Source organism: [Leptolyngbya] sp. PCC 7376 (genome assembly GCF_000316605.1).
In the GTDB taxonomy this organism is placed as follows: Bacteria; Cyanobacteriota; Cyanobacteriia; order Cyanobacteriales; family MRBY01; genus MRBY01.
In genome coordinates this window covers 5,071,788-5,125,950 of record NC_019683.1, presented here as the reverse complement: position 1 = coordinate 5,125,950, position 54,163 = coordinate 5,071,788, and the positions used below count along the sequence as shown (strand labels likewise).

At 44.8% G+C, this 54,163-nt stretch carries 48 protein-coding genes and 3 pseudogenes (1 of these 51 running past the window's edge); 24 read left to right on the top strand and 27 right to left on the bottom strand.

What is annotated here, in order from left to right; genetic code table 11:
- Window positions 1-32: 32 nt before the first annotated feature.
- Window positions 33-485 (bottom strand): nitrate reductase associated protein, encoded by a 453-nt coding sequence (locus LEPTO7376_RS23065; protein ID WP_015136399.1) that lies wholly within the window; start codon window positions 483-485, stop codon window positions 33-35.
- Window positions 486-521: 36 nt separating this feature from the next.
- Window positions 522-1,946, bottom strand: coding sequence for a cysteine--tRNA ligase (cysS, locus tag LEPTO7376_RS23060; protein ID WP_015136398.1), 1,425 nt, complete (start codon window positions 1,944-1,946; stop codon window positions 522-524).
- Between the two features lie 83 nt (window positions 1,947-2,029).
- Here cysS and LEPTO7376_RS23055 point away from each other — a divergent pair, with 83 nt between their 5' ends.
- Together LEPTO7376_RS23055 and LEPTO7376_RS23050 are read left to right on the top strand one after the other, a co-directional pair.
- On the top strand, window positions 2,030-2,611 hold the full coding sequence (locus LEPTO7376_RS23055) for a hypothetical protein (protein ID WP_160148563.1): 582 nt from the start codon (window positions 2,030-2,032) through the stop codon (window positions 2,609-2,611).
- Between the two features lie 523 nt (window positions 2,612-3,134).
- Window positions 3,135-3,416 (top strand): Uma2 family endonuclease, encoded by a 282-nt coding sequence (locus LEPTO7376_RS23050; RefSeq protein ID WP_051188852.1) that lies wholly within the window; start codon window positions 3,135-3,137, stop codon window positions 3,414-3,416.
- Window positions 3,417-3,462: 46 nt separating this feature from the next.
- Here the strand turns inward: LEPTO7376_RS23050 and LEPTO7376_RS23045 are convergent, their stop codons facing one another.
- The 4 genes from LEPTO7376_RS23045 to LEPTO7376_RS23030 are packed head-to-tail and all read right to left on the bottom strand — an operon-like array spanning window position 3,463 to window position 5,911.
- Window positions 3,463-4,137: a VOC family protein gene (locus tag LEPTO7376_RS23045; RefSeq protein WP_015136395.1), complete on the bottom strand. Its 675-nt coding sequence runs from the start codon at window positions 4,135-4,137 to the stop codon at window positions 3,463-3,465.
- 30 nt (window positions 4,138-4,167) lie between these two features.
- The gene (locus LEPTO7376_RS23040) at window positions 4,168-4,917 is read right to left on the bottom strand and encodes an SDR family NAD(P)-dependent oxidoreductase (protein WP_015136394.1); all 750 of its coding nucleotides are present in this window, start codon (window positions 4,915-4,917) and stop codon (window positions 4,168-4,170) included.
- Between the two features lie 5 nt (window positions 4,918-4,922).
- Window positions 4,923-5,315 carry a RidA family protein gene (locus LEPTO7376_RS23035; RefSeq protein WP_015136393.1) on the bottom strand — a complete coding sequence of 131 codons (393 nt, stop codon included), beginning with the start codon at window positions 5,313-5,315 and terminating at the stop codon, window positions 4,923-4,925.
- A complete protein-coding gene (locus tag LEPTO7376_RS23030) occupies window positions 5,312-5,911 on the bottom strand; it encodes a DUF6151 family protein (protein WP_015136392.1) in 600 nt (199 codons plus the stop codon). The genes LEPTO7376_RS23035 and LEPTO7376_RS23030 overlap by 4 nt, the downstream gene beginning before the upstream one ends.
- A gap of 190 nt (window positions 5,912-6,101) precedes the next feature.
- Between LEPTO7376_RS23030 and LEPTO7376_RS23025 the strand changes: the two genes are divergently transcribed.
- Window positions 6,102-8,168 carry an NACHT domain-containing NTPase gene (locus tag LEPTO7376_RS23025; RefSeq protein WP_015136391.1) on the top strand — a complete coding sequence of 689 codons (2,067 nt, stop codon included), beginning with the start codon at window positions 6,102-6,104 and terminating at the stop codon, window positions 8,166-8,168.
- Window positions 8,169-8,282: 114 nt separating this feature from the next.
- Here the strand turns inward: LEPTO7376_RS23025 and LEPTO7376_RS23020 are convergent, their stop codons facing one another.
- On the bottom strand, window positions 8,283-9,662 hold the full coding sequence (locus LEPTO7376_RS23020; RefSeq protein ID WP_015136390.1) for a cytochrome c biogenesis protein: 1,380 nt from the start codon (window positions 9,660-9,662) through the stop codon (window positions 8,283-8,285).
- Between the two features lie 114 nt (window positions 9,663-9,776).
- Complete coding sequence (locus tag LEPTO7376_RS23015) at window positions 9,777-10,517, bottom strand: cytochrome c biogenesis protein CcdA (protein ID WP_015136389.1); 741 nt, start codon at window positions 10,515-10,517, stop codon at window positions 9,777-9,779.
- A 171-nt stretch (window positions 10,518-10,688) separates the two neighbouring features.
- Between LEPTO7376_RS23015 and LEPTO7376_RS23010 the strand changes: the two genes are divergently transcribed.
- The 3 genes from LEPTO7376_RS23010 to LEPTO7376_RS23000 all read left to right on the top strand — a co-directional run bounded on the left by LEPTO7376_RS23010 (window position 10,689) and on the right by LEPTO7376_RS23000 (window position 14,836).
- Window positions 10,689-11,642 (top strand): DUF6282 family protein, encoded by a 954-nt coding sequence (locus LEPTO7376_RS23010; RefSeq protein WP_015136388.1) that lies wholly within the window; start codon window positions 10,689-10,691, stop codon window positions 11,640-11,642.
- Window positions 11,643-11,701: 59 nt separating this feature from the next.
- Window positions 11,702-13,330, top strand: coding sequence for an RluA family pseudouridine synthase (locus LEPTO7376_RS23005; protein ID WP_015136387.1), 1,629 nt, complete (start codon window positions 11,702-11,704; stop codon window positions 13,328-13,330).
- Between the two features lie 387 nt (window positions 13,331-13,717).
- On the top strand, window positions 13,718-14,836 hold the full coding sequence (locus LEPTO7376_RS23000) for a response regulator (protein ID WP_015136386.1): 1,119 nt from the start codon (window positions 13,718-13,720) through the stop codon (window positions 14,834-14,836).
- Between the two features lie 527 nt (window positions 14,837-15,363).
- On the opposite strand, the gene LEPTO7376_RS22995 is transcribed toward LEPTO7376_RS23000, so the two are convergent.
- Window positions 15,364-15,768: a thermonuclease family protein gene (locus LEPTO7376_RS22995; protein ID WP_216700271.1), complete on the bottom strand. Its 405-nt coding sequence runs from the start codon at window positions 15,766-15,768 to the stop codon at window positions 15,364-15,366.
- A 701-nt stretch (window positions 15,769-16,469) separates the two neighbouring features.
- On the opposite strand from LEPTO7376_RS22995, the gene LEPTO7376_RS22990 reads away from it, so the two are divergent.
- From LEPTO7376_RS22990 to LEPTO7376_RS22970, 5 genes are all read left to right on the top strand, one after another.
- The gene (locus tag LEPTO7376_RS22990; protein ID WP_015136384.1) at window positions 16,470-16,769 is read left to right on the top strand and encodes a hypothetical protein; all 300 of its coding nucleotides are present in this window, start codon (window positions 16,470-16,472) and stop codon (window positions 16,767-16,769) included.
- A gap of 39 nt (window positions 16,770-16,808) precedes the next feature.
- Window positions 16,809-17,330, top strand: coding sequence for a hypothetical protein (locus LEPTO7376_RS22985; RefSeq protein WP_015136383.1), 522 nt, complete (start codon window positions 16,809-16,811; stop codon window positions 17,328-17,330).
- Between the two features lie 191 nt (window positions 17,331-17,521).
- On the top strand, window positions 17,522-18,079 hold the full coding sequence (locus LEPTO7376_RS22980; protein WP_015136382.1) for a DUF2589 domain-containing protein: 558 nt from the start codon (window positions 17,522-17,524) through the stop codon (window positions 18,077-18,079).
- Window positions 18,072-18,581: a hypothetical protein gene (locus LEPTO7376_RS22975; RefSeq protein ID WP_015136381.1), complete on the top strand. Its 510-nt coding sequence runs from the start codon at window positions 18,072-18,074 to the stop codon at window positions 18,579-18,581. The genes LEPTO7376_RS22980 and LEPTO7376_RS22975 overlap by 8 nt, the downstream gene beginning before the upstream one ends.
- 53 nt (window positions 18,582-18,634) lie before the next feature.
- Window positions 18,635-19,189, top strand: coding sequence for a hypothetical protein (locus tag LEPTO7376_RS22970; protein ID WP_015136380.1), 555 nt, complete (start codon window positions 18,635-18,637; stop codon window positions 19,187-19,189).
- Window positions 19,190-19,234: 45 nt separating this feature from the next.
- Here the strand turns inward: LEPTO7376_RS22970 and LEPTO7376_RS22965 are convergent, their stop codons facing one another.
- Window positions 19,235-19,855, bottom strand: coding sequence for a cupin domain-containing protein (locus LEPTO7376_RS22965; RefSeq protein WP_015136379.1), 621 nt, complete (start codon window positions 19,853-19,855; stop codon window positions 19,235-19,237).
- Between the two features lie 157 nt (window positions 19,856-20,012).
- Complete coding sequence (locus LEPTO7376_RS22960) at window positions 20,013-20,609, bottom strand: sigma-70 family RNA polymerase sigma factor (RefSeq protein ID WP_015136378.1); 597 nt, start codon at window positions 20,607-20,609, stop codon at window positions 20,013-20,015.
- A gap of 380 nt (window positions 20,610-20,989) precedes the next feature.
- Here LEPTO7376_RS22960 and LEPTO7376_RS22955 point away from each other — a divergent pair, with 380 nt between their 5' ends.
- The gene (locus tag LEPTO7376_RS22955) at window positions 20,990-22,252 is read left to right on the top strand and encodes a DUF4331 domain-containing protein (RefSeq protein ID WP_015136377.1); all 1,263 of its coding nucleotides are present in this window, start codon (window positions 20,990-20,992) and stop codon (window positions 22,250-22,252) included.
- Window positions 22,253-22,346: 94 nt separating this feature from the next.
- The gene (locus LEPTO7376_RS22950) at window positions 22,347-23,633 is read left to right on the top strand and encodes a tetratricopeptide repeat protein (RefSeq protein WP_015136376.1); all 1,287 of its coding nucleotides are present in this window, start codon (window positions 22,347-22,349) and stop codon (window positions 23,631-23,633) included.
- Between the two features lie 150 nt (window positions 23,634-23,783).
- On the opposite strand, the gene LEPTO7376_RS22945 is transcribed toward LEPTO7376_RS22950, so the two are convergent.
- From LEPTO7376_RS22945 to LEPTO7376_RS22935, 3 genes are read right to left on the bottom strand one after another with little or no spacing between them, the layout of a single operon-like run.
- A complete protein-coding gene (locus tag LEPTO7376_RS22945) occupies window positions 23,784-25,154 on the bottom strand; it encodes a response regulator (protein WP_015136375.1) in 1,371 nt (456 codons plus the stop codon).
- On the bottom strand, window positions 25,155-28,049 hold the full coding sequence (locus LEPTO7376_RS22940; RefSeq protein WP_015136374.1) for a CHASE2 domain-containing protein: 2,895 nt from the start codon (window positions 28,047-28,049) through the stop codon (window positions 25,155-25,157).
- Between the two features lie 51 nt (window positions 28,050-28,100).
- Entirely contained in the window at window positions 28,101-29,231 is a 1,131-nt protein-coding gene (locus LEPTO7376_RS22935) for a DUF928 domain-containing protein (RefSeq protein WP_015136373.1), read from the bottom strand.
- 849 nt (window positions 29,232-30,080) lie between these two features.
- Between LEPTO7376_RS22935 and LEPTO7376_RS22930 the strand changes: the two genes are divergently transcribed.
- The 3 genes and pseudogenes from LEPTO7376_RS22930 to LEPTO7376_RS22920 form a co-directional block, all read left to right on the top strand.
- Window positions 30,081-33,620: a filamentous hemagglutinin N-terminal domain-containing protein gene (locus LEPTO7376_RS22930; protein ID WP_160148561.1), complete on the top strand. Its 3,540-nt coding sequence runs from the start codon at window positions 30,081-30,083 to the stop codon at window positions 33,618-33,620.
- 111 nt (window positions 33,621-33,731) lie between these two features.
- On the top strand, window positions 33,732-36,383 hold the full coding sequence (locus LEPTO7376_RS22925; protein WP_160148560.1) for a CHAT domain-containing protein: 2,652 nt from the start codon (window positions 33,732-33,734) through the stop codon (window positions 36,381-36,383).
- Window positions 36,384-36,600: 217 nt separating this feature from the next.
- A pseudogene (locus LEPTO7376_RS22920) lies at window positions 36,601-37,434 on the top strand (IS982 family transposase); the annotation flags it as partial.
- 52 nt (window positions 37,435-37,486) lie between these two features.
- Here LEPTO7376_RS22920 and LEPTO7376_RS28185 read toward each other — a convergent pair.
- Window positions 37,487-37,786: pseudogene (locus LEPTO7376_RS28185) on the bottom strand (IS982 family transposase); the annotation flags it as partial.
- A 120-nt stretch (window positions 37,787-37,906) separates the two neighbouring features.
- Complete coding sequence (carA, locus tag LEPTO7376_RS22915; RefSeq protein WP_015136370.1) at window positions 37,907-39,043, bottom strand: glutamine-hydrolyzing carbamoyl-phosphate synthase small subunit; 1,137 nt, start codon at window positions 39,041-39,043, stop codon at window positions 37,907-37,909.
- 188 nt (window positions 39,044-39,231) lie between these two features.
- Here carA and LEPTO7376_RS22910 point away from each other — a divergent pair, with 188 nt between their 5' ends.
- A complete protein-coding gene (locus LEPTO7376_RS22910; RefSeq protein ID WP_015136369.1) occupies window positions 39,232-40,002 on the top strand; it encodes a hypothetical protein in 771 nt (256 codons plus the stop codon).
- Here the strand turns inward: LEPTO7376_RS22910 and LEPTO7376_RS26110 are convergent.
- The 6 genes from LEPTO7376_RS26110 to LEPTO7376_RS22890 all read right to left on the bottom strand — a co-directional run bounded on the left by LEPTO7376_RS26110 (window position 39,999) and on the right by LEPTO7376_RS22890 (window position 44,567).
- A complete protein-coding gene (locus LEPTO7376_RS26110; protein WP_051188849.1) occupies window positions 39,999-40,484 on the bottom strand; it encodes a sensor histidine kinase KdpD in 486 nt (161 codons plus the stop codon). The two genes, LEPTO7376_RS22910 and LEPTO7376_RS26110, sit on opposite strands and share 4 nt — an antisense overlap.
- Window positions 40,424-41,101, bottom strand: coding sequence for a response regulator (locus LEPTO7376_RS26105; protein WP_051188848.1), 678 nt, complete (start codon window positions 41,099-41,101; stop codon window positions 40,424-40,426). The genes LEPTO7376_RS26110 and LEPTO7376_RS26105 overlap by 61 nt, the downstream gene beginning before the upstream one ends.
- Complete coding sequence (locus LEPTO7376_RS26725) at window positions 41,079-41,405, bottom strand: hypothetical protein (RefSeq protein WP_160148559.1); 327 nt, start codon at window positions 41,403-41,405, stop codon at window positions 41,079-41,081. Before LEPTO7376_RS26725 ends, LEPTO7376_RS26105 begins: the two co-directional genes overlap by 23 nt.
- Before the next feature lie 263 nt (window positions 41,406-41,668).
- Window positions 41,669-43,009: a cytochrome P450 gene (locus tag LEPTO7376_RS22900; protein ID WP_015136367.1), complete on the bottom strand. Its 1,341-nt coding sequence runs from the start codon at window positions 43,007-43,009 to the stop codon at window positions 41,669-41,671.
- Between the two features lie 55 nt (window positions 43,010-43,064).
- On the bottom strand, window positions 43,065-44,030 hold the full coding sequence (locus LEPTO7376_RS22895) for a pathogenesis-related family 1 protein (RefSeq protein ID WP_015136366.1): 966 nt from the start codon (window positions 44,028-44,030) through the stop codon (window positions 43,065-43,067).
- 63 nt (window positions 44,031-44,093) lie between these two features.
- The gene (locus LEPTO7376_RS22890; RefSeq protein WP_015136365.1) at window positions 44,094-44,567 is read right to left on the bottom strand and encodes a low molecular weight protein-tyrosine-phosphatase; all 474 of its coding nucleotides are present in this window, start codon (window positions 44,565-44,567) and stop codon (window positions 44,094-44,096) included.
- Window positions 44,568-44,704: 137 nt separating this feature from the next.
- On the opposite strand from LEPTO7376_RS22890, the gene LEPTO7376_RS22885 reads away from it, so the two are divergent.
- Window positions 44,705-46,078, top strand: a complete 1,374-nt coding sequence (locus LEPTO7376_RS22885) for a lipase (RefSeq protein WP_015136364.1) — start codon at window positions 44,705-44,707, stop codon at window positions 46,076-46,078.
- Here LEPTO7376_RS22885 and LEPTO7376_RS22880 read toward each other — a convergent pair.
- A complete protein-coding gene (locus tag LEPTO7376_RS22880; protein ID WP_015136363.1) occupies window positions 46,075-47,067 on the bottom strand; it encodes an NAD(P)-dependent oxidoreductase in 993 nt (330 codons plus the stop codon). The genes LEPTO7376_RS22885 and LEPTO7376_RS22880 overlap by 4 nt on opposite strands.
- Window positions 47,068-47,261: 194 nt before the next feature.
- On the opposite strand from LEPTO7376_RS22880, the gene LEPTO7376_RS22875 reads away from it, so the two are divergent.
- The 3 genes from LEPTO7376_RS22875 (at window position 47,262) to LEPTO7376_RS22865 (ending at window position 50,537) form a co-directional block, all read left to right on the top strand.
- A complete protein-coding gene (locus LEPTO7376_RS22875; RefSeq protein WP_015136362.1) occupies window positions 47,262-47,726 on the top strand; it encodes a glutathione peroxidase in 465 nt (154 codons plus the stop codon).
- Between the two features lie 384 nt (window positions 47,727-48,110).
- Window positions 48,111-49,310 carry a HetZ-related protein gene (locus tag LEPTO7376_RS22870; protein ID WP_015136361.1) on the top strand — a complete coding sequence of 400 codons (1,200 nt, stop codon included), beginning with the start codon at window positions 48,111-48,113 and terminating at the stop codon, window positions 49,308-49,310.
- A gap of 159 nt (window positions 49,311-49,469) precedes the next feature.
- Window positions 49,470-50,537, top strand: a complete 1,068-nt coding sequence (locus LEPTO7376_RS22865) for a M42 family metallopeptidase (RefSeq protein ID WP_015136360.1) — start codon at window positions 49,470-49,472, stop codon at window positions 50,535-50,537.
- A 28-nt stretch (window positions 50,538-50,565) separates the two neighbouring features.
- Here the strand turns inward: LEPTO7376_RS22865 and LEPTO7376_RS22860 are convergent.
- The 4 genes and pseudogenes from LEPTO7376_RS22860 to LEPTO7376_RS28540 all read right to left on the bottom strand — a co-directional run bounded on the left by LEPTO7376_RS22860 (window position 50,566) and on the right by LEPTO7376_RS28540 (window position 52,874).
- A pseudogene (locus LEPTO7376_RS22860) lies at window positions 50,566-51,413 on the bottom strand (IS982 family transposase).
- 166 nt (window positions 51,414-51,579) lie between these two features.
- Window positions 51,580-52,274 (bottom strand): IS1 family transposase gene (locus tag LEPTO7376_RS25450; protein WP_015132314.1). Its coding sequence is split into 2 segments (ribosomal slippage): window positions 51,580-51,950 and window positions 51,950-52,274, totalling 696 coding nucleotides; the frame shifts between segments, so codons are not numbered across the junction.
- Between the two features lie 4 nt (window positions 52,275-52,278).
- Window positions 52,279-52,350 (bottom strand): hypothetical protein, encoded by a 72-nt coding sequence (locus LEPTO7376_RS29380; RefSeq protein WP_264309040.1) that lies wholly within the window; start codon window positions 52,348-52,350, stop codon window positions 52,279-52,281.
- Window positions 52,351-52,367: 17 nt separating this feature from the next.
- The gene (locus LEPTO7376_RS28540) at window positions 52,368-52,874 is read right to left on the bottom strand and encodes a transposase family protein (protein WP_264308942.1); all 507 of its coding nucleotides are present in this window, start codon (window positions 52,872-52,874) and stop codon (window positions 52,368-52,370) included.
- A gap of 144 nt (window positions 52,875-53,018) precedes the next feature.
- Here LEPTO7376_RS28540 and LEPTO7376_RS25445 point away from each other — a divergent pair, with 144 nt between their 5' ends.
- The 3 genes from LEPTO7376_RS25445 to LEPTO7376_RS25440 form a co-directional block, all read left to right on the top strand.
- The gene (locus LEPTO7376_RS25445; protein ID WP_071880723.1) at window positions 53,019-53,579 is read left to right on the top strand and encodes a tetratricopeptide repeat protein; all 561 of its coding nucleotides are present in this window, start codon (window positions 53,019-53,021) and stop codon (window positions 53,577-53,579) included.
- A gap of 66 nt (window positions 53,580-53,645) precedes the next feature.
- On the top strand, window positions 53,646-53,798 hold the full coding sequence (locus LEPTO7376_RS26995) for a hypothetical protein (RefSeq protein ID WP_216700270.1): 153 nt from the start codon (window positions 53,646-53,648) through the stop codon (window positions 53,796-53,798).
- An 18-nt stretch (window positions 53,799-53,816) separates the two neighbouring features.
- Window positions 53,817-54,163 (top strand): IS1 family transposase gene (locus tag LEPTO7376_RS25440; RefSeq protein WP_015132314.1). Its coding sequence is split into 2 segments (ribosomal slippage): window positions 53,817-54,141 and window positions 54,141-54,163, totalling 696 coding nucleotides (it continues 348 nt past the right edge of the window); the frame shifts between segments, so codons are not numbered across the junction.

The window sequence follows — 54,163 nt, the reverse complement described above, 5'->3', positions numbered from 1 at the left end:
TATTCAATGTAGTTCAGTTTTTGGCGATCGCCTCACGAAATCACACCAAATTCTTTTAGAGCTGGCACAAAATTATGGTTCTCATGACTAGGGCGACTCAGCTTAATCAATGCAAACCGTTGTAAATCCGTTAAACCTTGCCACTGCGCTGCTGAAATTTCGACATCACAAGACTCAGCCTTTTCAAGGACTTGCACGGGAATATCAGTTTGTTTCCAGAGGGGATTAGATGGAATCTCTAGGACTTTTGCTTTTGCGCCGCTCTTCGTTTCGATGAGAGTTTGCAAAGCATGGTGATAGGCTTGTGCCTCCTCAGCAGTACCGCAAGGCATGTCAACAAACCTTTGCTTTTCGGCATCGTCGAGTTTGCCCCAGTGCTCCAATTTCATTTTGACGCCGGAAGAATCGAGCTTATAGCGCATTACCATCGGTATACAGCGCATCGACTGAATAAAATCCTGCTCAAATTGAAAAAATTGCGTCATCGTTTCCGCCCTACTCTGCAAGCCTATTTGATTCGTTTAGCCACGACGCCATTCGGTTAAGCCGCCGGGTTTGTCAATCAAGATGATGTTATTGTCCACCAAAAGATCTCGCAGGCGATCGCCCTCAGCATAATCCTTATTGGCGCGGGCATCTTGACGCTGTTGAATAAGGTCTTGAATTTCCGCATCGTTTAAACCATCAGTTGTTTCTGTTGTTTTTTCAGTGGCAACAAAACCGAGAACATCGGCTAATTCTTTGAGCGTTAACCAAACCGTCGCCAAGATTTCGGGATGTTGTTTAAATTGACCCTCATGCACCAAAATATTCTTTTCTTTGACGAGTTCCTTCGCCAATTCAAATAGCACGGCTAAACCCCCAGAGAAATTGAGGTCTTTATCAACAATGTCCTTAAACTTCTGGAGAATGCCATCATCAGCAGTAATGCCATCGGTATTAAGCTGTTCACCAAAGAGTAATGCTTCGTTCAGTGTTTCCCAACCTTTAGTCGCAGCTTGCAATGCCTCATCCGTAAAATCAAGGGGCTTAGAATAGTGAGCCTGCAAGATAAATAACCTTACTGCCATCGGGTCATGGGTTTTCAACAAATCGCGGATAGTAATGAAGTTGCCGAGGGATTTGGACATTTTTTCACCCCCAACTTTCACCATGCCACTATGCATCCAGTATTTTGCGAGAGGCTGACCTGTGGCGGCTTCGGACTGGGCAATTTCGTTTTCGTGGTGGGGGAACATCAAATCGCTGCCGCCCACATGGATATCAATGGTTTCACCGAGGCGATCGCGCACCATGGCCGAACATTCGATATGCCAACCGGGACGGCCTTTACCCCAAGGGGAATCCCAAGCTGGCTCTCCTTCTTTTGCTCCTTTCCACAACGCAAAATCAAAAGGATCTTCTTTCTTAGGTGCTTCGGGATCTTGATCATCAACGCGGCCACTGGCTCCGGCTTGCATATCGTCTAATTTGCGGCCAGATAGTTTGCCATACTCCTCAAATTTCCGCACCGAATAATAAACATCCCCCTTGGAAGCATAGGCAAATCCCTTAGTCTCTAGATCTTGGATTAATTTCTGAATGCCATGGACGCAGTGGGTCGCGCGGGGATATTCATCAGCTGGTTGAATGGATAATGCCGCCATATCTTCGTGATAGGCATCTATATACTTATCGGACACCGCTTCCATAGAGCTATCTTCTTTACGGGCGCGGTTGAGAATTTTGTCGTCAATATCAGTGAAATTCTGAATATATTTCACGTCGTAGCCAGACCATTGCAAATAACGGCGTACCACATCCCAGCTCATACAAGTACGCGCATGGCCCAAATGGCAATAGTCATAAACCGTGATGCCACAGCAATACATCCGCACCTTACCCGGTTCAACGGGTTCAAAGGGTTCGGAGCGTCGATTGAGGTTGTTGTAGAGACTTAGGGTCATGGCGATCGCCGAAAAAGTGCAATTATTTGTAAAGTCTGATTTTAACCCATGGTCAACCATGACTCACCGCATCAAAATTCACATTGGAGCCAATTCCCGATTTCAATTTAATGGACATCACACCAACCATTCGAGTTAACGTAATCAATCAATTTAATCAAAATGACTTTGCTGTTATTTCTAAAGCAAACCAGGATGATATGCCGAAGAATTGGCAATGTAATTGGACAGAATTATTTGCAGGCTTAGAAGAGGAATATTATGAAGGCATGCTTAAGATTGAACATCGTAGCTCTCTGCTGGGTTTAGTCAAATTTGCTTTATACCCAGACCCTCCGGAACAAGTAGAATTCGTAGAAATCCTCAACCTAGAAGCTGTTTCCCGTAGCTATCGATCCGCTAACCCTATTGGGCAATGGTTAGTGTGGTATGTTTGCCACCTTGCTATACAGTACTGTCCCCATGGCTCGGCCACTCAAATTCTGTTCCTCACATCAGTACATGATGCTTTTGAATATTATCGCGATATAATCAAAATGGAATACATTAGTGAATCAAGCCTAGGCCCCGGAGAAGACGGTTACGTCTTTAGATTCAAAAGGCAAGATGCAATACAGTTCTGTAACATCTTAGAAGAACTCTATGGAAGCCCAACTCTTTTATAAAACTGAATTTAGTTTCTATCAAACTCTCGACCCAGGAAATACATTGCTTCTGTCTAACTTCAGGCATGCAAAGAACAGTATTGCAATTGAACCCTGTGTCATCACTTGTAAAACACCGAGAGGGCTTACACGTCAAGAACGATATCAACGAATCAAAGCACTTATGCAAAGATAGTTTGCCTGTTGACAACAGACCATACCCATGATAAGCTGCTAAAAAATATATTTTTTAGCAGCTTATCATGGGACGAAAGACACCCAAAGATTTGAGCAGTAATTATGCCAAGCTCATGGTCTCTGTTCCCACTTTCTGAAAAATGTTGATGGAAGAAGAGTTTAGAATCGGTTGTTAAGCATCGTTTATGAAAACAACCCCAACTCAGCCTTTTCATTTCCTAGCTCTTACGAAATTTGTTGGTTTGTCTGAAGGTTGTATTGCCTGTGAATGCAAGGGCTGAGTGGACATGATTGATTCTTAGTCCCAGATGTCACTTAATCTTATTTCTCTGAAGCAAAATTGTCCGTGATAAACCTCAATGGTGGGGCTTTTTTAGTTTCGCCAGAGTTAGTGTTGAAAATTTCGTCGCCGGGTCCATCTTTTGATGAGATGGCTCAAAAAGCTCTCGATTGTCTTGCGGCTGGCGTAGCAAGGGTCTGGATTGTGAGCGATCGCCAACGCAGTTTAACGATTTTCGCGCCAGATTCTGCGCCGATGACTTATCAAAATGATCAGCCAATTCAAGATAGTTTGTTTCCCAAGCTGAATTTCACAATTAACGAGTTATTTAAAAAAGCCAAAATCTAAGTCTATTCATTATTTTTATCATCGATAATTTTTCAAAAGAGAGAGATTAATAGCGGAAAATCAATGGCAGTTGCGGTTGAAAACCAGTTATTTTATGCAGCGCTAAATTATCAAATGTAAGCGTTAAACAAGGCTCTTGACCTTGCTCAAAACCGACGAAATTCAGCTCTTGCAACATCTGTAATGCTGGCGATAAAGCTTTATCTTGCGGCAAAACAATCGACACCTCACTAATTTCTCGGAGATTATTAGGATGCTCCAGAGGTTGACGTTTTTCAGAAGGGGCAGCATCTGGACGTGTCGAGTGAAAAGGCATCACAAAAATCAAAGGTTCATGGGGATAGGTGAGCGCAATATCAAATTTCAAATGAGGCGGTAAATAGGGTGGTCGAAACTCCCAAGTTTCAAACGGTAAATCTACATTTTGAGCATCGATTTTCGGCGCGTATCGTAACCCAAGACCAAAGGGCGAATAACCGCTCTGACGATAGTTAGAGCGAGCGAGAAATTCTATCGGGGCAATGTTGGCTGTTTGGGTTTCTGCCGCATCTCGAACCCATAGAAATTCCAGCATTAAATTATTGAAAAAGAGGCGACGATTGGCTGTACCTTGGCCGGGGTGAGTATTGCGAGAGCCTTCGAGAAAGCCCAAATCCATTACGGCATCGGCTTCGGGGGCATCGGTTTGGGTCAAAATAAAAATGTGGTCTAATTCCAGCACAAGCTACCTCGTCTTCGTAAATGCAGATATTTATGTGAGATTGAGTCCGCCATCGGAAAGCATAATTTCGCCCGTAATGTAGTGACTCGTGATCAACATAAAAGCGACTTGGGCAATTTCTTCTGGCTGTGCACCACGACCCATTGGCGATCGCCTAGCCCAGAGTTCCCGTGCGGCTGCCCAATTTTTACTCATCGGTGTATCGACTAAACCGGGGGCGATCGCATTGACTCGAATTTCAGGAGCCAAGTTCAGGGCAAGGAGTTTTGTTATGTGGTTTAGCGCCGCCTTGCTTGCCGAATAAGGAATTGACGCTCCTTTCGGACGGATGCCTGCATGGGAACTAATATTCACAATACAACTGGGGCAGTCTGGCGTAGAAGCTTGACGTAAGGCGGTTTCTGCTTCGGTGATTAAAGTCCAAGGGGCAATGACATTCACTTCATATATGTTCCGCCAAATTTCCGGTGTTGCCGCTTTCAGATCGGCATGGGGAATAGTTGCAGTGGTACCTGCATTGTTCACCAACACATCAAGACGGCCATAGCGAGCAATAACTTTTTGGATAAGCGCACGAGTCTGGTTTTGATCTGCTAAATCCGCCTGAAAATAAGTTGCATTCGGGTAAGTACTCGCAAGATTTTCACCAGCCTCCACTGAAGATTTGGAGTGAAAAACCACAGTGAAATTCTCTGCTGCTAATCGTTCGGCGATCGCCTTCCCGATACCAGAGGTTGAGCCTGTCACAAGGGCAACTCGATTTGTTATGTTTGCTGCCATCACGATTAATTCTCTGCTGTCTGAATAATAGTTGCATCGATTTCGACCAGCTGATTTTCGTATCCTAAAGCCGCAACTCCCAACAGCGTAGCGGGCGGCACATTATCCTCAAACCACGCCGTTACAATTTGCCACGTGTCCGCCAAATCCTGTGGATTGCCCACTACATAAACCGTGAGTTTGCGAATATCAGTTTTACAAAAACCATGCAATGTGATTAAGGTGCGGAGATTTTGCAGACATTGCCTAGCCTGAGCCGGGCGATCGCCAATCCCCACAAGGTTACCCACACTATCATGGGGCACTTGTCCCGCCACAAATAGTTGCGCCCCAACTTTCTGAGCATATTGATAATTTGCAGTGGGTGCTAAACCCGCATCTATTTCATCGCTATTCATGATTCGGTGGACATGAGTTTCTCGTATTCTTCTGAACTGAGAACCGTTGGGGTGGCGATCGCCTCTCCAGATGCTGCATCAAACATTGGATTTTGTTGATAGCTACCGTCCAATCTTCCTTTGAAAACCATCAGTAGATTTCGGGCGATAGTGATAAATAAACCTTTCGATTTTGGTTTCGGTTCCCCGATAGCAGCATCGGTATTGACATAACAGGATTTTTCTCCAAAAGCTTTGTCAAGACTGGTTTCGCTCGATTCTAAGCAGTTATGGACTATGCCAATAAATGGCAGTTTATGGTTGGGAAGGGTATTGCCAATCGGAGTGTTGCAACAGGATGCATACCACCGCAATAGACCCGTTTCACTGAGTTTCATGCAGGCGAGATTTTCGATGCCTTCAGAAAAAGAAAGGTATTTCGGGTGAGTTTGGACAATATCGGTGCCACCCTGACTATCCAAAACATCACCACCTTTACCGAGGAAATGGGCGAAGGCTTGGCAATCTTTGCAATAACATTTGAGACGATGGGTTGCTTTAGGATTGGTGAGTTTGCCTTTTAGACAACCGCACTGGCATTGGATTGGATAGCTCATTTTCCGATAACTCCACAAGCTCTTACCGGAGTTATAGCGCAGGTTTTTGGATTCGGCTTTGAGGGTTCAGATCCCCGACTTCTGTAATGTAAGAGCAATTTAACTGTTGAGCCTAGTAAAAGAAGTCGGGGATCTAGCGACACTAAATGACAACAAGTACAATGACAGGAAATTTTGCTGTTTGCTTTTAATGTCCTTCACTTCTGCTCTAGCTCTGTTGCTTGAAATCCAAATACCGGGAAGTATTCAAGATCTTTGGGCTTGGATAATGGAAAATCCGAAGGCTGTAATCACAGGTATTACTGTCGTTGGTGCGGCGATCGCTGGTGTGTTGACCTTTTTTGATAAGCAGCTAAAGGTCGTGTCTTCGATTATGGAGACTTGGCGGGGGATATGGAATAAATCTACTCCTTCTGAGACTGTGGCATCTTCAGCAGATCTATCTGGGAGTCGCGCCAAGTTATTAAAAGCGTTCCAAATCAAGCTAGGAAAACGTCGGCGGGATGTGCTGGAAAAAGATCAGCTCATTGCACTAGAGTATGACTCTCGTCCTGAGGAAGTGGGTATCTATGTGCCACCGCAACCAAAACCAGAAGAACCATCTCAGACAGCGAAACGGGATTATTTAGCGCAGTTGCAGAGTTTAAATCCTTTACGCTTATTGACTCGTCCTAAAGAAGATCCTGTAGAGTTGCCACCCCAAGAAAAGATGATCGATGTCTTTCAGCGGGAGAATGGACGACTCTTTATTCTCGGTGCGCCGGGGTCGGGGAAAACAACGACTTTATTAGAACTGGCTCAGGAACTGCTCGCGACAGCAGAGGCAGATGAGCAAGCACCTGTACCGATTATTTTTGAGCTATCGAACTGGAAGGAGAATAAACAGTCCATCGAGGAATGGTTGGTCGCGCAGTTAAAGGAGGAATATTATGTCCCCCTTGAGGTGGGGCAACTGTGGCTAAAGCAGCATCAAATTTTGCCGTTGTTGGATGGTTTGGATGAGCTGAGGGAACGGCTAGCGCCTTGTATAGATCGCCTAAACGAATTTTTGCCGGATAGTGAACCGGATCGGCAGGTGGTGGTCTGTTGTCGGAAAAAGGAATATCAGGAGCTGGGTAAGGATAAGCTACGTAGCCTAAATGGGGCAGTGGAGTTGCAACCGCTGAGCGATGGGCAAATTCAAGGGTATCTCACCGCAGTTAAACAGCCGAGTCTCTGGGAACGGGTGATCAAACCATCGGCAAAGCTGGCAGAATTGGCGCAAACGCCGCTGATGTTGACGGTGATGGCGGTGGCATTGCCCAATCAACCCTCAGCAACTCAGCTTGAGGAAATCTTCGAGGCTTATATCGAGGCGCGGTTTAGGCGATATGAGGTGGAGCATAAAGGTGGACTTCTCTATAGTCGTCGTCAAACTCGCCAATACTTAGGGCGGCTAGCGAAACAACTAAAAGCAGAAAATAAAACAGCTTTTCTAATTGAGCAAATGCAGCCAAAAACATGGTTGCAAACAAGACAACAAAAATTTTTTTACAGGCTGATTGTCGGGCTGATTGTCGGGCTGATTGTCGGGCTGATTGTCGGGCTGATTGTCGGGCTGATTGTCGGGCTGATTGTCGGGCTGATTGTCGGGCTGATTGTCGGGCTGATTTTAGGGCTGATTTTAGGGCTGGATGATATTGAACCTATTGAAATTCTTGACTTTTCTTTTGAGCGCGTAGCGCGAAAAGATTTTTTTCAAAAACTGATTGTCGGGCTGATTGTCGGGCTGATTTACGGGCTGATTGTCGGGCTGATTGTCGGGCTGATTGTCGGGCTGATTGTCGGGCTGATTGGAGGGCTGATTGGAGGGCTAAAGAGTGATATTACGATCCGAACAAAACCCAATCAAGGCATTATTGCCTCTGCCAGAAACAGCTTTATCCTGACAATTTTTGGTGTAGTTTTAGCCGGTCTTTTACCGCTGGGTCTGAATGCTTTACTTCCCAATGTCATATCTGATCCAGAAGAAATTTCCAACATCATTAACGCTAGTCAAGCAATGGCAATTCTTGCTCCTCTATTCTTGAGTGGTGGTTTTGCATTGATGCAGCATTTGGCTTTGCGGGTGGTGTTATGGCGTAGCGGCGCGACTCCCCATGACTATGCCGCTTTCCTTCAGTACACCTCTGAGTTGCGTTTAACCCGACAGACTGGCGGTGAGTTTCGTTTTTTCCATGACCTATTGCGGGAGCATTTCGCTGAGGGGTCTTCATAGCACTATTGCCTCCCTTTCGAAGGGAGGTGCCGAAGGCGGAGGGATTTTCAGTAGGTCTCGCAACGAGCGGAGGATCCCCCCTAGCCCCCCTTTGTAAGGGGGGAACTGGAATCACTAAACCGTTTGGGCGGTGGTGGATTTAGTTTTATCGCTGGTGGATTCTATTTCGTTGATGATTTCGAGGAGTTCTCGCTCGAAGGTCACTTGAGCACGATTGGTTTTACCGCCAAAGTAGAAGCGATCGCCGTCCTGTAGTGCCCAGACTTGGGAATAGGAAACGTAGCTCATCACCACACCGACCATCACGAGGAAAAAGCCTGTATAAACGATGGGGACGCCGGGGTCAGCTTTAATCTGTAACCCTGTGCTGCCAATCAATTCGACGAGATTGAGATTAATTCCATCAACTTCGATCGCCTCACCTTCTCGCACAGCACCCACCAGTTCACCTTGCGCATCATAGACGAGGGCACTACCTTGTAAATCTTGTAGGAGAACGGAAACACCTGTGCTCATATCCGTCGACGTCGGCACCCATGTCCCCCAAAGCTTTGCGCCATTTTTTGTAGGGATTTGGGCAACGGGCAATTGGAAAATCGGGCTATTGTTTAGCTTTACTTTTATCCCGGCGATCGCCCAACTAGTTTGATAGAAGGTAATGCCATCAAAACGCAGCGGATGATTGACTGAAATGGTGCGGCGGTCTAACTCATGACCCGTATCGTCAACGACCGTCAAATCTGAATAAAATTGGTCGATGTCACCATTCGGTGTGTAGTCAATCCAAAACCGATTTACATTCACCGACCACGGGCGATCGCTATTCGCAAAACGACCCGCTTCAAACACATTATTTACTTTGAAGTTGACACCGCTTGGAATCATTTCCTGCGCCATAAACCCACCGAAGGCCCCAATAATTGAGCCAACAAGCGTCACAATCATGCCGATGTGCACAATGATCGGGCCAATCCGTCCAGCCATCCCTTTATTTGCATAGAGCTTTTCACCTTCGCGAGCAATCTTGTAGCGTTTTTTCTCAAGGTATGGCGTTAGGGTATCAAGGGAACCTTGGTTTAATTCAGTACTGAGGGCAAGCTTTTTAAATTGACGAGCTTTGCTGTAATAATTCCAGTTTTTCGCAGCTTTGAGGGCAGGCAGTTGACGGCGGAATGTGCAGGCCACCAAACTTGCGCCAAAGGTCACCAACAGCGACACATACCACCAAGTTGTGTACACATGGTCTAGACCCATGCCCAGCAGCACTTTCCACGTGAGAAAACCAAAGAGGGCAGGGTCTTCGGGATAGTTCGCTTGGTAAGACGCTAAACCAGCATTTTGATCGATGACCGTGCCAGCAATACTAAAGACTGCGATTAAAAGTAAAAGGGCGATCGCCAACTTGAGATTTGCAATCCACTTGAGGCCTTTACGCCAAAGCTTTTGGGGAAAAGTATTCCAACTTGAGTTTGCCGGAGAATCAGATGCCGTCATGGGGTGTCTTTGCGCACTAAAGGTTTTGAGTCGTTTCGTTATGTTCTTTGAGTTGAGATCCCTCCGGCTTCGCCACCTCCCTTCATAAGGGAAGCAATGAGGAATCTGGACTATCTAGGATAAACCGATGGGCAGGCGAATGAGTAGGGAAAAAATGCCAAAGCCCACTAATAAAGCACCACTAACCGGGTTAATCCAGCCCGACCATTGTCGCAAAGAGAGGAGTTTTTTGAGAGAGGCGGTAAAAATCCCGGCGATTAGCACAGGCATCACATAGCCGAGGGTATAGGCCAAAAGTAGACCTCCACCAAGCACCAAATCATGGGTCGTACTCACCCAAGCCAACAATGTCGCCAAAACTGGGGTACTACAGGGCGATGCCACTAAACCAAAAGTTAAACCAACGAGATAAGCACGCACTCCTTGCGGCAAATCATTGGTAATCCAATCTGTTGCGCCAATAGAGGGAAATTGAATCTGGATAATCTCTAGCAAATTTAGTCCCATCACAATGGCGATCGCACTGACCACTATCGGTAGACCAATGCCAATCTGCCCATAAATCTGACCAAAGCCCGCCGCCACAATTCCTAAAGCTGCCAATGTTGTTGCTAAACCAACGGTAAACCACAGCGATTGAAAAATAGTTTGGGAGCGTGTTTTCTCCTCTGCGCCACCAATATAGCCAATGGTGATCGGCAACATCGACAGCGTACAAGGGGTCAAACTCGTCAGTAATCCCGCCCCAAATACCAGAAAAATACTCAACACACTCCAGTGCGTCAATTGCTGATCTACGAGGCGATCGCCCCACTGCTGAAGTTGATAAAGTTGCAGACTGAGAGATTCCAGCATCATGCCCAAAAGAAAAACTGTTAGCTATTGTATCGAGTTTTCCTGTGGCAATTTTGTGACTGATTCAAATTGAGCGGCTAGAGGGGATCAACTTTATCGATAGTTAACGGTAATGGATCAAGATCGTTTGTTCTAGGTCAAAATAGAACCAATGTTCTGGGCATAGAGATCATGAGAAGCCGCTTTCAGTCTATTTTTGTAGTGTTTCTGCAAATATTCGGTTATGTGGCGATCGCCTATGGACTGTGTTTTGGCAATTATGCAGCCGCCGCAACGTTAGAAGGCGCTGTCGAATTCCATGTGCATTCGGCTCCAGATGTAAGAGAGCGATTGTACGACGATATTGAACTCGTACAAGAAGCTGCTAAGGCAAAAATGCAAGCCATTGTCCTCAAAAATCATGTGACTTCCACTGCAGATCGCGCCATCCTTACTCATAAAACAGTTCCGAGTATTGAGGTTTACGGGGGCATTGTTCTAAATGAAGCGGTCGGTGGCATTAATCCCAAAGCAGTCGAAGTGATGGCAAAGCTCGGTGAAGGACGTGGCAAAATTGTGTGGTTACCCACGATCGATGCAGCCTACCATCGAAAAACATTTAATACAGGCAAAGGTGGCCTACGAGTGACGCGGGGCGATCGCCTGTTATCTCAAACAAAATCGATTCTGGAATTTATCGCAGAAAACAATTTGGTGTTAGGCACAGGAGATGTCTCTCCAAAAGAAGTTTTGGTGGTGGTGCATGGCGCAAAACAATTAGGCGTTGAGAAAATATTAGTGACCCACGCGATGGCGACTGTGCCAGGATTAACCCTAGAACAAATGCAGATCCTCGCAGACCAAGGTGCATTTTTAGAAATCACTTATTCTAATACTTTGGCAGGAAAAAACGCGGATGAGGCGGATCATGACGCTTGGGAGAATGTGCCGTTTGACGCGATGGTTACAGCCATTAAAACGATTGGCGCAGAACATTTTGTCCTCAGTACAGATTTAGGGCGATCGCAGGCACCTTCACCTATTGAGGGTTACCAAGCCTTTCTTGATCAATTAGAGACAGCTGGCATTTCTGAAACAGACTTACAACTGATGAGCCATACAAATCCTTTAAACCTCTTGAGCTAAAACTGGCAGGCGATCGCGGTACAGTAGATTTCCCGAAACGAATTGATTTGTAATTGGCAATGACTACTGAACTCCATACTTTTATTGAACCTGAGCTAGAAGATGGGGTGACAGATTGGTATGAAGGTGTTTGCCCGATGACGAAAGTCTATGCGCGGTTGCCTCGTACGATCCATGCGGAGTGGTTGTCACGTCAGTTGATGAAAGAATTCGCCCAAGACCCTAGCCATAATCTCAAAGGCAAAATGTACGGGGTAATGATCGTCGAAAATCACGTAGGCAAAAAATTTTATCTCAAGGCATTTTCAGGATTTTTCCACGGACAAAAGAATGTCCCTGGTTGGGTCCCTGTTATTGATGGCGGCGATCGCATGTTGCTAGAGGAACAGGAAATTTTGGCAGAATTACAAAAAATTCGTGTCAGATTTGCAGAGTTGGAAAAAATGCCAGAACGTCCTCTCTATAAAAAATTGGCAGCTCAATGGCAAAGCAAAATCGATCAATTTAATGCACAATATCGCCACAGCAAAAAATTACGTCAGCGGCAACGGGAAGAATATCAGCGGACATTGCAGGGGGAAGCATTAAGGCAAGCAATTAGGGATTTAAATGATCTCAGCTTTGATGAAAGTACAGAAAAACGTCACCTGAAGCGTCAGCGGGATAAGGAAATTGGTGACCTAAAACAAATTGTGAAAAAAGCAGATCGTGAAATCGAACAATTACGGATACGTCGTCGCAAGCTATCTCGAAATCTGCAAAAGCAAATGCACCGCGTCTATCAACTCAAGAATTTTGCGGGGAATGCTCAGGCGATCGCCGATCTTGTGCCGCAAACTCAAGGCTTACCAACGGGAACAGGGGATTGTTGCGCCCCAAAACTACTCAATTATGCAGCAAAACATCAACTCAAACCCTTAGCCTTAGCGGAATTTTGGTGGGGTAAAAACCTTAATGACAAAGTCGGCGGCGAATTTTATCTCGCCTGCGAAGAAAGATGCCGACCGATTATGGGATTTCTGCTGTCCGGTCTTGACCAAAAATCTTTTGAAAGCCTTCTTCAAACCGACGAATTGCCCCTTGAAATCGTCTCTGAAGACGACACAATTCTGGTGATTAATAAACCTGCTGGCCTAGCCACAATACCTGGTCGTAGCAGTCACCATTACGATAGTGTGTTTAGTCGTTTAAAGCGCGACTATCCAGAAATATATTTAGTCCATCGCCTCGATCAAGACACCTCAGGTTTAGTGATTTTCGCCAAAACTTCCGCTGCTCAAAAACACTTACAAGAGCAATTTAGTCACCGCCAAATCTCAAAACTCTACACTGCTATTCTGGAAAATCCTTTGCAACAAAAAGAAGGGACCATCGAGTTACCCTTATGGTCTGATCCTGGCGATCGCCCCCATCAAAAAGTTGATTTTGCCCGAGGAAAATCTTGCTGCACTCACTTTAAAAAGATCCACAAAAATCGAGTTGAACTCAAACCTATTACTGGGCGCACTCATCAGCTTCGTGTCCACTGCGCTCACCCCAAAGGTTTAAATAATTCTATCCTTGGCGATCGCCTTTATAGCAAGCAACCCAATCAAAAACAACGACTCCATTTACATGCAACAGCGATAGAACTCATACATCCAAGCACTAAAGAATGGGTAAAAATGTGTCGAAATGCACCTTTTTAGAAGTAGCAAAAAACCTATTCTAGAAGTAGCAAAATAACTATTTCGAAAATTTCATTTGTTTTGATGGAGTATCTTGGTGTTAAATGGACGGGAGAGAAATATATCAATAGAGCTGCCAATACGAGGATACTCAGATATCTCATCAAGCAATTTCTTAAGCTTAATATCTACTTAAACTAACCCTTAGGAAATTTAATTAAACGATTAATATTTATAAGTAATGGTGCCCACCAAAGAAAAAGTTTTACTGCTAGAAAATATCATTAAGTATATTAGACCTAAAATATTTGTTATATCTCTAGTCCCGATCCGATACTTGGCAATACATTTTCACCTATTTTTTCTGGAATACGCTCAATATAAACTCATTAATGACATCGAATCATTATGATGCGCCCTTTTCGCACCGAATACACTGGAGACATTTTAATTGTTGACGATATCCCAGAGAATCTACAGCTACTTTTTGAAATTCTCCGTGAAGAAGGGCATGAAGTTCGTCGTGTACTCGATGGTCAACAAGCACTCCAAGCCATCGCAGTTGATCCTCCTGACCTGATTTTATTAGATATAAAAATGCCTATTCTAGATGGCTATGAGGTGTGCACACAGCTTAAAGCAAACAAAGAAACGGCCCATATTCCAGTTATTTTCCTCAGTGCTCTTAATGATGTACTTGATAAAGCAAAGGCTTTTTCAGCGGGCGGCGTAGACTATATCAATAAACCATTTGATATCTATGAAGTTATCGTACGAGTTAATAATCAACTTAAGCTTTTAGACACAACACGAAACCTAAAAAAACGTAATCAAGAACTAGAAATACTCAATAAAGATCTTGAAGCATTCAACTATATGGTGTCCCATGATTTAAGGCGACCTTTAACACGAATATTAGGGTTTTGTGAACTATTAGTTGATGATGATATGACCCCTGATGAGCAGGGAGAAGCATTAGAAATCATTGGTAATGCAGGTCAAGAAATGGATCAAATGATTAGTGATCTAATGCGCCTAGCTAATGTCTCTTATCGTGATCTCGAATTAGAATTTAAAACCGTTAATCTGAGTGCGATCGCCACAAGCATTACTGAGCAGCTCCAAGTTCAAGATCCAGATCGTCATGTGCAGCTTGAGATTCAACCAAAGTTAACTGTTTCAGGCGATCGTCGTCTCCTCAAAATCGCCTTTGAAAATCTTTTGGGTAATGCTTGGAAATATAGCAGTGTCAAAGAGCTGGCTAAAATTGAATTTTTCCAGCTCGAAGACGGCAATTTTTGTATCCGTGATAATGGCGTTGGTTTCTCTGCAAAACAGCAAGACAATATATTTGCTCCCTTTACGCGACTCCATCATCAAAGAGATTTTTCTGGGACAGGTATAGGATTAGCAATAGTCCAACGTATTATCGAAAGCCATAAAGGCAAAATTTGGTGCAAAGGAATTATTGATGAAGGAGCCAGTTTTTTCTTCACCCTCAACAGTCAGCAAGGTTCTTCCAGATAATGCCGAGACATCTTAAATATCATCCAGTTTCCCAACTTTTATTGCTCAAGGGATGACAAGCAGGTTAGAAAGTGTTCTGGAGGTGGGATAGAGCGATGAAACCTCTGTGGAAATAGAACCACTTATGAGGTTTAGTGGCAATTAAGTGATGAGCCAAGTCTGTTAAAAGTGGATGAATATATTGGTATCCGTAGCGAGCTAATCCAAGAGTAAAAGAACTATAACGAGGATTAGAGCGCCGTTGTTTCGAAGCAAAGCATACAAGTAAGGTTTCCAACAGCTATCGTGAAGAAGATTGTCTGTAATAGGGGCTAGGCTATAAGTCATCACGACCAGTAGAAATATAGCCGAAAATCTGGATAGGTTGACCCGACTAGACTCAAGATTGTAGCCACCAGTTTTACAATTGACCTTTTGCAAGAAGTCATACGGTCTAAGCTTGACTTACGGTAAAGCGATTTTTCTCGAAAAACTATTGGAATGCTAGAAGGGCGATCGCCCGACCCGGAATTCAAAAAACTTGTTGGCTATTCTGGATTATTAGCTTCAATCCAAGTGCCGAGTTCTCGGCGGCGTTGTTCTAGCGCGGCCAAATCCTTATTTTTGCGTCCGCCATCATAGGCCCAAGCATAGCCATCATTAATCATTTGCTCATTTAGAGAAGTCTCTTCACCGTCGAGATAGAGCCATCCCAGATAACGACCATATTTATCTTCTTTCTCTGTGCGAACCACAATTGTTTCAGCCGTCTCTAACCGCTGCTGGACAAAGTCTTTCGCCTCTAGACCCAAACGCTTTTCTGCCAAATCTCGCGTCCGAGATTCTGGAGCGTCAATCCCTGCGACGCGAAAGCGTTCATTTTTAAATAAGGAAAAACCCAGATCAATATTGAGGTCAACAGTATCACCATCAACGATCTTTAAAATGCTCACCACTCTGTACTCATACATAGTCATTCTCTTCTCTACTTAAATTTCCACTGCCCATCAGTTTAGCGATGGATCCCTTATTCCCAACCAGCCAATGGCCTAAAAGTTATTACCGACTTCCACTCAATATCGATCTTCTCAGAGACCAGGCGATCGCCCCAGCACCAAAAACTGACATTGGGATCAAATACTCACTTAGCTAAGTTCCAAGCTCTTTTAATTAACACAAAAAAGCAGAAATTGTCTCAACAATCAGAATCTATAGAAAGTGAACCTCTAAATAAAGCAATCAAGTAAAACTCTCTTTTTCTAAACATTTCTCTGCCGCCCTACAATCTACAAATAAAAATTCCGGATAACAGCAAGAACAAAACAAGAAACTTCATATTCTAAAGGAACTATATTTTTATTACTACGTGGGAACTTCTAAAACTCACCTTTTCTTTATGAACAACCATTAAATTATCCTGATTTCAATATTTTGTACGCATAATGGCGTAGGTTTTTCATGAGATCTTCACAGGGCATATGTTTCAAGAGTTTAAGACTTTGCCGTCACAATTCTCTAAAAAGCATTTTTACATCAAAAAAATTGGTTGAAAAACATTTTTTATTGCGAAATATTTAAGCTTAAAAGAATATCCTTGATGTCACTTTTGTGCTTCGTAGAGTCTAAAAGCAAAGAGAGTTAAACGGTAGACAAAATGACAAATGACATTGCGCGTAGCTTTGGTGCAGAAGTTAACCTTGCTCTACCAGATTCCGATCAACAACATCTCTTTCTCATCAAATCTTCCCGTCCTATTACCTATGCCCTTGGCTTAGTCAATCGCTGTGGTGGCAGAGTGACGATCCAAAGTACAACTTGGATTGTGGCGCAGTTGCCGTACGAGTTGGGGATGGGATTGAAGCAAGAGCCAGGTATTACTTTTGTGGGCAGTGTTTTTCTGGAACCAGAGAAATTTCTAGCCTTCCAACGGCTCTATGGCAATTCTCAGGCGTGAATCTACCAACGATGACCATGAAATATTGAGGAACTCATTATGGCAAGTGTTGGACAAGAACTACTAGATGTACCTTTGCCGGATATGGTTGCCAAGCTCGCGATGGGTATCGCGAATGCTCAGGCAGCTTTGGATAGCAATTCTGTCAGAACGGCAACGATTTTGGCGGAGACGGAAATTCCGATCGTGCTCGGTGTCACGCAAGTGATCGCCGCAGATGGCACGGTGAGCTACACCCAAGCCGATCCGGTTGACGTCTCTTTGTTGCAAGTTGGTTTAATGCCAACGTTCTATCAGTTTTCTGAGGCAACAATCGAAGTCAAGATGGACATCAAGACGACAACTAGCCGCGAAACGAATGTCAAAGTAACGGCTGAGGCAAAGGCAGGCTTCGCAATGTGGAGCGCGTCGATCAAAGCTGAGGTATCCCACAACCGTAAATTCGGTAAGGAAGTAAACGGCACAAGCCGTATGGTAACCAAGCTTGTTCCCGTTCCCCCGCCAACGCGTCTGGAACCACAACTGATCATTGTGGATAATCGCCCAGCGGACGGAGAATAGGTCTGATTTAAGTCTATTCGCTTCTGATTTTTAAGGTTAGGACAGTCAGTACTTCGGGCGATCGCCATGGCACGTATAGATCCAAATAGATCGACTACGAATAGCTTTTCGCCCAAGGGAGTGCTGAGTTCCCGACCGATTATGCCAAACCATCCCTATCCCACGGAATTTAATGGAGGTTGCCAGCTCCCATGGCCTTTAATCTCACCCCCCGCAATATCAATAACTCCGGGCAAGAATTAGCAGGTGCCGCCCTCGGAGATCTCATTACCCAACTTGCCGAATCCGTCGCCGAAGGTCAAGCTCGCCTTGATTTATCTTCCGCACAGGTACTCCAAGAATTAGCCGAAACAAGGGTCGCCGTTGTCCCTCGCATTCAGCAAACCGTTAGCGAATCTGGCGACGTTAGTTACGAACAATCCCCCCCTGTCGAAGTGAGTCTGTTAGAACTGGGTGTATTACCCACCTTTTTCGCATTTTCCGAAGCGACAGTGGAAGTGGCAATGGATCTCAAAGTCGTTGAGGAAGTTGACACCTCTGGCACCGTCAAATCCAAACCCTTACTTTATGCCGCAACGAAAGCATTACAGACCCAACGCAAGCTAAATCGCAACGTCGAAATTTCCACCAAAATGAAAGTGAAATTGACCCCTGTGCCACCTCCTTCTCGCCTAAATGTGGCTCTTGATGTCATTAATCAAACTGAAAGTACAACAACCGCTGAGGCAGGAGAAGAAACCAATGGCTAAGATGAATATTGATTCACTACTGAGCGAATTTGGTCAATCTGTTTTGCAAGCCCAAAACCAAATTAACGCTGCCGCTCTAGAACAATCGGCAGGTTTGAACAATTTGCAGACAGGGTTAGCGGTCAGTGAAATCGAAGTCGATCTAAAAATGATGATCGATGAGGATGATGACGGTGTGGTGAATATCCAGCCGATTAGCGGTGACCTCGACAAACTTGGCAGTCTGAATGCTGGTGCTTTATCGAGTATTCGCGCTCGTTTTCTGACCATTCCCGATGAAGAGGTTCGTCCACCCGCCCGCAAACCTAGTGAGGTAAAAGAAGAAGTTCTGGCCAAAGCTGATGTCTCGCGTTTAAAGGATATTTTTGGGGACTTGGATGTGGATGTGTCCTATGTCGCTGCCAAAAATCGTTGGCTTGTAGATGTGAAGGATCCGACCAACAAAACAACATTGCGCAGTTTGCAACTAGACGATCGCCCCATCGATATTCCCGAGCGCTAAATTTTTAGCCGTTATTTTCGATCTCAATTTTTTTCTAACCGGAGTTTAAAACCATGCCTGAAGAATTTGTATCCCGTAGCTTCCAACCTCGCAATCTCCAACCCCAAAGAACAGTACGTTCTAAAGATTCTGAGCAGATTATTGAGGGGCTATCAGAGGAAAATCGTAAGCTCAGTGAGGCGATCGCCAACCTCGAACAAGAGGTAAAAATTCTGCGTCAACGTTCAACAAGTGCCAGTACCACCGAAAAAGAACTCAATTCTCTCAAACTCGAATTGTCGGATCTGCAGAAAAATTTCTCGACTCTCAAACGTCAAAATAGTCAGCTCGAAGCGACCAACAAACGTCTGCAATCCCAAACAGGCGAAACATCGCTCAAGGCTCTCACTCCCGAAGAAGGGACTGGCTTAATTAACCGCACCATCGAGTCTATTGCCAATGTCAAAAACTTTAAGCTTGTCGATGCGAATGTCAAACTAAAATTAGCGACGGCTAAAGTCGGTGAAGAAGGAACTCTCGTCTTTCCAAACCCCGACACAAAAGTTGATCCAGCGGTTCTTCAAGAGATCGAATTTAAGATCGTGCGCGATTCCAACATTCGCTTCTAAAGGATGAAACAGAGTAAAAGATAGGGGCGACGCTTTAGCACTACGCTAGATGAGTGCATCATTGAGAGAAGAAATACAAAGTACCAGACAACCATTTAGCGTTTCTGGTTGGTGGATAGATTTCTCTGTTGAGTCAATGCGATCGCCCGCTGTATAGGTGAGACCATCAATGATGAGATCACCTGTTAACATCAGCAACGTTTCGCCGCTATCGTGAATATGCATAGGGAAATGACCACCATGATTTGCCTTCACGAACAACGCAACTTTTTGATGGACTTCATCCGTTTCTAGAGTTGCGGTGTAAGCGTCTGCTGTATTCCCCGACATTGGTTTCCAAGTCACCGTTTCGCTCTTTTTTTTCAGCTCATCAATCGACAGTCGAAGTAGCCGATAAAGTTCAGAGTCAGCATTAACCGTATCTTGGGCAATCCGCTGGAATAGTCTGCCTTTAAGAGTATCTGACATGGGGATGGAGGGCAGATCATATGCGATCGCCGCCGCGGCGTCCGATAGATCACTCACCGTCTGAGCAAAGTCATCAGAATCGGCGATCGCCTGCCGCACTTGATCGCGCTCCTCGATCTCCAAAACATCGAGTGCGTACAAAGCAGCCAATTCCTCAGCATCTTGATTTTTATCGGGAAAAATAGGATTTGACGACATTATCTGGCTCGATGGCGGTTTGTTTTATCTAAAATCAAATAACTTAGACCCGTATAAGGTATACGTTTATTTTCTTCAGTTGGATCTCTATTAATAACAAATTTTGAATTGCAATTTTTCAACATCACAAGATACGCGGATTAAAATATCCAGCCTTCTATTTTGCATCCAACTCCATATCTTGAAGCAGCACTTTTAATTTGCTAAGCCCCAAACGAACACGTGTTTTCACCGTTCCAAGAGAAATACCCGTTTGCTTCGCAATTTGCGACTGGCTTAGTCCTTGATAGTAAGCTAATTCAATAATTTGTTGCTGTTCTGGTGGAATCTGTGCCAAAGCAATCTTCACTTGCTGACGACGATCTTTAATCAGCAACATTTCCTCAGGCGATCGCCCAGCTCGTGTAACAGGTACTTTCGCCTCACTAATTGCCGCTTCCACCACATTCGAGTTTCGTTTTCGTCGCCGCAATCGATCAAGAGCACGACTACGAGTTAATAGAAATAGCCAAGAATCCGTGCGACCACGTTGGGCATCATAGCGATCAGCCGTGCGCCACACCTGAGAGAAAACATCGAGCACAACTTCTTCCGCCTCTTCCGCAGTGCCCAGCATTTTATAAGCTAACGAATACATGATCCGAGCATAGCGATCATAAAGTTGACCCAAGGCAGCCTGCTCTTGCTGAGCAATTTTTTGCATTAAGTCAATATCTTCAAAGCATTGTGGCGTAAGGTTTTTTGAATTAGCCATAGCAGCGATTCAAGCTGTTTTTTAGAAAAAAATTGAAACGGACAGATCCAATCCTAAATTAGGAGCGTATACCTCTACAGATGACGAAAAATCATCGCTCAAAGGAATAAGTCTAAAGGTATCAGCCCTAGGACAAAAATGCGCTAGCAAACACTGCAGCAATGCTACGCATTTGGATCAGCTCACTCTCATAGCTTCCTAATCTCCTTGATGCTATTACTCTACCGGTCAGAGTATTTTCGTCACTCTTTGCGCAAAAAAATTTCATTCAAGAATCATTCAGTTCATTCAAGAAAATGTGCAATTTCTGATTGCACAACATGCGCTCTATTTCTTTCTTATTTACTCTATTTCTTTCTTATCCAAGAATAAGGAATCCAATGAAACTATCTCTTTCTTCTCTCAAGCAAATCAGCACCAAGAAAATCAATCTCAAAAAAGTGGTCGGAGTTACAGCCAGTTTGCTAGGCATTGCAGTCATTGCAGGCACTAGTGCACTTCATGTCCAAGCCTCAGACCATGATGATGGTGAAACAGATATTAAAGGTCGTAATCTCAACCTGACCGATCTGTATGTTTTCCGAGAGTCAGATCAAAATCCAAAGGCATCAGCCGACAATTTGGTGTTGATCATGAATACCAATCCCCGTTCATTAGCGCGACAACAGTACTATTTCAGTACGAAGGCTCGTTATGAATTTATGATTGACGCGGTCACAGATAAAGATGCGCCAGTTGCTGGTAAGGCTGATGTGACGTTGCGCTTTAAATTTGATGCCCCAGATGCAAATCAACGCCAAGCGTTTACGGTTACAGCAATCCACGCCGATGGTCGTAAACAAAGAGCGACAGGTTTCACCACTCCTCTAAACCAAGATCCCACAGTGAATTCTGTTTCCCTCGGCAATGACAATCTCAAAGTCTTTGCGGGGTTACGGGAGGATCCCTTCTTCTTTGATGTAGAACAATTCTTCCGAGTGCGAGCAGGTGCTTTAGGTATTGGACCAGCAGTAGGCTTCCGTGATCCTTCGCAAGCTGTTGATTTTGCGACAGGGTACAACGTCAATGCGATCGCCGTCCAATTGCCCATCGACTTTTTACAAGGTGCAGACAGCAAAGCCACCACCTTCGATGTTTGGCAAACGATCTCTTTCAAAAATCGCCGCGGCAAGTTCAAACAGGTAGAACGCTTGGCACGTCCGGCAGTCAATGAAGGCTTAGTCTTCACCCAAGAGTTTCTCCAAGCTCTCAACGAAGTCACTCCCGCCTTTGAAGCCGCAGCCCTAGCAGGCAAAGAAAAACAAGCAAATGCAGTTGCACCTATCGTCGGAGAAGTAAAACAAGTTCTACTCTCTCTCGGTAATAGCAGTGAGCGAGCTGATTCACTCATTGGTGCCTTCCTTCCCGATGTAATGCGCATTGATACCACTGGGGAAAGCGGCTATGCCAACGATCTCAATGCAAAAGGTAGCCCCGTGCGAGGACGTTTACTAAAAGATGACGTCGTTGATATTACGCTCTCGGTATTGACTGATGGCAAGATTACGACCGACAACGTGTCCTACGAAGGTACACCTGGCAATCCAGGGCAAGGACATCAGCCCTTAGATCAGAATTTCCCCTATCTAGCGCCAGCAAATTAAACCGTTAAATCCTTACTCCCATCTCCCAATCCAAAAATTCTGGGGGGTGGGAACCAATGCTTAAAGTCGTTTAATTATGAGAGATAAAGTTGCAATGTCTATCTCGTCTTTGTCCATTTTCAAAAATAAATCTGTCACTAGAAATACGCTGCTCGGATTCGCACTATTGGGCTTACTCCCAGCGATTTGGGTAACTGCTCCGATTCTTAGAACAAAACTCACACCAGCAGCCCAAGCTTATCCCTATCAGTTTTCACCATCGGAACGAACCCAAGAAAGTTTAACCGCAGAAATCGCCACACTCCATGCTCGCATCCGACGAAATCCACAGGATGGTTTAGATCTCGCCAGTTTAGCTGGGGCTTATTTAAAGTTAGCTCGGATAACGGGTGAAGATCGCTGGTATCAAATGGCTGAAATGTCCGCTCAGCAGTCTTTAGAAAATTTACCGTTTAGTAATAATGGGGCTTTGGTGGCGTTGGCGAAAGTGGCCGAAGCTCGACATGATTTTGCGGAAGCAACTCGCCTTGCAGAACAGGCTTCTGGTGGGGAGGCGATCGCCATTATTGTCACCGCGCACTTAGCAACGGGAAAGATTATTGAGGCAAATACAATGGCCGATAAATTAGTTGCATTTTCTCCTTCGATGGCCAGTTTAACGCTGAGAGCTTTGGCGAGGCAGGCAGAAGGGGACTTGACTGGGGCACAGCTCGACTTCGAACAGGCGATCGCCGTAGAACAGCCATCAGAAGCAAGGGGCTCAGCTTTGGCTCGAACTTTGTTGGGAAAACTCTACGCGGATCAAGGCCAGTACCAATCGGCAGAATCCCTCTACCAAGAAGCACTCGCGATTGTGCCGGACTATCCTCAAGCCCTATTGAATTTAGGGGAACTCGAATACAAACAGGAGAATTATCGAGCTGCCCAGAAATTTTATGAACAGGTGAGTGATCCGTTGGCATTATTGGCTTTAGCAAAGGTAAAAAGAGCACAAGGTCAGGAAGAAGCAGCTCGTATTCAATGGGCAGAGGCAGAAATAATTTTGCGCGACAAGGTTAAAGCAAATCCCCTCGATCACGGTCGAGAGCTAGCAGAATTGTTGTTGGAACGTGGGGATGACATGGATCGATTAGAGGCGATCGCCCTAATGGAGGCAGAGGTCAAACATCGACGTAATGCGGAAACACTCAATACCTTCGCCTGGTCTCTAGCGGAAGCTGGTCGTTGGCAGGAAGCTGATGCGATCATTGGGGAGGCGATCGCCCAAGGTATCCAGAATGCTGAAATATTTGATCGGGCGGGACGTCTCGCGCAGGCCTTAGGCGAAACGACCCAAGCAGAAAGCTATTTTCGCCAGGCAGATAATCTTAAACCCGAATAGAAGTTTGGCAAAATCCATCAAATCCAAACAATATCCAGTCAATTCTAAAGAGGCTATGACAGAGATATCTTGCAGCATTCTTCTTTAAAATTGACTGGCGATCGCCCATCCCATTCGCCGATGAACAAATATCAGCCGCATCATTGAGAGTTATGCCATGGGCAACTCAATCGTAAATTCTGTACCTACCCCTAATTCCGAAAGACATTGGAGCTCTCCCCCATGTTTTTCCATAATGATTTGACGGCTAATAGACAAACCTAGCCCAGTGCCCTTACCCACAGGCTTCGTCGTAAATAAATGATCAAAAATTTGTTGCTGAGTTGCTATATCCATACCTGGCCCATTATCACGTAGAGAGATGATGACCCGTTTAGTATCAGATAAATAGTGAGTGCTAATTGTAATCTGATTAGGCGCTGCCATAATTTCTTGATAGGTTCGCCCTTGATCACTCTCCTCAAAGGCATCAATCGCATTAGCCAGTAAGTTCGTAAAGACCTGATTCAATAGACCTGGATAACACTGGATCTCAGGGAGTTCTCCATATTCTTTAATCACTTCCACTTCAGGATGTTGCTCATGAGCCTTGAGACGATATTTCAGTAGGAGTATGGCACTATCCAAACTGTCATGGACTTGAAATGGTATCTTTCCACCGCGATCGCCCCGCGCCAAAATCCGTAAAGACTGACTAATCTCATGAATACGATCAACCCCTTTATCCATCGAGGCAATTAATTTCGGTAAATCTTCGAGGAGATAATCCAGGTCTATCTCTTCAATAAATTTAGAAATCTCACTATTTGGCGTAGGAAGCGCAGCCTGATAAAGATTCAGCAGTTGCAAGAGATCTGCCACATAATTCTCAATGCAACCCAAATTCCCACTGATAAAACCGACAGGATTATTGATTTCATGACCAATACCCGCCACTAACTGGCCGAGAGTTGACATCTTCTCACTGTGAATCAGCTGCAACTGAGTCGACTGTAATTCTTTTAATGAATTAGAAAGCTCTTGCGTACGCACTTCCACTTGATGTTCAAGCGTGTCATTCAAATTTTGTAGTTCCGCATTACGCTCACCCAAAGTTTGATTCAACTGCGATAACTTTAAATGCAACCGTGCCCTAGCAATGACTTCCTCTTGTTGAAAAGGCTTCGTAATATAATCAACCGCACCAAGCTCTAGACCCTTGACCTTATCCACAGTATCGGAAAGAGCCGTCATAAAAATGATGGGAATATCCGCTGTAACATCATTAGACTTAAGACGTTTACAGGTTTCAAAACCATCAATTCCCGGCATCATCACATCCAGAAGAATTAAATTTGGCTGTGCATATTCAATTTGCTCTAATGCAGATTCACCATCTGTCGCAACCAAAGTTGTCCAACCCTGACCTCGAATTGCTTCAGTCAATACTTTTAAGTTCGTGGCATTATCATCCACCAGGAGAATACGATTGTGCGATGCAGTCGATTCAACCGATGTTTTAGACAAATCGGTAGACACCATCTAATGATTTACCTCGTTCATCAGTGATTGAAGTAGGTTTTTCGTAGCTTTAACTTGGAAGTTACTAGTTAATTTCTTCAACTCTTTCGTAAAAGGAGTCAGTGTTGTGTCACTAGCTACTAACTGTTCAAGTTTCTGATTTATACCATCTAGGTTACCCATCATAGCTAAATGATGCAGGTACTTTAGAGTGTCTTGTGAAGGAGAAGTAAACTTTTCGGATTGCTCCAAAGAAGAATCAAGTTTTTTATCTGTCTCTTCAGCTTGATATTTCCATTTGACATCTAAATGTGTTTGTAAAATTTGTAGCAAATCTTCGACTTGGATAGGTTTAGGTAAAAAAGCCTGAGCACCCGCGGCTTTACTTTTCTGACGATCAGCCTCAAATACTCTGGCACTGGTCGCAATTAAAACAGTATCCTTGAGCATTTCATTTTCACGGATATGCTGCATTAACTCAAAACCACTCATCTCAGGCATCGTCAGATCTGTAATGATCGCTTGAGGGTGGTGTTCGCTAGCCAAAAATAATGCGTTTTTAACATCTATCGCTTCAATTAAATGACATCCTAAAGGCCGTAAAATATCCGCCAAGATCGAGCGAGCAGATTCTTGATCATCAACAACAAGAATCGTTGGCGGTGTATTTTCAATACCGATAATATTTCTAGCCGTTTGAATAGAGTAATTATTCGTCCATTTAGTCGAAACAGGCAAAGACAAATCCAACCAAAACCGACTGCCTTCACCGAGCTGACTTTCCACTTGAAGTTGGCTACCCATCAAGTTTGCAATACGCTGCGAAATGGCTAAACCAAGCCCTGTACCTTCTGCTTTACGTTCGTTGCGACCAACTTGCTCAAAGGGTTGATAGATTTTTTGGAGTTGTTCTGGTGTCATGCCTACGCCTGTATCTTCAATCTGAAAACGCAGACTCTCCATTCGTTGAGAATCTCTTGTCTTCTCAGATGTTAATGAATCAGACAGTAAAGCATTTTTTTCAGATGGAATAATTTCAAGCTCATTATCTTCCGCGCCATTGTCCTGAGCAGGAACTGATCCTGCAGTCGCCTCGATTTGACTAGCTTGAGACGCTAAACATTTAACAGAAAAGGTGATGCTCCCCTGATCTGTAAACTTAATGGCATTGCCTAACAAATTAATTAGCACTTGGCGTAGACGTTTCTCATCGGCATAGAGACCAGTTGGCAGATTGTCATCAAAGCACAAGTGAAACTCAACATCTTTTTGTTTAGCTTTGATTCGACACATTTCGGCTACACCCGTGAGGAAGGTGCGGAAATTTAAATCATTGGGATAGAGTTGTAATTTTCTAGCTTCTATTTTGGAAAGGTCGAGGATGTCATTAATCAGTGTTAAAAGGTGAGAGCCGCACTGATGGATAATCGAAATTCCTTCTTTTTCTTTCGCATTAGCAAGTGGCGATCGCAGCAAAATTTGGGCATAGCCTAAAATGCCGTTCAGAGGTGTGCGCAATTCATGGCTCATATTAGCCAAGAATTCACTTTTCGCCTGATTTGCAGAATCTGCTGACTGTTTTGCTTTGGCGAGTTCTTGTGTTCGCTGATTCACCTTATCTTCTAGGGTTGCAGCGTATTCTAGAAGTTGGTTATTGGCATATTCGAGTTGTCGATTGGTTAACAACAAACGCTGTTTTTTAAAGTCTGATGTTGAGAACACAGTGCTAGCTAGGAAAGCTGTGAGAGGAGGAACGAGTGGAATAAGAATTCCTCCAAGAAAAGCACTGTAAGCTCCTCCTATCAGAAAAACAGAGCAACCTCCTGTTACTGCCGCGACATTAATACGCAGGGATTGTCCTTCTTGATGATTACGATTTTCTAACCACCAACTTCCGAGCCCTCCCAAAGCAGACCAACTAAAAATCCACAGCCATTGCTGCCAAGAAGACCAGCCGAGTAGCCCACGTCTTCCCTCTAAGGCTCCACTAATTAATTGACTAGATATATTGGCATGGAGAAAGACACCAGCCATCGGTGGTGTTTTATAAGAACGCCATGAGCCACTGTAGGGTGTTTCAAAAAAGTCATTTGTACTTGGTGCGATAGAGCCAATCAGCACAATGCGATCACGCATGAGATCAGGTTTAACTTTTCCTGCCAACATGTCGCTCATGGAGACCTGCGGAAATCGATCACCAGAGCCTCGCCAATTCATCAAAATCTGGTATCCCCCTAGATCTCCCTTGGAGTATCCAGCTGTGCCTGGTCGCATAGGTTGATACACAGACTGGCCTAATTGAACTGTCTGTTTATCTGGATCAATTGCTTCTAGTGAAATATCTTCAGACTCAAGATAAAGAATGGCAAGTTGAGCTCCCAAGCCTGCCTTAATAGACTCATCTTGACTGTCCTGAGCTGATAACAGTATCCGGCGTAAATTACTATCACTATCCAATACAAGATCGGCGATCGCCACCCGTCCTAAATCAGCCAATATTGGAGGTGGTGCAACTCGACTGCCTGTAATTTTTTCAATAGCGATCAGTTCTGGGGTATTTTTATATACCTCCAATAACTGTTGATGCCCTGGTTCCTCTGGCAAATCACGATAGAGGTCTAATCCAATGACGCGAGGCTCCTGCTGATGGATAGCAGTAATTAATTCTGCAAGCGTTTCATCGGGAATCGGCCAATCCCCAACAGCCTGAATATCAGGTTCATCAATAGTGACAACGACGATACGATCATCCACTGGCTCCCTAGGACGAAAGCGAAAAAATTCATCACGGGCATTCCACTCTAAAAGATCAAACAACCCTAGAGAGTTACTAACCCCTACAGCAATTGCGACACCGCAAACAATGAGCAAGGGTCGATGGATATCTTGAAAAAAAGACTTCGCCTTTCGCCACATAAAACGAGCATCAAAATAATAGAGTCACAAAAATCGGCTAAAGCAAGATCTTTAATTATTGATAGTGGTTAAGATCGGAGCTTCTGTCACTCGATCAAGACCAACAGAAATCAGCAGCTCTGACCAATCTTCATTAGTTCCAACATCACTTTGTAAAGATCGCAAATCAGCCATAATTGCCACTGTATCGTACCAAATGCCATTTTGAGCTAAGACCTCTGCGGCTTTAGCAGACTCGACATTCATAAGATTATCCGCTAGCTCCGCACTAGGCTCTACCCGCTTAATCCAAGCATCAACAAAGGGACTAGCTGGGGTGATATGGTCTTCCGTTTGCAAGGTCAAAAACCATTGGTAATTCTGATTAACAGCTAGAGCTGGTGCTGTTTTGGGAAGCTGAATCATGATAATTCCTGCTTGTTCTGAGATAGGGACAAGCTGCTCATATATAAGATTCTGAGATTCGTCTTTTAATCTAAAAATTGCTTGTTGGGCATCTGAACGAGGAAGATACACCAGAATCGTTGGACGTGCTTCCAATGTCTGTCCATAAAAGCTCTCAGGTGTAATCGCAAGTATTGACTCGTTGATGCTCTGAAACGCTTCTGCACTTGTGCCATAAAGATTTGTCCGCGAAGAACCGCTAGCAGCATTAATAGGTTTCGCATTATCAGGAGCGGGGACAAACAGACCCTCTCTAGACGAACCACCACTGGCCACAATGGGAGCCACACTATCTGGCGGAGGGATAAAGTTAAAGCCGTCACGGGATGCGCCACTACTTGAACTTTGAGGAATAGGGTTATCGGTAGGAGGAATAAATTCAAATCCTCGTGATGCGCCGCCCACTGACTGATTGGGAGAGGTTGCGTCCGATGGGGGTGTGAATCCTCCAGTTCGTGATGCGCCACCTGATGACTGATGTGGAGCTGTAGCATCCGAGGGAGGAATAAATCCACCAATTCTTGAAGCACCACCACTACCCTGGCGAGGAGCAGAATTCTCAGAAGGAGGAACGAACTGTAAGTTCCCACGCGATGCACCACCGCTCACTTGGCGAGGAGCAGAATTATCTGACGGAGGAGTAAAAGGTACTGCCATAACCTGCGTTACGGCGATCGCCCAAACTCCGGAAGTGAGAAGTGCAAGCTTTAAAGAATGAAATAACAATTTAGAATTCACTATTCCTACTTCTGAGTTCTCTAGATAATCACTATAATACTGTCTAAGAATAGATAAATCAGTAATTGTGCATGACGAAATATCAAAGATCCAGCTACAGAGCTTAAACAAAAAATCAAGCAATAGCTTGGATTAAATATCCCCGCCAACTATTTCGGACATTAATTAATAGAGAAACAAATAAGTGCATGCAAACTCTGTTTGTTTTTTCAGAGCAATTCTGGGCTTCAAGAAAAGGAAGATAGCACCACTATATTTTAAGAGCAGAGCAGAAGAAATCCGCAGCAAAAAAAATCAATTTATTTCAATCATCACGACAAAGCAAATCCCTTTCTAGCGCTACCATAAAAGACTTCCAGACCCTCAAGACAAAATAAATCGCTACTTGCATATGGCAAGAGGAATGAGTTAAAACAAGCCCAACATATCATCAATATTTTTTAGGAATTGGCGATATTATTCTTGACGGCATAGACTCATTTCTTTATATCCAATCATCAAATCCCTATTTCTTTCTTTTTCTATATCGGGTTTTCTAAATCTCACAGAATCTTCATCTTAATATTCTGCTCGATTGTTTTATAACAGCTTATAGTGAGAAGCACAAAAAGATTTAATGGGAGAATCCTAGCTAAAGCTATTAGCTTTTATTGGGGTTGTATTTCACACACTTTTTGTTGTATGAGATTTTGCTAAAGGTTTGCTTAGAAATCAGGGTGTATTGAAAAAACAATACTTAGATTTAATTCGTCTATCCAGATGCTTGTCGTAACAGTGATAAATAAACTGTCAAATCTTATCGATCCTAAGAGACTATGGGTTTTCCTAGGTTTCAGTCATCTTTTCGCAATGGGGGCAACTCCCTCTCTAGCTCAGGTCGTGGCAGCAGATAGTACCGTCAATACCATAGTTAATGGTGGTGGACCTTTCAGCATCACAGGCGGAACCCAACAACTAACAACCTTATTCCACAGCTTTTCAGAATTTTCTCCAGGTACAGAAAATGTGTCATTTGATCTAAATATGGGTCAAAGCACAGTAGATGCCATTGTTGGGAGAGTTACAGGAATTAATGCATCTTTCATTGATGGAGAAATAAGTCTTACAGGCGGCAATAACCCAGATCTATTTCTGATTAACCCAAATGGTATTGCTTTCGGTGGGAATGCCAGCTTGTCCTTACCTGGTTCGTTTATTGCCAGCACGGCAGACAGTGTTGTCTTTGAAAATGGCTTCGAGTTTAGTGCCATAGTGCCTAGTACTGCACCTTTGTTAACCGTCTCAGTACCTATTGGACTACAGCTAGGTAGTTATCCTGGTGATATTACAGGTAATGGTCCGTTCTTAGAGGTTCAATCTGGTCAAACTTTTGGACTTGTTGGTGGCTCAATCTCATTTGATGATGTTCTTGTAGAGGCGTCGGAAGGTCGAGTTGAGCTGTTCGCTGCAACGGATGCTTTAGTCCCTCTCACGACTGTAAATGGACAGCAAGCTTTCGGCACCCAGCCTTCAGTGGGAGAGTGGCGCGATATTATTTTCCAAAATTACTCTGAAATCTTCAATGAAGGTAATGGAGGTGGTGCTGTTCAGCTCCAAGGAAAGCGTGTTTCTTTGCAGGGGCGATCGCGCATTAGCGTCATCAATGAAGGGTCTACCGCTGCTGGCGATATCAATATATATGGTTCCGAACAGATCGATGTGACAGGTGAAACATCTTCAGGAAGTCCAAGTCGTATCATCAGCGAAGTTGACGAAAATGCTTCCATTGGTGGTAATGGCGGCGACATTAATATTTTTACGGATCAATTCCTGATCCTAGATGGAGGAGTGGTTAGAACAGAAGCTGAAAGCGTAGAGAATGGCGGAGACATCAACATCCGCGCAAATCATGTTGAATTGAGTGGCTCTGGGATTGACGATGGGTTTAGTTTTCTCGGTTCTAAAGTCGATGATAAAGCGAATGCCACAGGGCAAGGCGGTGACATTAATATCGTCACAAATCAATTCCGAATCTTGGATGGCGGAGAAATTCGAGCGGAAACTGAAAGCGCAGGAAACAGCGGCAGTATCAACATTACAGCAGATTATGTTGAATTGAGCGGAGTCGGAGCAGATGGAGGACGCAGTTTACTCAGTTCCAAAGTTGACGATAAAGTCGGTGCCACCGGTCGAGGCGGTAATGTTTTCATTAAGACTCAAACATTTCTCGCAGACGATGGTGCATTGTTGGGAGCAGAATCTGAAGGTGTAGGTGATGCCGGAGACTTGATTCTCACTGTTACAGGTGATGCAATTTTTCAAGGAAATACTTCAGGAGGTTCCGGGTCATTTGTCAATCTTGAATCAGAGGTCAGTGGTGCGGGCGGAAATTTAACACTTCGGGCTAATCGCCTATTTTTAAGAGATGGTGCGCTTTTTGATGCTGATACAGAAGGCACAGGAAAAGGTGGCAGTATCGATCTTCAAGCTAAGTTAATATCGCTATCTGGAATTAACGGTAATGGTTTTAGTAGTACTTTAACGACGGAAGTGGATAGCAGTGCCACAGCGACAGCCCAGGGTGGAGATATTTTAATTCAGGCCGAACGGTTAGAGCTGAGCGATGGTGCACTTATTGAATCCATCACTGATGCAGCAGGGTCTGCAGGTAATGTTGTCATTAATGCTCAAATCATTGACCTTAATGGTGCTGTGGAGTCGAGGGATATCACATCCATTAATGCAGGGGTCTTTGGTAATGTCGCAGGGACAGGGGGTACCATTATTCTCAATACGGACATACTGAATTTACAGGATGGAGCGACCCTGAATACTTCAACTGAAGGGTCTGGTGATGGCGGTAGCATCGAAGTTAATGCTCGGGCGATTACGATTAGCGGTCAGTCTCCTTCTGGAGTTCGTAGTGGCTTCAGAGCTGAAGTAGCAGTGGGAGGGTCAGGGCAGGGTGGTCAAATAAAAATAGACACAGAGGATTTGACGATTCAAGGGGGCGAGATTACCACCAGCACCGCAGGGAAAAATGATGCAGGGCAAATAGTGATTGTCAGTGCAGGGGACATAAATGCAGATGCTAGCGATATTCGGAGTGAAGTGCTTTTAGGTGCAATAGGTAATGGTGGAGGCATCAATATCAAGGCTCAAAATCTAAATTTCAGCAATCAATCACGCGTAACAGTTGCAACCAATGCTCAAGGTAATGCAGGCGAAATTGCCGTCATGGCAGCCAATGATCTGAACTTTACTGGAAACAGTCAGCTCATTAGCAGCGTGGGAGATAATGCTCAAGGAAATGCGGGTCGTATCGATGTCTCTGCTGGAGGAGAAATTACTTTAAACAATAGTAGTTTTCGTAGTGATGTCGGCATAGATGCAATAGGAAATGGCGGAAGTATAACGGTTGTAGGAAACAATATCGACTTCAGTAATAATGCTCAATTGACCACGACAACAAGGGGAATTGGAGATGCAGGTCGTATTGAGATAAAGGCTCTTGATATAGTCCATCTCTCCAGTCAAAGTAGGGTAAGCAGTAGTGCAGAAGCAACAGCAATCGGTAATGGTGGTGATATTTTCTTCAGTGCCAGACGATTCGACTTGAGAGATGCTTCCATTCGGGCGAATAACTTATCTGATGGTGGGCAAGGGGGAAATGTCGAGCTTGTCAGTCGCGATAGAGTGATTTTAGAAAGAAGTGATATTACAGCTATTACAAATAGTGGTGATGGTGGCAATCTGAATCTTGATGTTGGTGAAGTCTTATTCTTGAGAGACCATAGCCTGCTCTCTACCACAGCTGGTCAGGCAGGTGGCGGTGGCAATGGCGGAAATATCAATCTGACAGCTCCCCTAATTCTGAGCTTCCCCAGTGAAAATAGCGACATTGTTGCCAATGCTTTTACAGGTAATGGAGGCAATATTATTTTGACGACCAAAAGTTTGCTAGGGCTGGCCTTTCGTCCACAGTTAACGCCAGAAAGTGATATTACTGCTAGCTCTCAATTCGGAGTCAGTGGGGCTGTAACCATCAATGATTTTCTCGCTGATCTAGAGTCTGGTTTGATTACAACGGCAGCAAGCTTAACTGACCCAAGCGATGAAATTGTACAGGGATGTTCTAGTAATCGCCGTAATGCGTTCATAGCCACTGGACGTGGTGGTATTCCACTCAGTCCCAATCAAACAGTGAGTCGCGATCGCCTCTGGATGGATACTCGTAACATCACCTCCGATATTGTGGCTTCCCCAATTTTTTCGTCTCCTTCTTTAGTTACCCGTCCTGCTTTAACCGAGGCAAATGCATGGCACACTACCTCAACTGGTCAAGTTGAACTCATTGCTGTTAACGCGAGTTCACCAACCATTGGTGGTGGAGCGAGTTGCTCTGGATAGGTTTTGGGCGACGATATTGGATAGATCAGAAAAAGAGATGATTTATCCGAATTTCAAACAGGGCACATTGTTATCGAGTTTATTTAAACCACTCCAGATTTTTGAAAAATAATGATGGATAATCGTCACCAATCTCGGAAAAAATATATTACAAATCTGAGATCGCTAAAATCGATGGGCTTAAAACGACGGCGGATAGATGGGCTTCGTCGATCTTCATCCCGCATTTACCATCGTTTAAAGTTTGGTTTATTAGGCTTTGGGTTAGTGATTCTTTTAGCTGCAATCCCTTTTTGGACAATTGTCCAAGCAGCTTCACCTTCAAATTCTTTACCTGAAGCGACTCTAGCTCAAAACGAAGTATCGCCACTATCCACTGGCCAACAATTGTATGATGCGGGTCGCTATGACGAAGCGATTGGAGTTTGGCAAAATGCTCTCGATAATTTTGTGACAACAGGCGATCGCACCCAGCAGATTATGGCATTAAATAATCTCTCTGCTGCCTATCAAGCCATCAATCAATGGCCCCAAGCCGAACAGACCATCGATCAAAGCCTTAACTTACTCACGCAATTTCCACAATCTTCAGTTTTGCAAGCCCAAGCACTAAATACTCGGGCAAGTTTATGGTTACATTTGGGGCAAGCAGAGCTCGCCTTAAGCACTTGGAAGCAAGCAGAGCAAAATTATGTAGAGGCTCAGGATACGATTGGAATCCTCGGTAGTCAGATTAACCAAGCGAAAGCCTTACAAACTTTAGGGTTTTATCGTCATTCTCTTGAACAACTAACCCAGGCAGAACAAGAATTATTTGCATTGCCTGATTCGACATTAAAAGTCATTGCCCTACGTAGTTTGGGGAAAGTCACTCAGTTAATTGGCGATCCGCGAGACAGCTACAATCTCATGGCTCAAGCTCTGGCGATCGCCCAACGTATCGATGCAACCCCAGAACTCAGTGCCACCTATTTCAGCATCGGGAAACTCGCGACAGAAGTTGAATCCGCAGACATTGCCCTAGCCTATTTTGAGAAAGCAGAAACCACAGCTTTAGAGTCACAAGAAAGACAACAAGCCCAGCTCGAACAATTTGGTTTATTGGTGAAAACCCAGCAACACGCTCAAGCCGAAAAAATGGCACCTCAACTCTTGTCCTCTTTGCAAGCACAATCGGCAAGCCGCGCCTCAATCTACAGCATTGTCAACTTTGCACAATATGCCTCTCAGTTACCCAATTCCTCTGTCTCCATCACGGAACTCAGCCAACTCTTAGCCCAAGCCATCCAATTTGCTGATGAACTTGACGATACGAGAGCAGAATCCCATGCTCTACGTCAATTGGGACAACTCTACAGTCAAGTCCAGCAATATGGAGAGGCTTTTGAGCTCACCGAGAAATCACTGCGACTTGCCCGCACGACTCAATCAGCCGATGTCATTGCCCAGTCTGCCTGGCAACTAGGGCGCTTACTTAAACAACAAAACCAGCTAGACAAAGCCATCGAAATCTACGCTGAAGCCGTGACCGCTCTCCAATCTTTACGCGGTGACTTGGCGGCAATTAATCAAAGTATTCAATTCTCATATCAAGAACAAGTAGAACCTGTATATCGAGAATTAGCTTCGTTACTCTTAGAGAGCGAAACACCAGAACACTTAAAACAAGCTCGTGGTGTTTTGGAAGATTTGCAAGTAGCAGAATTGGATAACTTTTTTCGAGAAGCTTGTTTAGATTTACAAGCCAATCAAATTGAGGAAATTGATCCAACGGCAACAGTTGTCTATCCCATTATTCTGCCTGACCGAATCGCCACAATATATTCAAAAGCGGATGACACTCTCAGCAAGTTTGAAATGCCTGTCGATAGCGTTGAAATAGAGCAGTCTCTGCGTGAATTTTTATCTCTCCTGCACCCTTCGGCCGATAAAACCCAAAGATTAGAAGTCTCTCAAAAAATCTATGATTGGCTTATTAGACCAGCAGAAGAACAAGGATTACTTACATCAGATCAACCGTTGGTGTTCGTCTTAGATGGGTTGCTACGCAATATTCCCGTCAGTGCACTATACGACGGTCAACAATATTTGATCGAAAAATATCCAGTCGCTCTCTCCCCAGGACTACAGTTAATGCAAGCTCAGTCTCTTAGCCAAGGAAATATTAAAGCTCTGGTTGGTGGTATTAGTGAACAACGGGGCTTATTTAGTGCTCTACCTGCCGTCAAAACAGAGGTGACAGCCATTTCAAATCTTGTCGCTTCAACAAAGCTTTTAAACAGTGAGTTTACCCGTAATGCCCTTGCCCGCAAACTCCAAGCTGAACAGGTTGATATTGTTCACTTAGCAACTCATGGACAATTTAGCTCTGACTTTAGTCAAACTTTTTTCCTCACTTGGGATGGGGTAATCAATATCAGAGAGTTATCAGAATTGTTGCAACAGCGGGAAGCAAGTCGTAACCAAGCTATTAATCTATTGACACTCAGTGCTTGTGAAACAGCTAAGGGTGATAATCGGGCAAGTTTAGGATTGGCAGGATTAGCAGTGCGATCTGGGGCTCGCTCAACCATCGCAACTTTATGGTCCATTAAAGACAATGTCGCAGCTCAAATAATGACGACTTTTTATGATGATCTTCGTCAGCCAGGTGTAAGCAAGGCAGAAGCGCTCAGACAAGCTCAGATTCACATGTTGCGCGATACAGATTTTAGCGACCCATTCTTTTGGTCTGCCTATGTTCTCATCGGTAATTGGGTGTAGGTAACGTGAGTTCGGGATAAGGACAACAGGAAAAAAGTCTTTCCCAATCTGAGTTTGAGGCTTCTTGGTTCTTTATTGAGCAGCGATTATTTTATGCAATATTCTACTGATTGAGCTCAATCAATACAATATTTTCAATTAACGTGAGTTCTGGATAAGGAAAGAAAAGGAGAAAGCCCATATCGTGGAAGTTGTAACGAATCCACGGCTTTCTCCCATGTCCAGTCTAGAGGCTCTGTTTTGCCATGTTGATGATTTCTGCCAAGTCTTTGAACCCTTATGGCATCAAGCGTTACTCAGCTCTGGCAAAAAATACCGTCGCCGTCAGAGAAGCCTCAGTCTGAGTGAGGTGATGACTATTCTCATTGCTTTCCATCAATCTCACTATCGAAATTTCAAGCATTTCTATCTCATCAAGGTGAAATGCGATTGGCAACAAGAGTTTCCTCTAGCTGTGAGCTATCAACGCTTTGTGACATGGATACCTTCGAGCTTGATTCCTCTCTGTACATATCTGCGACGATGCTTCGGACAATACACTGGTATTAGCTTCATTGATGCCACCAGCATCAAGGTTTGCCATAATCGCCGTATCTCTCAACACCGTGTTTTTGAAGGTTGCGCGGCAAGGGGCAAGACTTCGGTGGGATGGTTCTTCGGCTTCAAACTACACCTGGTCATCAATGAGCGAGGAGAATTACTCAACGTCCAAGTGACGCCCGGAAATACCGATGACCGCCAACCTGTAGTGGAGTTATGGCAAGACTTATGGGGTAAAGTCTTTGCCGATAAAGGCTATGTCTCACAATCTTTAGCCCAGCATCTTCAAGAGGAACATGAGGTGACCCTAATGGCTAAACCTCGTCGAAATATGAAGCATCATTTGATGGTTTATCAAGATAAACTTTTTGCTCGTAAGCGGGCTTTGATTGAGACAGTTATTGACCAACTGAAGAACATCTCACAGATTGAACATTCCCGACATCGCAGTCCCACAAACTTTTGTGTGAACTTGCTGTGTGGGCTGATTGCTTACTGCCATCAACCCAAAAACCTTCTTTACAGCTTGATTAGACCTATCATTCCTTATCCAGAACTCACGTTAAATAGGCACATAGAGGCACTAAGCTGGAGGGCATCCATGCCACAAAGCGTTGATAACTCACTGCTTTGGGAAAGGCTTTTTGCCAATAGTGTCGCACCATCAGGAGATAGAAATACTTGAAATTACGATAGTGAGATTGATGAAAAGCGATGAGTATCGTCATCACCTCACTCAAGCTTAGGCTTCTAGAACGGTGACGATACCTTTTGCAAGAGCTAAGTAATTCTTGATGCCACTGAGGTTCAAAGACTGGGCAGAAATCGTCAACGTCACAAAATAAAGCGTCTAAACTAAGCATAGGAGAAAGCTGTGGATTGGTTTCAACTGCCACGATATGAGCTTTCTTCTTTTCTTTCCTTATCCAGAACTCAAGTTAAAAACGTTAATTCAGTTTTTCTAGCGAGACATTTTGATTGACTTATTTGTGCTCACGCATGGTCTGCACGAACTTATCGAAAAGATAGTCTGCATCATGGGGGCCGGGGCTTGCTTCGGGGTGATATTGCACAGAGAAAAATGGCAATTCCTTATGCTCTAGACCAGCTACTGTGCGGTCATTGAGGTTGAGGTGGGTAATCTGGATATTGTCGCCCATCGACTCCTCTGTGATCGCGAAGCCGTGATTTTGGCTTGTAATCTCGATTTGCTTTTGCTTGAGACCAGCGGGTTGGTTGAGACCACGATGCCCGAACTTAAGTTTAAAGGTTTCTGCGCCGAGAGATAGACCTAAAATTTGGTGACCCATACAGATTCCAAAAGTGGGTTTTTCAGCCTTGAGGATATCCTTTACCGTTGCAATCCCTTCCGTCACAGCCGCCGGATCGCCAGGGCCATTAGAGAGAAAAATGCCGTCGGGGTTGTAGGACAAGATTTTTTCGGCAGGGGTATTCGCGGGGACAACAATGACTTTGCAACCATAGCTTGCTAAACGCCGCAGAATATTGCGCTTCACGCCAAAATCAACCGCCACAACAGTTAAATCTACATCTGACTTAGTGGTATTGCTAAATTCCCAGTGGCTATCAGTCGCTTCTGTCCACTCATAAATTTCGGTGGTGGTGACCTCTTTAACGAGATTTTGACCTTCCATGCTAGGGGTTTCTTGGAGTTGGCGGAGGAGTTCTTCTGTATCCAAAACCTCTGTAGAAATTGCGCCATTCATTGCACCGGATACCCGCAACCGTCGCGTTAAATCTCTAGTATCGATGCCATAAATACCGACAACATTATGTTGCTTTAGGTAGTCGGGTAGCGCTTGAGTTGATCGCCAATTACTCGGACGTGGCGCAATATTTCTGGCGATCGCCCCTTTAACTTGAGGGCCACCGGATTCTTCATCTTCGGGTGTCACACCAGTATTTCCCAGCTCCGGATAAGTAAACGTCACAACCTGACCGCGATAGCTCGGATCGGTGAGCACCTCCTGATAACCCGTCATGCCCGTATTAAACACAACTTCCCCAAAGGTCGTGCCTGTCGCCCCAAAGGAGCAGCCTTCGTAAGTTGTACCATCCGCGAGCACCAGAACAGCAGGTTTTGCTTTCACCAGAGACATAGAGATATGACCTTCACATTATTGACGTAACTTCTGCGCTCAATCTTACTTGATTAGACCTGCATATCTCGCGGCGATCGCCCTGAATCCGTTAATTTTTCGTGATGACATTCAGACATTACGTCAAAAACACACCAAAGTGTAAAAAATACATCTATAATGAAAGTGTAGATTTGACATTTAAATAAATGAGTGATCCACAAGATATTCAATCCCTATTCCAAGATGCCCATACAGAGGGAGTCTTATCCCAAGCTGCCTTCCAATCCCTTGATGTCCATGACCTTGGCGTGCAAATTCAGGCAGGGCTCGGCATTGAGGTGGATGATGTGATGTCCTCAGAAATTGTGTTGGTGACGATTATGCCCGATGATTCCGGGTCGATTCGCTATAGCAGCAATGCTCAAGCCGTACGAGGTGGTCACAATGCCATCCTTGATGCCCTCGATCAATGTCCCCAAAAAGACGAGATTTTGATTCACAATCGTTACCTCAATGGCACGGTACTTTACCCTTATTGCTTTCTCAACCAAGCGGTACGGATGACCCCACAAAATTATGATCCACGTTTGGGGACACCGCTCTATGACCAAAGTTTGGTGCTATTGGGGACAGTCTTAGCAAAGGCTCAGGAGTTTAGTGACAATGGCGTTCCAGTGCGAACCATTACTCTGTTGATTACAGATGGAGCGGATGTCAGTTCGCAGCGGGCAACAGCAAAAGATATCAAAGCTGTGGTGGACGATATGCTCAAAGCGGAAAATCATACGATCGCCGCGATGGGGATTGATGATGGTGGGGCAACGGATTTCCGACAGGTCTTTCGGGAAATGGGCATTCGTGATGAATGGGTGCTAACGCCTGGTCAAGGAGAACAGGAAATTCGCCAAGCTTTCCAGCTATTTTCCCAGTCGGCAGTGCAAGTTAGTCAGGCTGCTGGTAAGTTGTCAGGATTTTAAATAACAGTGTTTGTCGTTGATTTTTGGGGCAGGGTAATGTGAATGCTGGTGCCGCTATCAAGTTTGCTCTGGATATTTAGAGTACCGCCATAGATTTGCGTAATCAGTTGGGTGATCGCCAGTCCAAACCCTGCCCCTTGCTGCTCATGTTGATCCCGCTGAAATTGGCTGAGAGCACCAATATTTTTGCGTTCCTGTTCAGTCATGCCGCGACCACAATCTTTAACGACGATATGTTCTTGTTGATCTTCACTAAAAATTTTCACCACAATGGGTGTGCCTGCAGGCGAAAATTTGGCGGCATTATCGAGGAGTTCGCCTAGGAGTTGACGGCAGTCATTTTCATTGAGTTGGGTTTCATTAATGGCGATCGCCAGATCTAGATCCTCTTCCCGTTCATATTCATTTAGAGCGCGATAGGCTACTTCTGTGATGAGAATAGCTGGGGAGCTTCCAGAATTTCTGGACCATTTGAACGGCACAAATACCTTTCTTGGAGCTGCACAAAGGATAAATATTTCTGAATGAGCTGATGGAGGCGATCGCCACTCTGCTGAATATCTAGCAACAGTTCCCGCACCATGCCCGACTCTAAATTTTCGAAATCTGCCAATAAAAATTCTGATGCACCCAAAATTCCGACGAGTGGTGTCCGAAATTCGTGGGGGAGGGACATCGTAATATTTTGACGGAGCTGTTCGAGGGCACCTTCGTAATATTCTTTCAGCTGAGCTTGCTTTTTTAGGCGAATATCAATTGCCCGGAGTAATCGTCGCGTCGAAAACGGTTTCGCTAGATAATCATCAGCCCCTAGTTCCATGCCGACCCGCACATCTTCTGGCGAGGAATGTTCGGTGAGAAAAATCAACGGAATCGCTACTGTATCTTTATTTTTTTTCAGATGTCGCAGAACTTCATGCCCGCTAAGCGAAGGTAGTCCCACATCACACACAATCAGATCTGGTAATCGCTCAGTGGCGATCTCCATCCCTTTTGGCGCATCAAGAGCCGTTAGAACCTTGTACCCATGGGCGGTCAAAATATCAAAAAGAATCTCAAGGATCGCGCTTTCATCTTCAATGACTAATATTGTGGGCATTACTACCGAGTCCTAGGCAAAAAAAAGTATCTACAGTGAACGAGTTGCCGAGCTGCAACTCACGCATGAAACGAAAATTGTTGCTGTGGTGCTGGACAAATTTAGCATCAATGTCGGCTATGACAGAGGATTCTAGGAGGATTCTTATATTAAAAACACCTAAGCCTTGAGCGTTACTAGCGGAACACAACACAAGGCGATCGCCATGGGACTTGTCCCGAATTGGGCGATCACAAGAGAGATATCGACAAAGCTTCGAAGACAACTTGTCTAAAATAGGTCGTCCCAAATCTAGATCGAACATGTTTGAGCAGGCGGAAGCCTCTTTCACCATTGATTCAAATCCATGTTTACTCTCTTAGCTTAATTGAAATTTATTGAGAATCTCTTTAAAGCCTCTAATCCTTTTGATGCATTGGCGATCGCCACCCTATTCACTTGATTAGGAGAAGGTTAAGAAGCCGTAAAGATATCAATAGATTCTCAATTTCCCCATTGTTCAGAAATTGATGGAGTGAATCAGCAAAAAACAATTTTCTCGAGCTTACGGTTTCTGCTCGTATTCATCTAGGTTGTTTTTTTACGCCGCCAGAACCGAACTTGCAAACCATCCTTGGGTAAAGGGGTTGGAATGACCTGCATCGATAAATCTTGATCTGGTCGTAACTCCCAGTCATAACCCCGCACTAACATTGACCCCAAAACTTTTGCTTCGAGTCGCGCAAATTCTTTGCCGATACATTCCCGCATGCCGCCACCGAAGGGAATAAACTGGTAATTTTTTTGTTTCTCTGCGGCTCGCTCTGGTGAAAAACGTTCTGGGTCGAACCGTTCGTGATCTGGATAATTCTCTTCATCTTTGTGGGTTTGGAGGATTTGATATTGCACAGCCCAGCCTTTCGGGATCTGAAAATTTTTATACTCAAATGTCTGAATAACTTCCCGGAATCCTCCTCCCACAGGCGGCACAATTCGCAGTACCTCTTTAAACACTTGGTCGAGATAGGTCATCTGTTGAAGCGTGTTCATATCCAGCTCACCAGAAATATCTAATGCCGTTTGCTCTGCACAGATTTTCTCGAAGACATTTCGGTTTTGTCCCACAAATAGGCAAAAGGAAACCAATGATGAGGTGAGAGTTTCATGGCCTGCAAAGAGCAACAACAAAATTTGGTCTTTTAGTTCTTCGATGCTTAGGGCATTGCCGTCTTCGTCTTTTGCTCGAATCAATAGATCAAGGGCATCAGTTGGTTGATCGTCAGATTTCTGATTTGCAAGGCGATCGCCAATAATTACTTCCAATTCCTTGAGTAGCTGGGTGCGACATTTCATCGCTTTTCCAAACGTTGTCCAAGGCAAATTAATGGGTAGAGAAAAAAGACCCTGGACCCACTCCTCAAACAAATTAGCGAGAGGCGTATCTGCACCACCATCTTTCCCAATAAATAATGTACTGGCAACGTCAAACGTATATTTCCGAAGCTCGTTATACCAAGCAAATTCTTTTTTCTGTTCCCACTTGTCGAGATAGCGCTGGGTGATTTTTTCGATGGTCGGGATGTAGCTCTCTAGAGCACGAGGTTGAAAAGCCTGAAATAAAATGCGGCGACGGGAACTGTGAACACCACCTTCCTGTGTCGCCAAAGAGCTGGAACCAAGGAGAATGCGAGTACTCTTTGGCCAAGTGGCCTTCACATATTTATTTTCGTTGCGGAAGAGACATTGATTGGCCTCAGCTCCCACCATCACTACTGTGGGTTTATTGAAAATATTGGTTTTAAAGACATCACCATGCTCGTCTAGACGTTTCTGCTGGAAATTACGGTCTGTAAAAAATTCAATTGTTTCGCCAATAAACGGTAAACCAAATTTTCCGGGAGGGAGAGGCAGTTCGTTGGGGGAGGTCATGGGCGGCCTATTGCTTGCAAATCAAATCATTAAGCAAGGTAGCAAATTTCCCGAATTAATAGGGACGCTCACCCACATAATTGCCTGGTGGATCATAATTACAAACCCAAATTTCCCAGCCATTATTTTTGCGAACCATGCCGCAACCGACCTCTGTGGTTTCTTCCCAAACGATTTGGGTGTAATGGCCGCACTGTTTACCAGGCGCACAACGATTATTCGCGTAGTTGTAATCCGCTACTTCATTCCCCCAAAGATTGACGGCCTGTTCTGGTGAGAGAAATATATTTCTCCCCGTCGCCAAATTCTCACCGTAATCTGGGTTATTGGGATTGTGTTGCATTCTTTGGCTACTTGCGAGTTCTTCTGCCCAATCCTGGGCAAATTCGGCTAGATCATCAGACCAAACTAGTTCTGGTACACCGGCCTGCGATCGCCAATAATTATGAGCGGCCAACATCGCGTCAATACCCGCTTGACTGGATAAATCGTAAGTATTTGAGGAGATGCCACTCGTTTGAGCGACTTCGACATTTCTAATGCGATGGGGAAGAACATTTTCTTCAATTGTGCGATCGCCCTGATATTGGATGGCATAGCGAGTACCACTGAAACTGACAACACCATATAAGATCCGTGCCCGTAACCATTCACCATTACGCTCGACATAAACGGGCTGATCCAAATTAATGTCAGAAGTCTGGGGCTGGGCTTGGGTGGCAAGTGGTGTCATTGTCGCTGGCGTTACTGGTCGCAGACGAGTTGCCAAAACCCCTTCTTCGATAAAACCCACATCTAGGAAACGGACATCGTAGAGTCGCATGTTATCATCTGCGGTCACGCCCATAACTTCGCCAGAGCGCCATTGCCCTTGCCGTTCTATTTCAAGGCGATCGCCCACCTCAAATTCCATCTCAGCTTGGGCCAGCAATGTTTCCGCATGAGCAGAGGGCAGATTCATTGTGAGCCCACTAAAAGCCATTCCGAGACTGAGAACTAGAGCTGCTTGGGATTGGAACATGGAAAACCAGAGAAATGACGCTGCATTCCCAGACTGGTGGTGATCGCCAAAAAGTTCCTGACCTTACAACTCTTTTTTGACGTCAGTTAACAGACCATCGCAAGCATCGAGCAAGAGATCAATTACATAATCAAAGCCCGAATCCCCGCCATAATAAGGGTCTGGCACTTCACTATCCCGAAAATTTTCTGCATAGTCACACATCATTTTGACCTTATCGCCATATTCATCTTTACGATCCAGCGACAAAATATTGCGGTAATTGTCATTGTCCATCGCCAAAATTAGATCGAAGTCCTGAAAATCTGCGCGCGAAAATTGTCGGGATTGGCCGAGCAATTTAATGCCTTTTTTGCGAGCGGCAGATTGCATCCGACGATCTGGTGCAGAGCCGACATGATAGCTAGAAGTACCTGCCGAATCACAAATGATTTGTTCACCGAGACCGGCCTCATCAATGAGATGGCGCATAATATTTTCCGCCGAAGGTGACCGACAAATATTACCGAGACAGACGAACAAGAGCTTGTAGGGCATGGCGATCGCTTCCAAAATTACCAAAGAGTTATCGCGCTTTATTTTAAATTGCTGTCCAAAAAATCACTAATCCCCATGACAAATTGCCCATCTGCCTTAAAAATAGGGAAGGATTTTGTTGCAAAGGAAAAAATCGCATGTTTAAGCGTGGTCGTCGTCGTTCGTCCTACAGTCGGAGCAGAAGACGGAAAAAGAAAATTTCCCCTTGGACGGTTGTTGCAGCAATTCCCGTGGCACTTATCGGCTTGGAAATTTTAGCCAGACTCGGGTCGAGTTACTTCGAGAAAGCTGAAGACCAGCTCTCCCGCGAGGCGATCGCCCACAGCATCAAATTCGTTGACGAAGACCAGAGCGAATATCAAGGCCTTGACAACCGTGGCGAACTACTTGCGACCGAAGCCATTTCCACTGGCTATAAACTCCTCGGTGCCCAAGAAACAGAATTTTTTAGCTTGAATGAACAGGGCTTTCGAGATAACGAGCCCTTACCCGTTGCTAAACCCCAAGGTGAAATTCGCGTCTTTGTCCTCGGTAACTCTGCCGCTTTTGGCCGTGGAGTCGCAGCGAACGACATGACCGTGGCCCATCGCCTCGAACAACTTCTTAAAGATCGAGTCCAACGTCAACGCCAAGATCCCGGTAGTTATCGCCCCGATATTTTTCCGTTTTTCCAGCCTTCCAGAGAAAAACTGGTCGGCCTACCCGCAAAAATTAAGCAGGGTAATTATCGTGTGGTCAATGTCTCTGTGCCGGGTTATAGCTCTGGTAATGAGTTGGCGCAATTTGCCCTAGAGATTTTGCCCTACCAGCCAGACCTAATTGTGTTGCTCAATGGCTACGAAGATTTACTGTTGCCTGAAGATGCTGAGGCGACAGATATCCCGAAATTGGACGAGTTTGCGAAAGATCCAGACAAATATTTTCAGCAATATTGGCGCGAGTCTTTCGGCAAAAAAATTAAAAAGAGTGCCCTTATTCGCGTCATCGCCAATCTCACATCTGAGAAGTCCAATCCTCAGGTGGGAGAAGTGCTCAGTATTCGTGAACGAAATGAGCTATCCCTTGCTGAACAATTGCCCGCGTCAGAGGAAGCCTTTGCTGCCCGCCTAGAACGGTATCGCGAGAATATTAAACAATTTGTGGCTTTATGTAGCTCTGCAAGAATTCCTTTGGTGGTGGCAATTCAGCCAGAAATCACTGGTCGTCCAGAAGCAAAATTGGATGCGGCTGAGAAGGAGGTGATCGCAAATCTTCCTGCTGGATATGTGGATGGCATGACCACCTATTATCCGAAGATGGTCGAAACGGCGAAGGAGCTGGAGAAGGCTTTCCCAAACAACCTCAAAGTGCTTAATTTCTATCAGCTGAACGATAAATTTCCAACGCCAACCTTTATCGACCCCATCCACTTTAATGAAGGTGCCCATGGGGAAATGGCGCAGCAAATGTATTCGGCGATCGCCAGCATCGAGAAAATGCAGATTATCCCCGAGAATTTTTATCTCGACTAAGATTTCGCTGATTTACGAGGGACACCCGCACTGGTGAGCACATGGGTGAGCTTTGGGCAGGCGGATTCTAATCCAAAGCTACGGGGATTGTAGGTTTTCGCATAGGTGAAGTGCCGATAATCGATGCAAAACCGATCCCATGCGGCCACTTGAATGCGGAAAACTTTAATGATGAAATTGGCGAGTCCCACCGTCAGCGGAATTTTAAAGTAAACTTTTTGGCCGCGATGTTCACACAATTCGGCGATCGCCTCGTCTACCATTAAGGGTTCATTTCCGAGGACAAACAATCGATCTGGATCAAGCTCTCCCTCCGGCAAGTCGAACCGGATCAGGGGAGGGTTTTGGGCGAGATGTCGGACAACCGTCGCAATATCTTCGCCGTGAATGAAATGAAAACTCCCATCGGCACTAAAAAATTTCGCCAATCCGAGCCATTTAATCAAATCCTTTAAGCCGCCAGAGAAATGGGAGTAAGGTTTATCTGGTGCGCCACCAGCCACTAGAGTTGGGAAGACTACAGAGATTTTCGAGGCGAGATCGAGCGTCCCCAATTTCTGATAACACTCATATTTTGTTCGCACATAATCTGTCCCTAAATCTCGCGCCTCGGTCAAAATTTCGTTGTTGCGTCCTAATAGGCTTGCCGTCGAAAAATAAATAATTTGTTCGCAAGTCGTCGGGTCAAGTAAGTCAATTAATTTTGCAGTTTTAACGACGTTGGTTTCAAAGGATTCTTGGGCACCTCCCCATGCAGTTGCCGCCAAAATCGCAACATTCATGGTTTTGAGCAAGTCAGCCTGCGCTTCTATATCTATTAAATCCCCTTGGACAATGTGAATGCCTTCTCGTGCGTTGGTATCAAACTGGAGCTTCTGGGGCGATCGCACGAAGAGATAGAGTTCGTAGTCGGTATTCTGGATAAACGTTTCAGCAAGATAATGCCCGATGCAGCCGCTGGCGCCAGTGATAAAAACCTTTTTTGTCATGGATGGGGGAAGTGCAGAATTGAACCTTAGTTTATTACGACAGTGACCCCGCCGAATTTGTGGCAATCTCGAAACCGCAATGCCGTATTTCTTTATGACAAAGGCGATCGCCCATAGATGGGACTAATGGCATAGCAGATTTTGCGAAAAATGCTCGATAATAATCAATGTCGTAATATTTTTTTAATAATTACATGCCTTTACCCACAAACCTCGCAACCTTAGATGGGACTCCCCTCGCTCCAGATACCATTGCAAATAAAGTGGTTCTGTTCGTGAACGTGGCTAGTCAATGTGGTCTAACGCCCCAGTACAACGGTCTTGTGGCACTCGACAAAGAGTATGGCGATCGCGGTCTCGTCATTATTGGTGTGCCCTGTAACCAATTCGGTGCCCAAGAGCCCGGTACCCCTGAGGAAATTAAAGACTTCACGAAGAGCAAGTATGACGTAGACTTCATGCTGCTCGAAAAGCAAGATGTTAATGGTGCGAACCGTAGTCCCCTTTATCAATTCCTTGTTGGTGAAGGTGATGATATTGAATGGAACTTCGGTAAGTTCCTCATTAGCCGCAGTGGTGAAGTGATCGAGCGTTTTGATCCTCAGACTGCTCCTGATGATGCTGGCTTGAAAGCAGCTATCGAAAAAGCTCTCGGTTAAGGTTCAGATTAATTTTCTCGTAATCTACTGAGACAATAAACACGATTTTTGGCGATCGCCCTAAACTGAGATAAAGTGAACCTCCAATGGACGTTGGAGTCTAGCTAAACGCTCATCAGGGCGATTTTTCATTGAGACTATAACGATTTTTCGTTTTTTGTTTTGGGGACACCTTGCCAACTGTCCCACTAATTTCATTGGGTGTTCTACCGCACCGAGACTACACCGTAAGCAGGGCAAGGCTTACAGCGCTCCCTCTTCCTGGAAACTGCCATAAGCCTAGACCAGTTGAGAGAGTGTCACAGCGTTGTCCGGATACTACCACCCCAGCCGATAGATTCAAGGTGTCGAACACGGCACAGCAATCTACCGAGACACAACCCAATGAACACCAACACAATCGCTTCTACTTCTTTCTCTGCAACACTTCAGACTTGGCAACCGGAAAATTTAGAGCTCGATGCTTTACAAATTTGGATCGAAGCTGAATTTAAACAAGAACTCGAAACTAGTTTAAAAATGATTCGGGCGATCGCTACTCGTATGACTATCGAAGTCAAGCGCATCTGCGAAAAGAGTAAGCGCATCCAAAAATCTGGTGAGATTAAGTCTTGGGAAAAATCCCTTGCTCGCCACCGCATCAACAAGTGTGTTGGATACTATCGTCTCGGTTCTGCCCAAGGTCGCTCTGAGCTACACAGCAAACTCAGCGTCATTGTCTACCGTTACATTGCACCATCCAGAGCACAGCTAGGTTTCGCTGGTCGCTATAACCTCATCGAAGACTTCATGCAGGATTTCTATGCGGAATCCCTTAAGGCATTTCGTCGCGAAAATGATGTACCAGCAGACTATCAGCCCAAGACTCGCCTTGAACTTGCGGAATATATGGCTTTCACTGAGCAGTATGCAAAGCGTTCCATCACTCTTCCTGGCGGCTACAGCCAACAATTAATTATTCTTCGCGCTCAAACCTTTGCGAAGCGGATGCCTAAGGAAGCGGTCGTTGATATCGAAAAGGCAACTGAATTTTCTAACGATGACAACCCAGCACAACACTACTCTGCCACTATGCAGCAAGTGCGTGCTCAGCTTGTCGGTGATGTACATGACCCCACTGAGGATTCCACTCGCGATCGCCTCATTACAGCTCTATTCCAGTACTTCCAAGAGCAAGGTCACAAAGATTGTGCAGATTATCTCGCGCTCAAACTTCAAGACCTCCCTGCTTGTGAGATCGATGAAATTCTTGGCCTTACTTCTCGCCAACGCGACTATCTCCAACAGCGCTTTAAGTACCATGTTGAAAAGTTTTCCCGCAATTCCAACTGGAAAATCGTTCACCAGTGGCTTGGTGCAGATTTAGAGCAACGCCTCGGTTTAACTGACTCTCAATGGGAAAAGTTCTCTGATGATCTCAATGATCTTCAACTCGAAATCCTTGAACTCCGTGGTGAACAACTCTCTGATAAGGCGATCGCCACTGAAGTTGGGCTCACTCCCAAAAAGGTTCAGAAGCAATGGACAGCAATTCTTGAGATGGCATGGGAAATCCGTAACGCGAAAAAGAACGGCAAAAAATAAAACCCATAAATAGGCCGCGTTTCGTTTGATTAATGTCCTATTTCAAGTGATTGCATGATTAAAATTCAAAATCTTCTGCAGTATCGCCATAATCTTCCTCCACCTCGTTGCATAATTTGTAGCGAGGCTCTTGCTATCTAAGGCGACGAAACAAAATCCATGTCTGAGAAATTTGATTATCTGTTTGAGCAAATTGAAACATTGGTGATGCACCATTCCCCCAGTGGTATGGAAGGGGAAATTGACACCTATTTGTTGGACTTATTTGCAGAGCTGGAATTAGAGTATTGGCAGGATCGAGCCGGAAATATTATTGTCAAAATTCCAGGGACAAATCTTGAGGCTGGGGCGATCGCCATTACAGGTCATAAAGATGAAATTGGGGCGATTGTTAAAGATATTCATCCGCAAACAGGTCAAGTAAAAGTGCGGGCATTGGGCGGATCTTATCCTTGGATTTACGGGGAAGGGGTAATGGATATCCTCGGCGATCACAAAACAATTCAAGGGATTTTGAGTTTTGGTTCCCGCCATGTTTCACATGAATCTCCCCAGAAAAAATTACAAACAGAAACCCCTGTCCAATGGCAGCAGGCTTGGCTCGAAACAAAATGTACCGCTGAGGAGTTACACAAAGCAGGTGTGCGTCCTGGTAGTCGTGTCCTAGTCGGCAGACATCGCAAAGCCCCCTTTCGTCTGAAAGATTACATCGGCAGCTATACCCTCGACAACAAAGCCTCTGTCGTGATCCTCATCGAACTCGCCAAACGCTTGCAACAAAAGAATCCGCCGCAGGATGTGTATCTTGTTGCTTCCGCCAAGGAAGAAGTTGGTGCTTTGGGTGCGCTTTATTTCAGCCAAAATACGAATGTCGATGCTTTGATCGCCCTCGAAATTTGTCCCCTCGCAAGGGAATATGCGATCGCCTCTGGGGACAGACCTGTTCTCCTCCATCAAGACGGTTATGGTATTTATGATGATGGCTTAAACCAAGACATTATTGCAGCCGCTAGTCAGATCCGTAGACCTTTACAACAAGCGATTATCCAAGGCTTTGGTAGTGATGCATCTATTGCGATGAAATTCGGTCATATCAGCCGTGGCGCTTGTCTAAGCTTTCCAACCGAAAATACCCACGGCTATGAAATCACTCATCTCGGGGCGATCGCCCATTGCATCGATATCCTCGAAGCCTATTGCAACGACACCAGCAAACTTGATATTTAACCTGAGTTCGGGATAGGAAAAGAAGCTTCTAATCAAGCTGAAGAGAGGGTTTCTTAGGCTGATGACAGTAGGCAATTAGACCGCAAAGCAAGTTGACACAAAAGTTGGCAGGACTGCGGTGGCGGGAATGTTCAATCTGAGAAATTTTCTTCAGTTGGTCAATGACTGTCTCAATTAAAGCTCGCTTACGAGCCAGCACTTTGTCACGCCAAAGCATCAGGTGATTCTTCATATTGCGACGAGGCTTAGCTAGAAGCCTCACATCATATTCTTCTTGTAAATACTGTGCCAGAGCTTGAGAGACGTAACCTTTATCGGCAAAGACTTTTCCCGATAACCCTTTCAAAAGCTCCACTACCGGCTTTCTATCATTGGTGTTGCCAGGCGTGATTTTAACATTGAGTAATTCGCCATGGTCATTGATAATCAGATGTAGTTTGAAACCAAAGAACCAACCCACAGAGGTTTTACCTCGAGCGGCATGACCATCAAAAACGCGATGTGGAGAGATGCGGCGATTGTGACAAACCTTGATACTGGTGGCATCAATGAAACTAATACCTGTGCATTGTGCTGTAGGTAGACACATAGAGGTACTAACGTCGAAGGCATCCACTCCACAAAACGTTGGTCACTCACGGCTCTGGGAAAAGCTCCTCGCCAGTGATGACGCACATTGATGAGATAGAAATACTTGAAATTACGATAGTGAGATTGATGAAATGCAATCAATATCGTCATTATCTCGCTTAAACTCAAGCTTCTTGAGCAACGTCGCCGCCGTTGTTTCGAGGCCAGCAGCTGTTGTTGCCATTGAGGTTCAAAGACTTGGCAGAAATCATCAACAGCACAAAACAAAGGCTCTAGACTGGTCATGGGAGAAAGTGGTGGATTGCTTATCAACTTCCACAATATGCACTTTCTCCTTTTCTTCTCTTATCCCGAACTCACGTTAAACTACTGGTATCTTTGCGGGCGAGGAGGGTGAGGCGTTCTTGGCTGAGGGCTAGGATTTGGGGCGTTGGTGAATAGAGGTATGAATCTATGAGGGTCGAGGGATAGGAACATCCCAGAACTTGAGATAGTGAATCAGCAATCGAATCGAATGCTCTAACATTTCCACAGACTTTGAATAACATAAGGTCTTTCGATGGAGTCGAGCGAGATAATGCCGCAATCGAGTGTTCTCTCCTTCGACTCGAGTCATATAGGTCTTACTGACAATCTGGTCCCCATCGGGTACAAAGATGGGATAAACTTTCCAGCCATCTGTGACGTAAAAGAAGCATCTCCAGAGACTAACGATTGCCCATAGTGGCTTGAATGTCTCTGCACTTCTGTCACCAATAGTCCAAGCAAGAATACCTGGTTGAAAGTGGTCTACTGCTGTCCAGAGCCAGACCTTGTTTTTTTAGCACCGACGAATGTTTGAAGTTCATCGAGTTCCCCGACCTGAGGCATCTCTTCCGGTTCATAAGCATCAGGCAGCAATGCACCGACTTGTTTGACCCAAGTGATGACGGTAGTGTGGTGCACTCCTTTCACCCGTTCAATGGCTCGAAAGCCCATACCGTTGACATACATTTTGAGGCATTCACGTTTGAAGGCATTTGAGTAGCCGAGCTGACTATAGTGGTCGATAAACTGACGACCGCAATCTACACAGATGTGATTCTGTTTGCCTTTTTTCTTTCCGTTCTTACGGATATGAGTAGATTGGCATTCTGGACATTCCATTGAGTCAACAACCTCCATTCATACCTCTATTCTGCAACGCCCGAAATCTTTTGAGCATTCTGAATACCATCTCAATGATGATTCTTTGAGCTGCTAAGAGCTGATTCTCCTGTTTCTGCTCGCAGTAAACTCTCCTCCTCTAGGCTTCTTGTGAGGAGTGAGACTCCGCTGATGCCGCTTGTGTATGCCTTGATATCCGGCATCGGCAAGGCAGAGTTGTCCCTGTCGAAAATGGACTCTACTCTTTTTGAGTAGTTTGAAGTCATGGATGCTACCTTTCTCACAGTCACAACAGATAATCTGTGCCCACTGCCAAGCAATAACTATTTGAGCTTTAAGGGAATGATGCTTCTTTTTCCTGAGTAGTAAAGACGTTGTTTTTTGGGGCTTTTCAATCGCCTGTTCTGTGGCATCCATCACCACTACTGTTAGAGATAACTCTTCTGAACCATGGAGCTGTTTCATGCCGGGTAAGTGGCAATCGGTTTCTTTGATGAGTGTATTCTCTGTTTTTTGCACCATGCGACAAACTGTTGATTCATGAATGCCCCATGATTGAGCGATATGAAAATAAGTGCGATATTCCCTCAGATATTCCAAGATGAGGAGTAACTGATTTTCCAGGGATAAAATACTGGGACGACCGGGTTTTTGCTTTGCTTTAGCTTCTGCTAGGACCTCTACCAGACGATTGAAGGTCTGAAGTTTAACTCCACAGGCTCTCCTGAATTGTTCTGGAGATAAATGTTGGAGCTGTTCGTAAGTTGGCCTTTTTATCGCTATGGCTCTGTTACTTTCCTCTTTTTTACCTACTCTCACTCCTTTTGCAAGAGGTCAATTGAACTCTATAAACAAGCTCTTGATGCTTACAAAAAAGAAGGTGATTTATCGGGTCAAGCAATCACAAATAATGACATCGGAATTTCTTATGATAACCTCGGTTACAAACAGGAAGCCCTCGACTATCTCCAACAAGCATTACCTCTCAGGTGGGCGGTGGGTGATCGCCGTGGGGAAGCAGTTACCCTCAATAATATTGGTCGGGTCTACTCAGATTTAGGGGAAAAACAGGAAGCCCTCGACTATTACCAACAAGCATTACCTCTCAGGCGGGCGGTGGGCGATCGCAGTGGGGAAGCCACTACTTTGGGGAATCTTGGTTTTTTGCTAGAGGAAGATCAACCAGAATTAGCCATTATTTTCTACAAACAGTCCGTCAATCTTTACGAAACTCTCCGCAAGGATATCGAACAGCTAGACCCCGATATCCAGCAGACTTATCTTTCCACCATTGAGGGCACTTAACGCCGTCTGGCGGATCTCCTCCTCCAAGAAAACCGCCTCTTTGAAGCCCAGCGTGTCCTTGGCTTATTGAGAGTCCAAGAGCTAGATGACTATTTCCGTAATGTCCGCCAAGCCGTGGATACTGCCCCCGAAGATGTCCTCATCCAACAAGAACGCCCTTACCTCGCCCTACAGGAAGCCCGCAATAACCAAATCCGGCGTTGCAGAATAGAGGTATGAATGGAGGTTGTTGACTCAATGGAATGTCCAGAATGCCAATCTACTCATATCCGTAAGAACGGAAAGAAAAAAGGCAAACAGAATCACATCTGTGTAGATTGCGGTCGTCAGTTTATCGACCACTATAGTCAGCTCGGCTACTCAAATGCCTTCAAACGTGAATGCCTCAAAATGTATGTCAACGGTATGGGCTTTCGAGCCATTGAACGGGTGAAAGGAGTGCACCACACTACCGTCATCACTTGGGTCAAACAAGTCGGTGCATTGCTGCCTGATGCTTATGAACCGGAAGAGATGCCTCAGGTCGGGGAACTCGATGAACTTCAAACATTCGTCGGTGCTAAAAAAACAAGGTCTGGCTCTGG

Bases quoted from the DNA above. Each gene is read 5' to 3' on its own strand.
- LEPTO7376_RS22965 (WP_015136379.1), bottom strand. From the start codon at position 19,855: ATGTCGTCAAATCCTATTTTTCCCGATAAAAATCAAGATGCTGAGGAA.
- LEPTO7376_RS23035 (WP_015136393.1), bottom strand. From the start codon at position 5,315: ATGAATAGCGATGAAATAGATGCGGGTTTAGCACCCACTGCAAATTAT.
- LEPTO7376_RS25445 (WP_071880723.1), top strand. From the start codon at position 53,019: ATGTTGGAGCTGTTCGTAAGTTGGCCTTTTTATCGCTATGGCTCTGTT.
- LEPTO7376_RS22890 (WP_015136365.1), bottom strand. From the start codon at position 44,567: ATGCCCTACAAGCTCTTGTTCGTCTGTCTCGGTAATATTTGTCGGTCA.
- LEPTO7376_RS23005 (WP_015136387.1), top strand. From the start codon at position 11,702: ATGACTACTGAACTCCATACTTTTATTGAACCTGAGCTAGAAGATGGG.
- LEPTO7376_RS22940 (WP_015136374.1), bottom strand. From the start codon at position 28,049: ATGTGGCGAAAGGCGAAGTCTTTTTTTCAAGATATCCATCGACCCTTG.
- LEPTO7376_RS22885 (WP_015136364.1), top strand. From the start codon at position 44,705: ATGTTTAAGCGTGGTCGTCGTCGTTCGTCCTACAGTCGGAGCAGAAGA.
- LEPTO7376_RS22975 (WP_015136381.1), top strand. From the start codon at position 18,072: ATGGCTAAGATGAATATTGATTCACTACTGAGCGAATTTGGTCAATCT.
- LEPTO7376_RS22895 (WP_015136366.1), bottom strand. From the start codon at position 44,030: ATGTTCCAATCCCAAGCAGCTCTAGTTCTCAGTCTCGGAATGGCTTTT.
- LEPTO7376_RS22990 (WP_015136384.1), top strand. From the start codon at position 16,470: ATGACAAATGACATTGCGCGTAGCTTTGGTGCAGAAGTTAACCTTGCT.
- carA (WP_015136370.1), bottom strand. From the start codon at position 39,043: ATGTCTCTGGTGAAAGCAAAACCTGCTGTTCTGGTGCTCGCGGATGGT.
- LEPTO7376_RS26105 (WP_051188848.1), bottom strand. From the start codon at position 41,101: ATGCCCACAATATTAGTCATTGAAGATGAAAGCGCGATCCTTGAGATT.
- LEPTO7376_RS26725 (WP_160148559.1), bottom strand. From the start codon at position 41,405: ATGTTCGATCTAGATTTGGGACGACCTATTTTAGACAAGTTGTCTTCG.
- LEPTO7376_RS23020 (WP_015136390.1), bottom strand. From the start codon at position 9,662: ATGACGGCATCTGATTCTCCGGCAAACTCAAGTTGGAATACTTTTCCC.
- LEPTO7376_RS22950 (WP_015136376.1), top strand. From the start codon at position 22,347: ATGTCTATCTCGTCTTTGTCCATTTTCAAAAATAAATCTGTCACTAGA.
- LEPTO7376_RS22875 (WP_015136362.1), top strand. From the start codon at position 47,262: ATGCCTTTACCCACAAACCTCGCAACCTTAGATGGGACTCCCCTCGCT.
- cysS (WP_015136398.1), bottom strand. From the start codon at position 1,946: ATGACCCTAAGTCTCTACAACAACCTCAATCGACGCTCCGAACCCTTT.
- LEPTO7376_RS23040 (WP_015136394.1), bottom strand. From the start codon at position 4,917: ATGGCAGCAAACATAACAAATCGAGTTGCCCTTGTGACAGGCTCAACC.
- LEPTO7376_RS22960 (WP_015136378.1), bottom strand. From the start codon at position 20,609: ATGGCTAATTCAAAAAACCTTACGCCACAATGCTTTGAAGATATTGAC.
- LEPTO7376_RS23025 (WP_015136391.1), top strand. From the start codon at position 6,102: ATGTCCTTCACTTCTGCTCTAGCTCTGTTGCTTGAAATCCAAATACCG.
- LEPTO7376_RS22955 (WP_015136377.1), top strand. From the start codon at position 20,990: ATGAAACTATCTCTTTCTTCTCTCAAGCAAATCAGCACCAAGAAAATC.
- LEPTO7376_RS23030 (WP_015136392.1), bottom strand. From the start codon at position 5,911: ATGAGCTATCCAATCCAATGCCAGTGCGGTTGTCTAAAAGGCAAACTC.
- LEPTO7376_RS23065 (WP_015136399.1), bottom strand. From the start codon at position 485: ATGACGCAATTTTTTCAATTTGAGCAGGATTTTATTCAGTCGATGCGC.
- LEPTO7376_RS22910 (WP_015136369.1), top strand. From the start codon at position 39,232: ATGAGTGATCCACAAGATATTCAATCCCTATTCCAAGATGCCCATACA.
- LEPTO7376_RS23000 (WP_015136386.1), top strand. From the start codon at position 13,718: ATGATGCGCCCTTTTCGCACCGAATACACTGGAGACATTTTAATTGTT.
- LEPTO7376_RS22880 (WP_015136363.1), bottom strand. From the start codon at position 47,067: ATGACAAAAAAGGTTTTTATCACTGGCGCCAGCGGCTGCATCGGGCAT.
- LEPTO7376_RS22945 (WP_015136375.1), bottom strand. From the start codon at position 25,154: ATGGTGTCTACCGATTTGTCTAAAACATCGGTTGAATCGACTGCATCG.
- LEPTO7376_RS22870 (WP_015136361.1), top strand. From the start codon at position 48,111: ATGAACACCAACACAATCGCTTCTACTTCTTTCTCTGCAACACTTCAG.
- LEPTO7376_RS22980 (WP_015136382.1), top strand. From the start codon at position 17,522: ATGGCCTTTAATCTCACCCCCCGCAATATCAATAACTCCGGGCAAGAA.
- LEPTO7376_RS22925 (WP_160148560.1), top strand. From the start codon at position 33,732: ATGATGGATAATCGTCACCAATCTCGGAAAAAATATATTACAAATCTG.
- LEPTO7376_RS22900 (WP_015136367.1), bottom strand. From the start codon at position 43,009: ATGACCTCCCCCAACGAACTGCCTCTCCCTCCCGGAAAATTTGGTTTA.
- LEPTO7376_RS22865 (WP_015136360.1), top strand. From the start codon at position 49,470: ATGTCTGAGAAATTTGATTATCTGTTTGAGCAAATTGAAACATTGGTG.
- LEPTO7376_RS23010 (WP_015136388.1), top strand. From the start codon at position 10,689: ATGAGAAGCCGCTTTCAGTCTATTTTTGTAGTGTTTCTGCAAATATTC.
- LEPTO7376_RS22970 (WP_015136380.1), top strand. From the start codon at position 18,635: ATGCCTGAAGAATTTGTATCCCGTAGCTTCCAACCTCGCAATCTCCAA.
- LEPTO7376_RS22985 (WP_015136383.1), top strand. From the start codon at position 16,809: ATGGCAAGTGTTGGACAAGAACTACTAGATGTACCTTTGCCGGATATG.
- LEPTO7376_RS22930 (WP_160148561.1), top strand. From the start codon at position 30,081: ATGGGGGCAACTCCCTCTCTAGCTCAGGTCGTGGCAGCAGATAGTACC.
- LEPTO7376_RS23015 (WP_015136389.1), bottom strand. From the start codon at position 10,517: ATGCTGGAATCTCTCAGTCTGCAACTTTATCAACTTCAGCAGTGGGGC.